Annotated in this window: 51 protein-coding genes and 3 pseudogenes (2 of these 54 only partly in view); 24 read left to right on the top strand and 30 right to left on the bottom strand. The window is 72.6% G+C overall.

The features are described 5' to 3' along the window. A protein-coding gene (locus tag ACFYON_RS01320) for a hypothetical protein (protein WP_387188755.1) crosses the window boundary here: on the top strand, window positions 1-844 show its 3' end. It extends 908 nt beyond the left edge of the window; the window shows 844 of its 1752 coding nt (coding positions 909-1752); its start codon lies beyond the left edge, outside the window; it ends in the stop codon at window positions 842-844. 279 nt (window positions 845-1123) lie between these two features. Beyond that, window positions 1124-3001, top strand: coding sequence for a hypothetical protein (locus tag ACFYON_RS01315; protein ID WP_387320444.1), 1878 nt, complete (start codon window positions 1124-1126; stop codon window positions 2999-3001). A 70-nt stretch (window positions 3002-3071) separates the two neighbouring features. On the opposite strand, the gene pulA is transcribed toward ACFYON_RS01315, so the two are convergent. Then, the gene (gene pulA, locus ACFYON_RS01310; RefSeq protein WP_387320443.1) at window positions 3072-8567 is read right to left on the bottom strand and encodes a pullulanase-type alpha-1,6-glucosidase; all 5496 of its coding nucleotides are present in this window, start codon (window positions 8565-8567) and stop codon (window positions 3072-3074) included. A gap of 142 nt (window positions 8568-8709) precedes the next feature. Further along, window positions 8710-9354 (bottom strand): cellulose binding domain-containing protein, encoded by a 645-nt coding sequence (locus tag ACFYON_RS01305; RefSeq protein WP_354872509.1) that lies wholly within the window; start codon window positions 9352-9354, stop codon window positions 8710-8712. 196 nt (window positions 9355-9550) lie between these two features. Here ACFYON_RS01305 and ACFYON_RS01300 point away from each other — a divergent pair, with 196 nt between their 5' ends. Next, window positions 9551-10150, top strand: a complete 600-nt coding sequence (locus tag ACFYON_RS01300; protein WP_354872511.1) for a GNAT family N-acetyltransferase — start codon at window positions 9551-9553, stop codon at window positions 10148-10150. 39 nt (window positions 10151-10189) lie between these two features. Here ACFYON_RS01300 and ACFYON_RS01295 read toward each other — a convergent pair whose 3' ends face one another. Beyond that, window positions 10190-10843: a GPP34 family phosphoprotein gene (locus ACFYON_RS01295; RefSeq protein ID WP_354872513.1), complete on the bottom strand. Its 654-nt coding sequence runs from the start codon at window positions 10841-10843 to the stop codon at window positions 10190-10192. Window positions 10844-11042: 199 nt separating this feature from the next. Between ACFYON_RS01295 and ACFYON_RS01290 the strand changes: the two genes are divergently transcribed. Next, window positions 11043-12554 carry an APC family permease gene (locus ACFYON_RS01290; protein WP_354872516.1) on the top strand — a complete coding sequence of 504 codons (1512 nt, stop codon included), beginning with the start codon at window positions 11043-11045 and terminating at the stop codon, window positions 12552-12554. A 222-nt stretch (window positions 12555-12776) separates the two neighbouring features. Here the strand turns inward: ACFYON_RS01290 and ACFYON_RS01285 are convergent, their stop codons facing one another. After that, complete coding sequence (locus ACFYON_RS01285) at window positions 12777-13166, bottom strand: hypothetical protein (protein ID WP_354872518.1); 390 nt, start codon at window positions 13164-13166, stop codon at window positions 12777-12779. Between the two features lie 40 nt (window positions 13167-13206). Continuing rightward, the gene (locus tag ACFYON_RS01280; protein WP_354872520.1) at window positions 13207-13920 is read right to left on the bottom strand and encodes a hypothetical protein; all 714 of its coding nucleotides are present in this window, start codon (window positions 13918-13920) and stop codon (window positions 13207-13209) included. Between ACFYON_RS01280 and ACFYON_RS01275 the strand changes: the two genes are divergently transcribed. Together ACFYON_RS01275 and ACFYON_RS01270 are read left to right on the top strand one after the other, a co-directional pair. Continuing rightward, window positions 13919-14107 (top strand): hypothetical protein, encoded by a 189-nt coding sequence (locus tag ACFYON_RS01275; RefSeq protein ID WP_354872849.1) that lies wholly within the window; start codon window positions 13919-13921, stop codon window positions 14105-14107. The genes ACFYON_RS01280 and ACFYON_RS01275 overlap by 2 nt on opposite strands. 41 nt (window positions 14108-14148) lie before the next feature. Beyond that, window positions 14149-14955: a hypothetical protein gene (locus tag ACFYON_RS01270; protein ID WP_354872522.1), complete on the top strand. Its 807-nt coding sequence runs from the start codon at window positions 14149-14151 to the stop codon at window positions 14953-14955. A 45-nt stretch (window positions 14956-15000) separates the two neighbouring features. On the opposite strand, the gene ACFYON_RS01265 is transcribed toward ACFYON_RS01270, so the two are convergent. Continuing rightward, on the bottom strand, window positions 15001-15654 hold the full coding sequence (locus tag ACFYON_RS01265; RefSeq protein WP_387189604.1) for a DedA family protein: 654 nt from the start codon (window positions 15652-15654) through the stop codon (window positions 15001-15003). A gap of 24 nt (window positions 15655-15678) precedes the next feature. After that, on the bottom strand, window positions 15679-16035 hold the full coding sequence (locus ACFYON_RS01260; RefSeq protein WP_354872528.1) for a VOC family protein: 357 nt from the start codon (window positions 16033-16035) through the stop codon (window positions 15679-15681). A gap of 156 nt (window positions 16036-16191) precedes the next feature. Between ACFYON_RS01260 and ACFYON_RS01255 the strand changes: the two genes are divergently transcribed. The 6 genes and pseudogenes from ACFYON_RS01255 (at window position 16192) to ACFYON_RS01230 (ending at window position 21943) form a co-directional block, all read left to right on the top strand. Then, complete coding sequence (locus ACFYON_RS01255) at window positions 16192-19047, top strand: aconitate hydratase (protein ID WP_354872531.1); 2856 nt, start codon at window positions 16192-16194, stop codon at window positions 19045-19047. A gap of 241 nt (window positions 19048-19288) precedes the next feature. Next, entirely contained in the window at window positions 19289-19798 is a 510-nt protein-coding gene (locus tag ACFYON_RS01250) for a carboxymuconolactone decarboxylase family protein (protein WP_354872534.1), read from the top strand. A gap of 64 nt (window positions 19799-19862) precedes the next feature. Continuing rightward, a pseudogene (locus ACFYON_RS01245) lies at window positions 19863-20171 on the top strand (Scr1 family TA system antitoxin-like transcriptional regulator); the annotation flags it as partial. Next, a pseudogene (locus ACFYON_RS01240) lies at window positions 20137-20265 on the top strand (DUF397 domain-containing protein); the annotation flags it as partial. The pseudogenes ACFYON_RS01245 and ACFYON_RS01240, both read left to right, overlap by 35 nt. A gap of 419 nt (window positions 20266-20684) precedes the next feature. Then, on the top strand, window positions 20685-21650 hold the full coding sequence (locus ACFYON_RS01235; protein WP_354872537.1) for a hypothetical protein: 966 nt from the start codon (window positions 20685-20687) through the stop codon (window positions 21648-21650). Window positions 21651-21739: 89 nt separating this feature from the next. After that, window positions 21740-21943: a hypothetical protein gene (locus ACFYON_RS01230; RefSeq protein ID WP_091420317.1), complete on the top strand. Its 204-nt coding sequence runs from the start codon at window positions 21740-21742 to the stop codon at window positions 21941-21943. A gap of 169 nt (window positions 21944-22112) precedes the next feature. On the opposite strand, the gene ACFYON_RS01225 is transcribed toward ACFYON_RS01230, so the two are convergent. Beyond that, a complete protein-coding gene (locus ACFYON_RS01225) occupies window positions 22113-22517 on the bottom strand; it encodes an SRPBCC family protein (RefSeq protein WP_354872540.1) in 405 nt (134 codons plus the stop codon). 79 nt (window positions 22518-22596) lie between these two features. On the opposite strand from ACFYON_RS01225, the gene ACFYON_RS01220 reads away from it, so the two are divergent. Further along, entirely contained in the window at window positions 22597-23073 is a 477-nt protein-coding gene (locus ACFYON_RS01220; protein WP_354872543.1) for a YfbM family protein, read from the top strand. Between the two features lie 51 nt (window positions 23074-23124). After that, on the top strand, window positions 23125-23904 hold the full coding sequence (locus ACFYON_RS01215; protein ID WP_354872546.1) for a hypothetical protein: 780 nt from the start codon (window positions 23125-23127) through the stop codon (window positions 23902-23904). 10 nt (window positions 23905-23914) lie between these two features. Here the strand turns inward: ACFYON_RS01215 and ACFYON_RS01210 are convergent, their stop codons facing one another. Next, complete coding sequence (locus tag ACFYON_RS01210) at window positions 23915-24646, bottom strand: SDR family oxidoreductase (RefSeq protein WP_354872549.1); 732 nt, start codon at window positions 24644-24646, stop codon at window positions 23915-23917. Between the two features lie 95 nt (window positions 24647-24741). Between ACFYON_RS01210 and ACFYON_RS01205 the strand changes: the two genes are divergently transcribed. Further along, window positions 24742-25590: a LysR family transcriptional regulator gene (locus tag ACFYON_RS01205; RefSeq protein ID WP_355094769.1), complete on the top strand. Its 849-nt coding sequence runs from the start codon at window positions 24742-24744 to the stop codon at window positions 25588-25590. Window positions 25591-25596: 6 nt separating this feature from the next. Here ACFYON_RS01205 and ACFYON_RS01200 read toward each other — a convergent pair whose 3' ends face one another. The 8 genes from ACFYON_RS01200 to ACFYON_RS01165 all read right to left on the bottom strand — a co-directional run bounded on the left by ACFYON_RS01200 (window position 25597) and on the right by ACFYON_RS01165 (window position 33904). Next, a complete protein-coding gene (locus ACFYON_RS01200) occupies window positions 25597-26076 on the bottom strand; it encodes a GNAT family N-acetyltransferase (RefSeq protein WP_354872555.1) in 480 nt (159 codons plus the stop codon). Between the two features lie 28 nt (window positions 26077-26104). Then, entirely contained in the window at window positions 26105-26713 is a 609-nt protein-coding gene (locus ACFYON_RS01195; RefSeq protein WP_354872558.1) for an ATP/GTP-binding protein, read from the bottom strand. Then, entirely contained in the window at window positions 26694-27083 is a 390-nt protein-coding gene (locus tag ACFYON_RS01190) for a DUF742 domain-containing protein (protein WP_354872561.1), read from the bottom strand. Before ACFYON_RS01190 ends, ACFYON_RS01195 begins: the two co-directional genes overlap by 20 nt. Beyond that, complete coding sequence (locus ACFYON_RS01185) at window positions 27080-27505, bottom strand: roadblock/LC7 domain-containing protein (protein WP_091420341.1); 426 nt, start codon at window positions 27503-27505, stop codon at window positions 27080-27082. The genes ACFYON_RS01190 and ACFYON_RS01185 overlap by 4 nt, the downstream gene beginning before the upstream one ends. Before the next feature lie 64 nt (window positions 27506-27569). Beyond that, entirely contained in the window at window positions 27570-30059 is a 2490-nt protein-coding gene (locus ACFYON_RS01180; protein WP_354872564.1) for a nitrate- and nitrite sensing domain-containing protein, read from the bottom strand. Window positions 30060-30153: 94 nt separating this feature from the next. Then, a complete protein-coding gene (locus ACFYON_RS01175; protein WP_354872567.1) occupies window positions 30154-31698 on the bottom strand; it encodes a prenyltransferase/squalene oxidase repeat-containing protein in 1545 nt (514 codons plus the stop codon). Continuing rightward, on the bottom strand, window positions 31695-32570 hold the full coding sequence (locus ACFYON_RS01170) for a terpene synthase family protein (protein ID WP_354872570.1): 876 nt from the start codon (window positions 32568-32570) through the stop codon (window positions 31695-31697). Before ACFYON_RS01170 ends, ACFYON_RS01175 begins: the two co-directional genes overlap by 4 nt. Further along, window positions 32567-33904, bottom strand: coding sequence for a cytochrome P450 (locus ACFYON_RS01165; protein ID WP_354872820.1), 1338 nt, complete (start codon window positions 33902-33904; stop codon window positions 32567-32569). The genes ACFYON_RS01170 and ACFYON_RS01165 overlap by 4 nt, the downstream gene beginning before the upstream one ends. Window positions 33905-34205: 301 nt before the next feature. Here ACFYON_RS01165 and ACFYON_RS01160 point away from each other — a divergent pair, with 301 nt between their 5' ends. Next, on the top strand, window positions 34206-34454 hold the full coding sequence (locus ACFYON_RS01160) for a DUF2630 family protein (RefSeq protein ID WP_354872573.1): 249 nt from the start codon (window positions 34206-34208) through the stop codon (window positions 34452-34454). A gap of 45 nt (window positions 34455-34499) precedes the next feature. On the opposite strand, the pseudogene ACFYON_RS01155 reads toward ACFYON_RS01160, so the two are convergent. From ACFYON_RS01155 to ACFYON_RS01145, 3 genes and pseudogenes are all read right to left on the bottom strand, one after another. Then, window positions 34500-35425 (bottom strand): annotated as a pseudogene (locus ACFYON_RS01155) (serine protein kinase RIO). Between the two features lie 188 nt (window positions 35426-35613). After that, on the bottom strand, window positions 35614-36258 hold the full coding sequence (locus ACFYON_RS01150) for an HAD family hydrolase (protein ID WP_354872576.1): 645 nt from the start codon (window positions 36256-36258) through the stop codon (window positions 35614-35616). A 59-nt stretch (window positions 36259-36317) separates the two neighbouring features. Further along, window positions 36318-37163, bottom strand: a complete 846-nt coding sequence (locus tag ACFYON_RS01145) for a carbon-nitrogen hydrolase family protein (protein ID WP_354872579.1) — start codon at window positions 37161-37163, stop codon at window positions 36318-36320. A gap of 104 nt (window positions 37164-37267) precedes the next feature. On the opposite strand from ACFYON_RS01145, the gene ACFYON_RS01140 reads away from it, so the two are divergent. The 6 genes from ACFYON_RS01140 (at window position 37268) to mug (ending at window position 41568) form a co-directional block, all read left to right on the top strand. After that, window positions 37268-37840 carry a helix-turn-helix domain-containing protein gene (locus tag ACFYON_RS01140; RefSeq protein ID WP_354872582.1) on the top strand — a complete coding sequence of 191 codons (573 nt, stop codon included), beginning with the start codon at window positions 37268-37270 and terminating at the stop codon, window positions 37838-37840. A 104-nt stretch (window positions 37841-37944) separates the two neighbouring features. Further along, entirely contained in the window at window positions 37945-38856 is a 912-nt protein-coding gene (locus tag ACFYON_RS01135) for a TIGR04222 domain-containing membrane protein (protein ID WP_387320440.1), read from the top strand. After that, a complete protein-coding gene (locus ACFYON_RS01130) occupies window positions 38853-39671 on the top strand; it encodes a DUF692 domain-containing protein (protein WP_357707474.1) in 819 nt (272 codons plus the stop codon). Before ACFYON_RS01135 ends, ACFYON_RS01130 begins: the two co-directional genes overlap by 4 nt. Next, a complete protein-coding gene (locus ACFYON_RS01125) occupies window positions 39668-40114 on the top strand; it encodes a hypothetical protein (RefSeq protein ID WP_354872591.1) in 447 nt (148 codons plus the stop codon). The genes ACFYON_RS01130 and ACFYON_RS01125 overlap by 4 nt, the downstream gene beginning before the upstream one ends. 31 nt (window positions 40115-40145) lie before the next feature. Continuing rightward, window positions 40146-40907, top strand: a complete 762-nt coding sequence (locus ACFYON_RS01120; RefSeq protein ID WP_355015101.1) for an SDR family oxidoreductase — start codon at window positions 40146-40148, stop codon at window positions 40905-40907. A 40-nt stretch (window positions 40908-40947) separates the two neighbouring features. Beyond that, the gene (gene mug, locus ACFYON_RS01115) at window positions 40948-41568 is read left to right on the top strand and encodes a G/U mismatch-specific DNA glycosylase (RefSeq protein ID WP_354872597.1); all 621 of its coding nucleotides are present in this window, start codon (window positions 40948-40950) and stop codon (window positions 41566-41568) included. A gap of 66 nt (window positions 41569-41634) precedes the next feature. Here the strand turns inward: mug and ACFYON_RS01110 are convergent, their stop codons facing one another. The 4 genes from ACFYON_RS01110 to ACFYON_RS01095 all read right to left on the bottom strand — a co-directional run bounded on the left by ACFYON_RS01110 (window position 41635) and on the right by ACFYON_RS01095 (window position 47042). Next, entirely contained in the window at window positions 41635-43617 is a 1983-nt protein-coding gene (locus tag ACFYON_RS01110; RefSeq protein WP_354872823.1) for an ABC transporter ATP-binding protein, read from the bottom strand. Window positions 43618-43748: 131 nt separating this feature from the next. After that, window positions 43749-44516, bottom strand: coding sequence for an enoyl-CoA hydratase/isomerase family protein (locus ACFYON_RS01105; protein ID WP_354872599.1), 768 nt, complete (start codon window positions 44514-44516; stop codon window positions 43749-43751). Between the two features lie 43 nt (window positions 44517-44559). Further along, window positions 44560-44787, bottom strand: a complete 228-nt coding sequence (locus tag ACFYON_RS01100; protein ID WP_007072022.1) for a helix-turn-helix domain-containing protein — start codon at window positions 44785-44787, stop codon at window positions 44560-44562. Between the two features lie 647 nt (window positions 44788-45434). Then, window positions 45435-47042: an ABC-F family ATP-binding cassette domain-containing protein gene (locus tag ACFYON_RS01095; RefSeq protein WP_387189586.1), complete on the bottom strand. Its 1608-nt coding sequence runs from the start codon at window positions 47040-47042 to the stop codon at window positions 45435-45437. 247 nt (window positions 47043-47289) lie between these two features. Here ACFYON_RS01095 and ACFYON_RS01090 point away from each other — a divergent pair, with 247 nt between their 5' ends. Beyond that, window positions 47290-48204 carry a neutral zinc metallopeptidase gene (locus ACFYON_RS01090; protein WP_354872825.1) on the top strand — a complete coding sequence of 305 codons (915 nt, stop codon included), beginning with the start codon at window positions 47290-47292 and terminating at the stop codon, window positions 48202-48204. Between the two features lie 65 nt (window positions 48205-48269). On the opposite strand, the gene ACFYON_RS01085 is transcribed toward ACFYON_RS01090, so the two are convergent. The 3 genes from ACFYON_RS01085 to ACFYON_RS01075 form a co-directional block, all read right to left on the bottom strand. Then, window positions 48270-49481, bottom strand: coding sequence for a hypothetical protein (locus ACFYON_RS01085; RefSeq protein WP_355095303.1), 1212 nt, complete (start codon window positions 49479-49481; stop codon window positions 48270-48272). Window positions 49482-49643: 162 nt separating this feature from the next. Next, window positions 49644-50282, bottom strand: coding sequence for an acVLRF1 family peptidyl-tRNA hydrolase (locus ACFYON_RS01080; protein ID WP_355095301.1), 639 nt, complete (start codon window positions 50280-50282; stop codon window positions 49644-49646). A gap of 186 nt (window positions 50283-50468) precedes the next feature. After that, the gene (locus tag ACFYON_RS01075; RefSeq protein ID WP_355095299.1) at window positions 50469-51362 is read right to left on the bottom strand and encodes an SDR family NAD(P)-dependent oxidoreductase; all 894 of its coding nucleotides are present in this window, start codon (window positions 51360-51362) and stop codon (window positions 50469-50471) included. Here ACFYON_RS01075 and ACFYON_RS01070 point away from each other — a divergent pair. Further along, entirely contained in the window at window positions 51361-51795 is a 435-nt protein-coding gene (locus ACFYON_RS01070) for a MarR family transcriptional regulator (RefSeq protein WP_355095296.1), read from the top strand. The two genes, ACFYON_RS01075 and ACFYON_RS01070, sit on opposite strands and share 2 nt — an antisense overlap. A gap of 121 nt (window positions 51796-51916) precedes the next feature. On the opposite strand, the gene ACFYON_RS01065 is transcribed toward ACFYON_RS01070, so the two are convergent. The 3 genes from ACFYON_RS01065 to ACFYON_RS01055 form a co-directional block, all read right to left on the bottom strand. Beyond that, window positions 51917-54829: a M12 family metallo-peptidase gene (locus ACFYON_RS01065; RefSeq protein ID WP_387320438.1), complete on the bottom strand. Its 2913-nt coding sequence runs from the start codon at window positions 54827-54829 to the stop codon at window positions 51917-51919. 5 nt (window positions 54830-54834) lie between these two features. Beyond that, the gene (locus ACFYON_RS01060; protein WP_354872616.1) at window positions 54835-55617 is read right to left on the bottom strand and encodes a hypothetical protein; all 783 of its coding nucleotides are present in this window, start codon (window positions 55615-55617) and stop codon (window positions 54835-54837) included. 351 nt (window positions 55618-55968) lie between these two features. After that, window positions 55969-56062 carry the 3' end of a LysE family transporter gene (locus tag ACFYON_RS01055; protein WP_354872618.1) on the bottom strand. It continues 533 nt past the right edge of the window, so the window shows 94 of its 627 coding nt (coding positions 534-627); the start codon falls outside the window, past its right edge — the gene reads right to left on this strand; its stop codon occupies window positions 55969-55971.

Below are 56062 nucleotides of genomic sequence, written 5' to 3'. Positions count from 1 at the left end.
GGTCGAGACCACCCACGTCGACGACAACACCGCAGGCGGCAACGGCGGCGGCGTCGCCAACGGCAGCGGCGCCCACCACGACGGGCCGGTCGACCTCGCGTCGGCCGCGAAGGCCGACAAGGGCGAGCACGGCAGGCAGCACGCGGGCACCGTCGAGATCATCGGGGCGTACGAGGGGAAGGACGCCACACCGAGCACCCTGAGCCGCAACCGGGCCGGCCACAACGGTGGCGCCCTGTTCAGCAGCGGCGGCTGGGTCAGCGTCTCGTTCACCGCGATCACGGGCAACACCGCCTGCGACAACGGTGGCGGCGTCTACGCCGAGAGCACCGACCTGGACCTGGAGAGGGTCCTCGTGGCCGGGAACCACGCGGACGGCAACGGCGGCGGCGTGGTGACGACCGGCGGGCGGGACTGGACGCCCACCGGGGCCGAGAAGGCCGACGGCGAGGCGAGCGCCACGATCTCCGACAGCAAGATCGTCGACAACACGGCCAACCGGTTCGGTGGCGGCATCTACAACGGCGAGTGGCTCATCAAGATCGAGGACGGCTTCCTCGTCCGCCCGCAGGACAAGGACGACAACGCCACCCTCACCATCCGCGACACCCACATCAAGGGCAACACCGCCCTCAACGGCGGCGGCATCTTCAACAACAAGGCGAAGATCACCCTGACCAAGACCACAGTCACCAAGAACACCGCCACCGACTCCAGCAAGCTCCACCGGGTAGCCGGCGGCGTCCTCAACAACGAAGGACGCGTCAAGCTCGACGACAAGTCCCTCATCAGCGACAACGACCCCACCAACTGCGCCAACACCGTCGAGGACTGCTTCAACTGATCCGAACCACCACATAACCGGGGAGCCCTCCTTACGCCCGTCGGCGCGCGGGGAGGGCTCCCACCCCGGCCGGCCGCGTTGTCCCCTGCCGGGGCGTCAGGGCCGCCCTGCCCCCGCCATCCCACCCGCACCCTTATGCGGGTTTTTCTCGTATATAGCCACGAGGCGAAGAAGGCTCTCATACGGTCGTCTTCAGCAGCTACAACCGATTTGTAGCAAAGGCCGCCTCGCCAGGGCGAAGCGACCTTGTCAGATACAAGGAGAGGGCAGAGAGCTCCGATGTCCAACTACCTTCGCGATAACGATGACGCCACCAGCAAGACCATCTCCCCGCTCCGGCGTCGCCGGATGTGGCTCGCCGCCGGCGTCGTGGGCCTGACCGGAGCGGTCAGCCTCGCCGGCGTGGCCTATGCGACCACCGGGGCCACCGGACCCCACCGGCTCGCCGACGTGAAGTGGTCGACCACGCAGCAGGTCAGCGACGACGACCACGGCGACAAGGGCGGCAAGGACGAGCACGGCCGCGACGACTACGGCAAGGACGAGCACGGCAAGGACGAGCACGGCAAGGACGGCAAGGACCGTGGCCAGGAAGGCCACGACCGCGGCGAGTGGGGCCCGGACAAGGGCGACTGGGGCAAGGACGGCAAGGACGGCCACGGCGAGGTCCGTGAGGTCGCCTGCGACGACGACGCCCTGATCGACGCCCTCGAACTGGCCAACCGCGACCACGGCGGCAGCCTGAAGCTCGCCGAGAACTGCACCTACGAACTCGGCGTCAAGGACCGCAAGGTCGGCTCCGCCCTGCCCGAGATCAAGCAGGACGTCACCATCAAGGGCAACGGCTCCACCATCAAGCGCGACGCCGAAGACACCTTCCGCATCTTCCGCGTCGCCGACGGCGGCGACCTCACCCTCAAGGACCTCACCATCAAGGGCGGAAACGCCAACGAGTTCAAGTACCCCGGCGGCGGCCAGCCGTCGGCCGCCGCTCCGGCTGTCGCGGCCCCGGCCGCCCCGGCTGTCGCGGCCCCGGCCGCCGCTCCGGCGGTAGCGACCACGGCCGCCACCGTCACGCCCGTCGCCGACGGCATGAACGGTGGCAAGGACGACGACAAGCGGGTCGAGGGCGACGGCGGCGCGCTGCTCGTCGAGCGCGGCGGCAGCGCCTACCTGGACAACGTCAAGCTCGTCGACAACAGCGCCGAAGGCGACGGCGGCGCCCTGGCCAACTACGGCCGCACCTGGCTGAAGGGCAGCAAGGTCGTCGACAACCACGCCCAGGGCGACGGCGGCGGCATCTACAACGAGGGCATCCTCAAGGTTGAGACCACCCACGTCGACGACAACACCGCAGGCGGCAACGGCGGCGGCGTCGCCAACGGCAGCGGCCTGTCCGGTGAGCACGGCCCGGGGGCCTCCGCCGCGCCGCAGGGTTACGACCCGAAGGCCAAGCACAACGAGGCCGGCATCGTCGAGATCTTCGGTTCCGACCACGGGAAGGACGGCGTCGAGTCGAGCCTGTCGGACAACCACGCCGGCAAGAACGGCGGCGGCCTGTTCAGCAGCGGCGGCACCGTCACCGTGTCCTTCACCGCCATCACGGGCAACACCGCCTGCGAGAACGGCGGCGGCGTCTACGCCGAGAGCACCGACCTGGACCTGGACAAGGTGCACGTCGCCAAGAACCACGCGGACGGCAACGGCGGCGGCGTGGTGGTCACCGGTGGCAAGCACTGGGGCTTCCCGAACAACAAGGAGCACGCCAGCGCCACGATCTCCGACAGCAAGATCGTCGACAACACGGCCAACCGGTTCGGTGGCGGCATCTACAACGGCGAGTGGCTCATCAAGATCGAGGACGGCTTCCTCGTCCGCCCGCAGGACAAGGACGACAACGCCACCCTCACCATCCGCGACACCCACATCAAGGGCAACACCGCCCTCAACGGCGGCGGCATCTTCAACAACAAGGCGAAGATCACCCTGACCAAGACCACAGTCACCAAGAACACCGCCACCGACTCCAGCAAGCTCCACCGGGTAGCCGGCGGCGTCCTCAACAACGAAGGACGCGTCAAGCTCGACGACAAGTCCCTCATCAGCGACAACGACCCCACCAACTGCGCCAACACCGTCGAGGACTGCTTCAACTGACCTGACGGTCCCGGGGTGTGCGACCGGCCCCCCGCCACGTGACGTGGCGGGGGGCCGGTCGGCCGTACGGTCAGCTCTGGACGAACACCGCCACGCTGCGCGCGGGCACCGTGAACGTGCCGGCGCCCCGGTCGAACGACGCGGCACGCAGCGCCGGGTCGGCCGAGTTCCGCAGCACCGGGTGCAGCGCCACGTTCGCCCCGCGCAGCCCGGTGACCGTCTGCTTCGCCGTCTCCGGGGTGGCGTTGAAGACGACAGTCACCGACTTCCACTTCCCGTCCAGCCCGCGCGCGTCGAGCGTCATGGTGAGCACACCCGGCGTCTCCTTCGTTCCGGACAGCGGGAACGCCACCCGCTTCTGCACCTGCTCGGCGGTGTCGAGGCCGAACACCGGCGAGGACCGGCGGATGCGCAGCAGCTCCGCGTACCGGGCGTCGGCCAGTTCGACCGCCGCGCAGTCCGGTACCAGCGACGGGTCGGCGAGCAGCGGCTTCGCGTACGACCACTTGTCCTTGTTGTCGGCCTCCGGTGGCAGGCCGGCACCGAACCCGTTGCCCTGGGCGCAGTCCCACCGGATCTGGTTGAACCAGTCCCCGGAGTTGTAGGAGTTGCGGTCCAGCGACTTCGAGCGCAGCCGCTCCGAGCCGGTGGTCACGAATCCGGCGCCCTGCCCGAGCGCCGTGGTCGACAGCGCGAGCACCTGCATCCGGGCCCGGTCCTGCGCCGAGGTCCCCTGCGGCAGCTTGTAGGCCAGCGCGTCGTAGAGGATCTCATTGTCGTGGGCGTCGACGTAGGTGACCGCTTCGCCCGGCGCGGCAGTGTACCCGGCCGGAGCGCCGTTGTAGTCGACCTGCGCGCCGGTGACCCGCTTGCCGGTGGAGTCGGTGAACCGGTAGCCGCGCAGGTTTCCGGTCAGCCCCACCTTGATCAGGTCGTGCTGGTGCAGCAGCCGGGCCCGCTGCTCCGCGGCCGAGCCGTTCACCTCGTCGCCGTTCGGGTCCGTGTAGAGGCCCGAGGCGAAGCCCTGCACGCGCGGGTTGGCGTCGAACGGGCCACCGCCGCGCACCGCGTCGCGGAGCCGGTCGTTGAACGTGCCGACGCCGGTGCCGGCCATGTTGGCCTGGGTGGCCTGGGTGAACCGGGCGTCGTCGGCGACCTCGCCGAAGTTCCAGCCCTCGCCGTAGAGCAGGATCTTCCGCCCGTCCACGCCGTCGCGGGCGAGCGTGAGCTTGTCCAGCGCGGCCCGTACGGCCAGGATGTTCGCCTTCGGGTGGTGGCCCATCAGGTCGAACCGGAAACCGTCGACCTTGTACGCCTTGGCCCAGGTGACGAGCGAGTCCACCACGAGCTTGCCCATCATGGCGTGCTCCGGCGCGGTGTTGGCGCAGCAGGTGGAGTTGGCGACGGTCCCGTCGTCGAGGAGCCGGTGGTAGTAGCCCGGCACCACCTGGTCGAGCACCGACTTCGGGTCGGCGCCGGCGGCCGAGGTGTGGTTGTAGACCACGTCCATGACCACCCGCAGGCCGGCCTTGTTCACTCCGGCGACCATCTGGCGGAACTCGGTGGTGCGCTTCGCGCCGTCCGGGTCGGTGGCGTACCCGCCCTCGGGCACCGTGTAGTGCAGCGGGTCGTACCCCCAGTTGTAGCCGTCGGTGCCGGCGACCGCCGCGACGCACTTCTGCTGCTTGTCGGAGTCCGGCGGCAGCGCGGCCAGGTCGCAGTCCGGCCGGGCCTGGTCGGCCCGCTTCTCCGGGATGGTGGCGAAGTCGAAGGCCGGCAGCAGGTGCAGGTGGTTGACCCCGGCGTCGCCGAGCTTGCGCAGATGCTTCATACCGGCGGTGTCCGGGTCGGTGAACGCCAGGTAGGTGCCCCGCCGGTCGGCCGGGACAGTGGTGTCGGCGATGGAGAAGTCCCGCACCGACAGCTCGGAGATCTGCACCTTCGCCGCCGGCGGGGCGGCCGGCTTGCGCAGGTTCGCCCAGCCGGCCGGCGCGAGCGCCGGGTCGGCGAGGTCGACAATCTGGCTGTGCGTGGAGTCCGGCGCGAGCGCCACCGAGTACGGGTCGGTCACCGACGCGGTGACCATCTTCTGCGTGGCCGGCTGCCACGCCTGCACCCGGTAGCGGTAGTAGCGGCCGTTCCACGCCTTCGTGCCGCGGACCGACCAGACGCCGGTGCGGTCGTCGCGGCGCATCGCCACGGTGGCCGGCTGCGCCGTGGGCGAGTCGAACAGCTCCAGTGACACCGTGCGCGCGGTCGGCGCCCACACCGCCAGCGTGGGCACCCGGCCGGCGAACGTCGGGCCGAGCTTCGCGCCGGTCGCCGCCGCGTAGACGTCGTCGAGCACGCCGGGGATCTGCACGCCGGTGGCGGCGAGCAGCGCGCCCTCGGCGTCCCGTTCGGTGACCACGATCTGGCCGCGCAGCGCCGCCGGCACCCTGGCCAGGTCGGCGCGATCCAGCGTGAAGGCGCGATGGGCCCAGAGATGGGGGTACGCCTGCCGTTGCGCCTCGGTCAGCCCGTTGCGCCGCGCCCCCAGCGGGATCGTGGTGTACGTCCCGGTCAGCTCGCCGTCGGCGAGGCCGATCCCACCGGCCGGGGCGACGGCGAGCGCGTACCGCCTGCCGTCGGTCGGCCCGGTCGTCCAGGCCACAGTCGACCTGTCGATCCACTGCGCCTTCTGCTTGGTCAGGTCGAGATCCTTGGCGGCGCCGGACGTGGTGGTCGGCAGCAGCCGTCCCTTCACACCGGCCAGGAGCCACACCTCGCGTCCGGCGGAGGCGAAGTCGAGCCGCTGGTCCTCGGGCTGGTCCTTCTCGTCGCCCTTGTGAATGACGTAGCTCAGCCCGGCCGCCCCGGCCGCGAGCGGCACCCGGAACACCGCGCCGTACGCGTCGATCTTCTCCGGCTCGAGCGGGGCGGCCCAGTCGGTCGGGGTGGCCGCGCCGTCCCACAGGTGCAGACCCCAGCCGTCGTAGTTCCCGTCGGCCTTGCGCCAGTGGATCAGCGCGGTGTCCTGCGCGACGGGCGGGTCGGGTTCGCCGGTGGCGGCCTGCCGCGTCGGGTAGAGGGCCGGGTCGCCCTGCTTGACCCAGACCTCGCCGGTGGCCGTCACGTCGATGGTGCGGTCGTTCGCCACGTCCTTGTTGCCGTCGGCGTCGACAACGAGGAAACCGACTGTCTTCGCGCCGGGCTTGAGCTTGACCCAGGCGAACCGGCCGTAGGAGTCCTCGCCGGCGAACGGCTGCCCGGCGGGCCATTCGGTCACGTACGCCGGGTCGATGTCACCCCAGGCGTAGAGCCGCCAGTCGTCGTACCCGCCGGCCGGGCGCTGGTAGTGCACGATCGCCCAGTCCCGCGACGCGCCCTGCGCCGGGGTGCCGACGGTCCCGGTGGCACGGGCGGTGGCGGTGCGGCCCTTGCCGTCGCGGACCACCGCCTTGTACTCCACCCGGGTGCCGCCGGGCAGGCCGGTCAGGTCGTGGTGCACCGTGTACGGCGCGCGGTGCGCGCTGCCGAGCAGCGTCCACTTCCCGCCCGCGACCCGGGCGGCGAACGTGACCGCGGCGAGCGGGTCGCCGGTGACCTGGGCGGTGACGGCGACCTTGCCGGGGACCGGGTCGCCGCCCGGCTCGGTGATCGTGATCGTCGGGGCTCCGGCCTGCGGGATCGCCCGGTCGGCCTTGAGCACCAGCGCCGACATGGCCGGCACGGTGACGCTCAGCTTGCCGTCCGCGCCGGCCGTCGCGCCCGCGGCGCCGCCGTACACGCCGGTGAAGCGGGCGCCGGCCGACCAGGTGTCCACCGTGACAGTCTGCGGTGTCGCGGCGTTGTTCACCGCCGCGACGTACTCGACCCGGTCGGCGGGCAGGACGCGGGAGAACGCGAAGACGCCCGGCCCGTCGGCCGCGTACCGGGTCACCTGCACGCCGTCGCGCAGCGCCGGGTGCGCGGTCCGCAGCCTGCCCAGCTCGGCGATGGTCCGGTAGAGCGGGTGGCGGGTGTCGTACTGGTCGGCGGCGTGGGTCCGGGTGGTGCCGATCAGGTCGTCGTCGAGGTAGTCGGCGGTCCGCGAGGCGAACATGTCCTGCCGGGCGTCCTTGTCACCGCCCGGGCCGGTGAAGCCCTGCTCGTCGCCCGAATAGACGACCGGCTGGCCCCGGGTGAGGAACATGAGCTGGTGGGCGAGCCGGCTGCGGTTCACCTGGGTGGCGTCGTCACCGCCGGCGGCGGCGACGAACGAGCCGATCCGGCCCATGTCGTGGTTACCCAGGAACGTGGTGAGCCGGTTGGCGTTCGTGTCCCGCGCCGAGTACAGGTCGTCCTTGGCGTAGACGTCGGCGAGCGACTTGGCCGAGCCGTCGGCGGCGGCGTACCCGCGGGCCGCCTCCTGGAACGAGAAGTCGAGCGTGGCGGGCAGCCCGCCCTGCCGTACGTAGGTGGACTGGATCTCCTGCTCGGCGCTGTAGACCTCGCCGAACATGAAGAAGTCCTTCTTGCCGGCCTTCTTGGCGGCGGCGTCGACGCCCCGGGCGAACTGCGGCCAGAAGTCGAGGTTGGTGTGCTTCACGGTGTCGAGACGGAACCCGTCCACGCCGACCTTGCCGATCCACTGGGCGTAGATGTCGGTCATGCCGCGCACCACCTCGGGACGCTCGGTCCACAGGTCGTCGAGGCCGAAGAAGTCGCCGTACTCGCTGTTCTCCCCGGCGAAGGTGGAGTCACCGCGGTTGTGGTACATGGTCGGGTCGTTGAGCCACGCCGGCACCTTGACCTTCGCGTCGGCCGGGGTGGCGAACACCGGGGTGTACGGGAACGACTTCTCGTTCACGGCCGGGAACTTCCGCGTGCCGTCGGCGTAGTTGCGGTCCTCGAAGGGACGCCCCTGCGCGTCGCGGTAGGGGGCGGTCTTCTTGTCCACGTAGCCGTACTTGTCCTCGGCGTACCGGATGACGTCGGCGGTGTGGTTGACGATGATGTCGAGGTAGACCTTGATGCCCCGCCGGTGGGCCAGATCGACCAGCTTCTTCAACTCGGCGTTGGTGCCGAAGTGCGGGTCGACCTGGGTGAAGTCGGTGATCCAGTAGCCGTGGTAGCCGGCCGAGACATCCGCGCCGGCGCCCTGCACCGGCCGGTTCTTGAAGATCGGCGCGAGCCAGATGGCGGTGGTGCCGAGCCCTTGGATGTAGTCCATCCGGTCGATCAGGCCCTTGAGGTCGCCGCCGTGGTAGAAGCCCTTGTCGGTCGGGTCGAGGCCGGTGGTGAGCCGGCCGCCGGTCAAGCCGCCGGTGTCGTTGCGCTTGTCACCGTTGGCGAAGCGGTCGGGCAGGACGAAGTAGAACTGCTCGGCCTTCGCCGTGTTGGTGGCGGCCTTGAGCAGCGCGTCCGGGGACGGCTCGCGGTTCCACTGCGGAGCGTTGCCGGCGGCCAGGACGTCGGGGGTGGCGGCCGGGCCGGTGGCGCCGGCGCCGAGCTGGTGGAGGGCCACCGGCACGCCGACGAGAGTGAGCACGAGGGAGGTGACCAGGGCGAGCAGCGCCTTGGGGGATATCGGCGGCGGTTTCATCGACGGCCTTTCTCTGGTCGCTGATTCGCCCGCACGCTAGCCCTCGCCGAAACATTCTGCAATACCTTGCAAACCATGTCGTAACAAAGCAGTTACCTTGCAAGGATGGCGCATCCGTCGGACCCGACCCGGGCCGCCTGACCTACCTGTCGGCGCAGGGCGTGCCATCGACGGTGCAGCTCGCCGGCCGGGTACCGGCCCGCTCGATGTGGAACCGCACCGGCACGGACTGCCCGGGGGCCAGGTCGAATCCGCTGCGATAGGTGAACACGCCGTCGGCGAAGCCGAACACGCCCTGCTCGGCACCCTCGACCCAGGCGGTGACCAGCCGCCCACCGGGGAACACCGCCCGCACCGTCCAGCCGTGCGGCGTACGCGCGGTGTTGACGAGCAGCACCTCACCGATGAAGCCGCCGTCGAAGGAGCTCGTCACGCTGTACCGGCCGGCCACCGCCGAGGGCGGCGCGGGCGAGGGCGGCGGCGAGGGCAGCACCGGCCGGGCCACGCCCCGCGGGCTCGGAGGCGGCGCGGCCGGCGTCGGCCGGGCGGGCAGCATCGTGGACCGGGGCGACAGGCCCGGCACCGGCGCGGTGGCGGCGACCGGCGAGGGGCCGGTGGCGCTGACCGCCGTGGGCGTCAGCGGCGTGCCGGGCAGCGACATCACCGGATCGGCCGGACCGGCCGCCGGGAACGTGCTGCGGCCCCGCACCGAACCGAGCGCCACCACCAGCAGAACCACCATCACGAGCACCCCGGCGGCGACGAGGATCCAGGGGGACGAGGTCATGGCGGCTCCGGGCTGCGGGCCGGGGCGACGCATGCGGGACATGGTCCTCCTGTCGGGGTCCGGGCCAGAGTAGCCACCCGGACCGGGTCACGGCGAGGATCGCGCTCGAGCCCTGCCGCCCGGTGCCTCACACCTGATACCTTGCACGCCGATCAATGACCACAATGGCTCGTCGAGCCGGTAGGACGGGTAGCCAGTGACTGAGTGGCAGGGCAACATCCGGCGGGCGTCCGCAGCGGACGCCGCCGTCGTGACAGCGATTCTCGCCGAGGCTTTCATGCGGGATCCGGTGAGCGGATGGGTCTTCCCGGCCGACGACCACCGTGCGCGGGTCCATCCCGCATTCTTCCGACCGTTCGTCGCGCTGGCGCTGCGCACCGGTGAGGTATATGTCGCCGGTGACGGGCTGGGCGCCACGCTGTGGCTGCCCACCGGCACGGGCCACGACGCCGAGGACGGCGGCGAGTTCGACGGGATGGAGGCCGCGATCGGCGCGGAGGCCATGAAGCGGTTCGCCGTGCTGGACGAGATGATGAGCGCCCGGCACCCGGGTGAGCCGCACTGGTACCTGCCTTTCATCGGGGTGCACCCGGACCATCACGGCAAGGGCGTCGGGTCGGCGCTGCTGCGTAACAGGCTGGCCGAGCTGGATCAGGCCGGCACGGCGGCGTACCTGGAGGCCAGTTCGCCGCGCAACGCCGAGCTCTACGAGCGGCTCGGGTTCCGGCGTCGTCCGGTCACGCTCGACCTGCCGGAGGGCCCCAGCCTCTACCCGATGTGGCGCGACCCGGCCTGACCGGCGCCGTCCCGCCCCGGCTCGGCCCGGGGCGGGACGTCATCGCCGTACCGTCGTGGTGCTGACGTCGAGCGCGCCCACGACGGCGGCGAGCAGCCCGTCGAGCTGCGCCGGCAGGAACCGGCGGCAGTCGCGCATCCGCGCGGCCACCTGCGGGTCGAAGATGTGCGCGGCCAGCCCGACCGCCTCGGCGAGCGTCGCCAGCAGCAGCGTGCCCGGGTCCAGCTCGGCCGGGGACGAGTGCATCAGCATCGCGGTCAGCCGCACCCGCGGTGAGGCCGCCTGGTTCGGGTCGTTGGCCGGCCAGCGCACCGCGCGGCCGATCAGCTTGCCCTGCTCGCGGCGGAGTACGCCGGCGGTGACCAGCCGGGTGCCCACCCGTTCGTTGATGTTGAGCTGGGTCCGCAGGTAGCGGATCCACAGCCGGGCCGGATGCGCTCCCTCGCGGCGCAGGATCTCGGTGATCAGCAGGTCGGTGAGCGGCTCCTGCCACAGCCGCGGGTCCACCGCGGCGATCCCCCCTCCGTCGAGGGCGATCCGGCCCTCGAACATCAGCTCGGCGAGCGCGGCGCCGGCCAGCCCGCACTCCAGCCGGTCGACGGCGACATGTGGCTTGCCGGTGAACTCGTCGTGTCCGATAAGGAACAGCGCATCCGCAAGCCGGTAAGTGGCCTGCGCCCCGGGGTAGGTCATGGTCCATCCTCGAACGGTGGCCGTGATCGTCGACACGGGACGGTACGGCATGACCACGCACAGCTCAATTCCGGCGGATCACGCGCGCCCCAAATCGATATCGAAGCGGGGTTGTCACAATACGTGATCACCAATACCCTGCTTCACGTTGTTCCGAAGTAGACATGTCAATCCCCTTACCCCCTCCCCTGGAGAAGCCTTGTCCTCCGATCCGTTCTTCTCCGACGGTGGGCTGCGCCGCGGTCGTCTCGGCACCGCTCACCTCGTCTTCTTCACCGTCGCGGCGTCCGCCCCGCTGACCGTTCTCGGCGGTGGTGTGACCACCATGTACGCGGTCAGCGGCAACATCGGCGCCGCGCTCGGATACGTGCTGCTCGCCGCCGTACTCGCCGTCTTCGCCACCGGCTACGCCGCGATGAGCCGGTACGTCGCAAACGCGGGCGCGTTCTACGCGTACATCGCCAACGGCCTCGGCCGGGCCGGCGGGGTGGCCGGCTCGGCGGTGGCACTGGCCGCGTACAACGCGATCCAGATCGGTCTGTACGGCCTGCTCGGCTCGATCCTGGGCGACTTCATGGACGCCAAGACCGGGATCACGCTCGACTGGTGGGTCTGGGCGCTGCTGGCCTGGGTGTTCATCGGCGCGCTCGGTGTCCTGCGCATCGACCTCAACGCCACGGTGCTCGCAGTGCTGCTCATCCTCGAATGCGTGGCCGTGCTGATCTTCGATCTGGTGGCCTTCGCCAACCCGGACGGCGGCGCCGTGACCACCGCCGGCATCAGCCCCGGCCATCTGTTCGGCGCCGGCTTCGGCGCGGTGCTCGCGTTCACCATCGCCTCCTTCACCGGCTTCGAGAGCGGCGCCATCTACAGCGAGGAGGTCAGGGATCCGCGGCGCACGGTGGCCCGTGCCACCTACATCGCTGTCGCGTTCACCGGCCTGTTCTACGCCTTCTCCGCCTGGGCGCTCACCGTGCTCACCGGTCCGGAGAACGCCCCCGCGGCCAGCGCCGAGGCGGGTCCGGGCATCATCTTCGGCGCGCTCGACCAGTACACCGGCGCGGTCGTCGCGGACATCGCCAACGTCCTGTTCATCACCAGCGTGCTGGCCGCCCTGCTGTCGTTCCACAACGGCGTGGCGCGCTACCTGTTCGCGCTCGGCCGGGAGCGGGTCCTGCCGGGCTTCCTCGGCGCCACCTCCAGCCGCAGCGGCGCGCCGGTCGCGGGCTCGCTGGTGCAGAGCGTGCTCGCCGTGGTGGTGTTCCTGGCGTTCGCGATGACCGGCCGTGACCCGGTCATCGACCTGTTCACCTGGCTGTCCGGCGCGGCCGCGGTGGGCGTCGTGCTGCTGATGACGCTCACCTCGGCATCCGTGGTGGGCTTCTTCCGCGGCCGTCCCGGCCCGGAGAGCGCGTGGCAGCGGACGATCGCCCCGGCGCTCGGCACGATCCTGCTCACCGCCGTGCTGCTGGTGCTGCTGTTCAACTTCGACGCGCTGCTCGCCCCCGACACCGCGAGCTACCTGAAGTGGCTGCTGCCGGCGATCCCGGTGGCGGCGGGTGTGGCCGGTCTGCTCTGGGGCCTGGTGCTGCGCACCAGCCGGCCGGACACGTACCGCCGGATCGGCCAGGTCACCGAGGAGGACCTGCACGAACCCGGTCTGCACTCGGCCCCCGCGGCCGAGCGCTGGGCCGGTGCCCACCACCGCTGACGCCCGTCGGGGGGGGGGGGGGGGGGGGGGGGGGGGGGGGGGCGGCGGCGGCCGCCCCCCGGCGGCGGCGGGGGGGGGGGGGCGGGGGCGGGCGCCCCCCCCCGGGGGGGGGGCGGCCCCCCCGCCGCCCGCCCCGCCCCCCCGGCCCCCCCCCCCCCCCCCCCGGCCCCGCCCGCGCCCCCCCCCCCCCCCCCCCCCCCCCCCCCCCCCCCCACCACCAGCTCAGGAGGTACGGATGACGGTGCAGATCACCGGGCCGTCGTCGGTGGCCCGCAACAGGTAGCGGTAGCGCTCGCCGGGCACCGCGCCGCCCTGGCTGTCCAGGAACTCCCAGCGCACCGCCACCTCGGTGAGCAGCGCCGAGATCTGCTGCACGTCCTCGATCTGCGCGTTGGCGGCGACGAGTTCCCGCTCCTGGTAGTCGGGGGCGGCGCCGACGAAGCTGAGCGCCACCGCCGCGGGCGAGGTGAACGAGAAGCTGTAGGTGTCGGCGACCACCAGCCCGGGCAGGGCGTAGCAGCCGGCGATGGCCGGCACGTCGGCGGTGGTCAGCGCCACGCCGTACCGGTCGAAGAAGTCGGTGAGCGTGTCGAGGTCGGTGGAAGCCGTCACGACGCTCCTCATTACCGGCCCGCGACGACGGCAAACCTGGTCAGCGCGGCCGGACCTCCACCTCGATCTCGGCGCCGAGGTGCGCGCCGCCGCTGAGGGCGAGGTCGTCGCCGCTCCAGAACCGGCCCGGGTCGTACCAGTTGGGCCGCCGGCCGGCGGGCAGCAGGCCCATCGCCTCGTAGGTCACCGCCACCACTTCGGCGCAGTACGCCGTCTCCAACGCGTTGTCGCTGTTCTTGCCCCCGTCCGCGGTCTCGCCCCCGTGACCGGTCCGGTCCCGGTCCCGGTCGCCGATCCTTCCCCTGATGGCGCCGAGGTTCAGGAGGCGCGGGTTCGGCAGCCGGCCCCGGGCCCACCGCCAGGCGAGCTGCGCGGTGGACGGGAACGGCGTCCCGTCCAGCCGTGCCACGGTACGCAGCACCGCCTCCTCCATCGCGGTGTCGGCCGGTGGTTCGAGCTGGCGCAGCCAGCCCCGCTGGCCGTACCGGTTGGCCCAGACGCAGACCGCGTCCCGCAGGTCGTGCAGCTGCACCCCGCGCTGGTGGGTGCCGGTCCACATGTCCGGTAGCGTTCGGCCCAGCTCGGCGTGCCACATCAGCGGCGGCATGTCGTCGAGCACCACGGCCATGCCCACGTGGTTCACCGGGCTGTTCGTGGTGAACTGGATGGCCCGGTCGGGCACGCTGCGTCCGCGGAACACCCACAGATCGCCGGTACGGGTCAGCTCCACGGCCTCGTCCAGGCTGATGCTCATGGAGGACTACCCTATGCGGATGCGGCAACGGATGCGGTGGTGGAAGGTACTCGGTCTCGCGGGCCTCGCCGGCGTCGCGGCGACCGGGGTGGTGGTGGCCCGGGCGGAACGGCGGCGCCGGGCCTACACGCCGGAGGAGGTCCGGGACCGGCTGCGCGAACGGCACGCCAAGGCCTCGCCGTCCTGATCGGACGGTCTCGTGGCGGCGGTTCTTCTACCATCGCAGTGATGCGGACCGTTTTCTGGGAGAGCCCGTTCGTCCTCGATCCCCCACCGGCCGCCGTGGAGCGGCACGGCGACGTCGACCTGCACGTGCCCGCCGGCGACGGCCGGCGTCCCGCGGTGGTCGTCGTGCACGGCGTGCCGGGGCCGCCCGACGCCCCCGACGCGCGGGACTGGCCGCTCTACCGGGGCTACGGCGCGCTGCTCGCCGAGGCCGGCGTGCTGACCGCGATCCCCCGGCTCACCGTCGCGAGCCCGGACGACATGCACGCGGTCGCCGCACGGGTGTCCGACGCCGCCGGACAACTCCGCGCCGACCCGCGCGTCGACCCCGACCGGCTCGGCCTCTGGTTCTTCTCCGGCGCCGGCCTGCTGCTCGGTGACTGGCTCCGCGACCCGCCCGCCTGGCTGCGCGGCGTGGCCGCGACCTACCCGCTGCTGGCCCCGCTGCCCGGATGGCCGCCGGTGGATCCGCGCTTCCGCCCGATCGACGCCCTCGACCAGCCCACCGACCGCGACGGCACCGCCCCACCGAACCCGGTCTCCCCCGACGACGCGGCCGTCGACGCCACGCGGGTGGAGGAGGCGGCACGGCCGACGCTCGTGCTGACCCGGGCAGGGCGGGAACGTCCCGAGGTCGCCCCCACCATCGAGGCGTTCACCGCTGTCGCGCGCCGGCGCGGCATCCCCCTGCACGTGGTGGACGTGCCGAACGGGCAGCACGGCTTCGACGCGCTGGACCACACCGAGGAGTCCCGCGCCGCCGTCCGCACCGCCCGCGACTCCCTGCTCAACCTGCTCACCGCCCCTTGACCGCCGGCGTCTTGGCGACTCCTCGCCCTGACGGGTGGGTGAGCGTCAGCGGTCGGCTGCGGGGATCGGCTCCGGGGCGTCGGGCGTCTCGGACGGGTGCAGGCGCTTGGCGCGGCGGCGCAGCCACGCGGTGCTGACCACTCCGGCCAGCACCGCCAGCACCAGCCCGGCCCAGGAGATGTCCTTGAGCCAGTGCTCGGCGGCCTGCCCCACGTAGAACAGCAGGTAGGTGGTGCCGAACGCCCAGACCAGCCCGCCTGCCGCGTTCGCGACCAGGAACCGGCGGTACGGCACGCGCAGGGCGCCGGCGAGCGGGCCGGCGAGGATGCGCAGCAGCGCGACGAACCGCCCGAAGAACACCGCCCAGGCGCCGTGCCGGGCGAAGCTCAGCTCGGCGCGGGCCAGGTGTGCCGGGCCGAGGTGTTTCGGGAAGCGCCGGCCGAGCCGTTCCAGCAGGGGACGGCCACCGCGCCGGCCCACCGCGTACCCGATGGAGTCGCCGACGATGGCGCCGGTGGCCGCGGCGGCTGCCACCCACTCGGGCCCGACCGCGCCGGTGGCGGCGAGCAGGGCGGCGCTGACCAGCACGATCTCGCCGGGGAGCGGGATGCCCATGCTCTCCACGCCGATCACCACGCCCACCAGCAGGCAGATCAGGCCCGGTGGGAGCGCGGCGAGCCAGTGCTGTACGTCGACCACCAGCCGACCCTACCCGCGCCGGCGTCAGCCCGCGGGGGCCAGGAACTCCAGCCGGTTGCCGTGCGGGTCGTACGTGTGGAACCGCCGCATGCCGGGAATCTCGTCGTCGCCCCAGGTCACGGCGTGCCCGGCGGCGTCCAGGCGGGCGGCCAGCTCGTCCAGGTCGGGACGCACCAGCGCGGGGTGTGCCTTGCGGGCGGGGCGGAAGTCGTCCTCGACGCCCAGGTGCAGTTCGGCGTCGTACCCGGTGAACCAGCAACCGCCGCGGGCGGCGAGGGCCGGGGGTTTGGGCTTCTCGGTGAGGCCGAGCAGGCCGGTGTAGAAGGAGCGGGACGCGTCCTCGGAGCCGCGGGGGCAGGCGAGCAGGACGTGATGGATCATGGTGGCACCTCCTCGTCCCGCAGCGTGGCACGAGGTTGCGTGAATAGCAAGACGGACGTACGGTTTTGTAAAGACCGACGCAGGTAAGTGTTGCCTAAGCAGGGCAGCGCCCCGGTCGGTGCGACAAACTGCTCAGGACTACTCACGGTCGCTGGTGTGAAGGAGTACGACGTGGCGAGCCTCGACACCTTCGGTGCGAAGACCCAGCTACGCGTCGGAGACGCGAGCTACGAGATTTTCAGGATCGACAAGGTGGAGGGCCACGAGCGGCTGCCCTACAGCTTGAAGATCCTGCTGGAGAACCTGCTGCGGACCGAGGACGGCGCGAACATCACCGCCGACCACATCCAGCAGCTCGGCGCGTGGGATGCCACCGCCGACCCGAGCGTGGAGATCCAGTTCACCCCGGCGCGGGTGCTGATGCAGGACTTCACCGGCGTGCCCTGCGTGGTCGACCTGGCCACCATGCGCGAGGCGGTACGTGACCTGGGCGGCGACGCCACCAAGGTCAACCCGCTGGCCCCGGCCGAGCTGGTCATCGACCACTCGGTCATCGCCGACCTGTTCGGCCGCGAGGACGCCTTCGAGCGCAACGTCGAGCTGGAGTACGAGCGCAACAAGGAGCGCTACCAGTTCCTGCGCTGGGGCCAGACCGCGTTCAACGAGTTCAAGGTCGTGCCGCCGGGCACCGGCATCGTGCATCAGGTCAACATCGAGTACCTGGCTCGTACGATCATGGAGCGCAACGGCCAGGCGTACCCGGACACGGTCGTCGGCACCGACTCGCACACCACCATGGTCAACGGCCTGGGCGTGCTGGGCTGGGGCGTCGGCGGCATCGAGGCCGAGGCCGCGATGCTCGGCCAGCCGGTCAGCATGCTGATCCCCCGCGTGGTCGGCTTCAAGCTGCACGGCGAGATGCCGGCCGGCACCACCGCCACCGACCTGGTGCTGACCATCACCGAGATGCTGCGCAAGCACGGCGTGGTCGGCAAGTTCGTCGAGTTCTACGGCCCGGGCGTGAGCGCGGTGCCGCTGGCCAACCGCGCCACCATCGGCAACATGTCGCCGGAGTACGGCTCGACCGTGGCGATCTTCCCGATCGACGCCGAGACCGTCCGCTACCTGGAGCTGACCGGCCGGGACCCGCAGCAGGTGGCGCTGGTCGAGGCGTACGCCAAGGAGCAGGGCCTCTGGCACGACCCGGAGCGCGAGCCGGAGTACTCCGAGCGCCTGGAGCTGGACCTCGGCACCATCGAGCCGTCGCTGGCCGGCCCGAAGCGCCCGCAGGACCGGGTGCCGCTGGGCAGCGCCAAGACGCTGTTCCGCGCCGCGCTCAGCGACTACGTGGCCGCCGACGAGACCGGTGGCGACCCGGGCCGCAAGCCGGGCGTGCCGCAGCAGGAGAAGCCGTTCGGCGCCGACGGCCCGGCCGACGAGGCGTCGGCCGAGTCCTTCCCGGCCAGCGACTCCCCCGCCAACGGCGTGAACGACCCGGCGGACGCGCCGCGCGACCTGGAGACGGCAGCGGTGGGCGCGGGCGGCCGGGCCAGCAACCCGGTACGCGTGACCGGCGCCGACGGCGTCGAGTACGAGCTGGACCACGGCGCCGTGGTGATCGCCGCGATCACCTCCTGCACCAACACCTCGAACCCGCAGGTGATGATCGGCGCCGCGCTGCTGGCCCGTAACGCGGTGGAGAAGGGCCTGGCCCGCAAGCCGTGGGTGAAGACCACCCTGGCGCCGGGCTCGAAGGTCGTCATGGACTACTACGACCGTGCCGGCCTGACCCCGTACCTGGACAAGCTCGGCTTCAACCTGGTCGGCTACGGCTGCACCACCTGCATCGGCAACTCCGGCCCGCTGCCGGAGGAGGTCTCGGCCGCCGTCAACGACGGTGACCTGGCCGTCGTGTCGGTGCTGTCCGGCAACCGCAACTTCGAGGGCCGGATCAACCCGGACGTCAAGATGAACTACCTGGCGTCCCCGCCGCTGGTGGTCGCGTACGCGCTCGCCGGCACCATGGACATCGACCTGGCCAACGAGCCGATCGGCGAGGACGCCCAGGGCAACCCGGTGTACCTGCGGGAGATCTGGCCGAACAGCGCCGAGATCCAGGACGTCATCGCCTCCGCGATCGGCGCGACCGGCTTCAGCGCCGCATACGCCGACGTGTTCGCCGGTGACGAGCGCTGGCAGTCGCTGCCCACCCCGACCGGTGACACGTTCTCCTGGGACGGCGAGTCGACGTACGTGCGCAAGCCCCCGTACTTCGAGGGCATGCAGCAGGAGCCGACCCCGGTGCAGGACATCGCCGACGCGCGGGTGCTGGCCAAGCTGGGTGACTCGGTGACCACCGACCACATCTCCCCGGCCGGCTCGATCAAGGCGGACTCCCCCGCCGGCAAGTACCTGGCCGAGCACGGCGTGGCCCGGCACGAGTTCAACTCGTACGGCTCCCGCCGGGGCAACCACGAGGTCATGATCCGGGGCACGTTCGCCAACATCCGGCTGCGCAACCAGCTCGTGCCGGGTGTCGAGGGTGGCTTCACCGTCAACCACCTGACCGGCGAGCAGACCTCGATCTACGACGCCTCGATGGCCTACCAGGAGGCGGGCGTCCCCCTGGTCATCCTGGCCGGCAAGGAGTACGGCTCGGGTTCGTCGCGGGACTGGGCGGCGAAGGGCACCATGCTGCTGGGCGTGAAGGCGGTCATCGCCGAGTCGTACGAGCGGATCCACCGCTCGAACCTGATCGGCATGGGCGTGCTGCCGCTGCAGTTCCCGGGCGGCGAGACCGCCGAGTCGCTGGGCCTGACCGGCACGGAGACGTTCTCGATCAGCGGCGTCACCGCGCTGAACGACGGCGACACCCCGCGCACGGTGAAGGTCACCACCGACACCGGCGTGGAGTTCGACGCCGTGGTCCGCATCGACACCCCGGGTGAGGCGGACTACTACCGGCACGGCGGCATCCTGCAGTACGTGCTGCGCCGCATGATCGCGAGCTGAACCCGCTTGTCAGGAAGGGCCCCTTTTCAACAGACGTCTGTTGAAAAGGGGCCCTTCCTGACATCTCAGCGCAGGCGGAGCGCGACCTCCTCGCACGGGAGCTACGAGGAGCGGCTTGCTCTGGAGCGCACTCCAAGTTCTATGTTCCTTCCATGGCCGATGGAAACGCTCTCCCGCAGCGGGAGCCGACGCTCACGACCTCACCGAGCGCATCCACAGCCTGCAGCGCAATGCCACGGCTATGGACAACACACTCAATCACTGCGAAGGGCTGCTCGACCAGCAGCCGGAAACGGACCCCTGCATGAGCAGCACTCCCGCCGCCGAGACTCGCCAGGACCGCTTCGATCACGGCATGGAGGTCCTCAACCGCGTCGACGGCGAAGCCGGTCAGCGCGTCATCGACGCCCTCGCCGACATCAACCCGGAACTCGGACACCAGGTCGTCGCCTGGGGTTTCGGCGAAATTTATGACCGCCCCGGTCTGCCGCCGCGCGACCGGCAACTGGTCACCCTCGGCATGCTCACCGCCCTCGGCGGCTGCGAGGCCCAGCTGGAAGTCCACATCAACGCCGCCCTCAATGTCGGCCTGACTCCCGATGAGGTCGTCGAGGCGTTGCTGCACTCCGCCGTCTACTGCGGCATGCCCAAGGCCGTCAACGCCACCTTCGTCGCGAAGAAGGTCTTCGACCAACGCGACCTTCTGCCGGTCAACGTGCCGGAGGGCAGGAGTCGGCGCTCTCCGTCATGAGGTTGAAGTTCAACCCCGACGGCACCGTCGACCGCGACAGCGATCCGGTCGTCATCTTCCGCAGCGACAATCTGAGCTGGGTCACGTACCGGGGCAGAGCCGGCACCGCGCGACGGCCGCGAACCTGCTGGGCCAGCCGATCGAGGCGCTCTGGCCGGACGCGGTCCGCCGCCGCGAGCCGGTGTGGTTCCGCCCGTCGGTCGACATCGAGCGCGAGGCGGTCGCGCTGCGGACGTTCGAGCTGGCCTGGGTGCCGGGCCTGTTGCAGACCGAGGCGTACGCCCGGGCCACGTTCATCGGCCAGCCGCTGACCGGCGACGAGATCACCGACCTGGCGCGACTGCGTCGAGGTCGCCGGCAACCTGCCCGGCGTGGTCGGCGTACGCGACTCGAAGGACCCGGCCGGGCCGGTGCTCACCTTCACCCCGGCCGCGTGGACCCGGTTCCTGACCTCGACCCGCCACTGAGCCCGGTCAGGCCAACCGCGCGCGGTGTACACGTGCACCGGATCCCCCGACTCGGACGTGATCGCGCGCTCGAAGCTCAGCCCGATCCGCTCCGCGACCCGCCGTGAGGGCGTGTTGTCGGGGTGGATGATCGCGACGAGGCGGTCGACGGTTCCTTCGTCATGGCGTCGAGGCCATCGAGGTCGAACGCCGCTCACGGACCGGCGGCAACGAACGGCCCGCCGAAGCCGGCACACCACTCATTACGGAATTGCAATTCGATGAAATTCCGTCGCCCCCATCGCACATCCGACACTGCCAACAATCGACGTCCATGATTCGTTGACACGCTCCGAAGACCGTCGATACGTTGCCGATATCGCGATGAACCACGGGGCGCTCCAGTTTCGATCCGGGAATCGAACACTGGGAAGGATTTCATGAAGACGACGATCAGACTTCTGGCCCTGCCGGCCCTGATCCTGCCGGCGATCCTCGCCGGCACTCCGGCGCTCGCCGACACCGGCACCACCGCGGGCACGGCCGCTCCGGCCACTGTCACGTCGATCGAGCGCAAGGCGGGATCGTCCGCGCAGGCCAGGGCCTACTGGACGGCCGAGCGCATGGCGGCGGCCACCCCGGCCGACGAGGTGGAGAAGTCCGCCGGCCCGGTCACCCAGAGCCCCACGACGGAGCGGGTGCGGCGCTTCGCGGAGGCGGTGGCGCCGAAGGACGGCAGCGGCTTCGGCACCCAGCTGAACGAGTCGATCACGGTGGGGAAGATCTTCTACACCAGCTCGACCGACGGCCTGGGCCACTACTGCTCCGCGAGCGTGGTGAACAGCCCGGCGCGCAACATGGTCTTCACGGCCGCGCACTGCGTGCACGACGGGCCGGGCCGGGACTGGCACACCGCGAACTGGATGTTCGTGCCGTCGTACCGCAACGGCGCGCAGCCGTACGGCACCTGGGACTGGTCCACGCTCGCGGTGCCGAGCGGCTGGATCAGCACCCGCGAGCGGCAGTACGACGTGGCGGTCGCGCTCGTCTACGGCAGCCGGTCGATCGTGGACGCGGTCGGCGCCAACGGGCTGCTCACCGGCGGTGGCCGCGCGTACCACTACGACATCTTCGGCTACCCGAGCAACAAGGACAGCGGCGAGATCCAGTGGGTCTGCTCGGGCACGTCGCGCGACGCGGGCAGCAACCGGATCGAGATGAACTGCGGCTTCGGGGGTGGTTCGAGCGGCGGTCCGTGGTACTACAGCTATGACGACACCACCCGGCGTGGTGACGTGCACGGGGTGATGAGTTACTCGAGCGGGTCGAACACGAACGGCTCGCCGTACTTCTCCGCCGCAGTGGTGGGGACGCTCTACAACACGTACGCGAACGACACCTGGTGAACGACGGTCCGCCTGGTGTGCCGCCCGGCGCACCAGGCGGACCGGCACCAGGCGGACCGGCACCGGCCCAACGGTACGGAGGAGGCGACATGTCACACCGTGTGCTGCTCGGCGCGGCCGCCGTCGCGGCGCTCGCCGTGGCCGCGGCCGTCGTGGTCGTCGCGACGCGCGACGGCGGCTCGGCGCGGCCCGCGCCCGGCCCGGTGGTCGCGACGCACAACCCGAGCCCGGGCGCCACCGATCCGTCCGAATACTGGACGAGGGAACGAATGCGGGACGCGATCGGCGACTGAATCACCGAATTGCGTTCGCCCGATTGCGCTGGCCGGTTTCGACCGTCGGCGCACAGGTGCGCCGAATTACTTCCCGCTCAGATCGCCGGCCGAGCCCGGGGCGCAATTCCCATTCAGCGGGCGTGAGTGCCGGCGGGCGCTCACGGAACGGAATGACCACGGGCGCCGGTCAGCCGACGGCGTTCTCCAGCACGGCCTTGAGCCGGGCCAGATCCGCCTCCACGAGCGCGGTGTCCCGGTCGAAGTCCGCGTCGCTCATGCCGGGCGTCCGCCGCAGGCTGAACACCACCTCGGTCGCGCCGCCGTCGGCGATCGCGCGCAGCGGCACGTACACCGTCTCGCCGGACGGCGTCAGCACCTCGTGGTCGAGCACGCCGTACTCGTTGGCCGGGGCGAAGGTCAGCCGCGCCGGCCCCTCGGGTGTGTCCACGAACCACTGGCCGTCGACCCGGGCCACCGAGCCGCCGAGCCCCGGCGCCCAGCGGGGAAGGTTCGCCGGGTCGGCGGCGAAGTCGTAGACCTCCGCCACCGGACGGTCGATGTGGACGCTGAGATGCCGGGATTCACTCGCCACCCGCCGATGATGGCACGGGTGTCCGACGCTCACGCTAAGCTGCCGCCGATCGCGACAGACCACCCCGGGAGACGACCACATGGGCATGGTGTTCACGGCACGCCGGCTGTCCGGCGAGCAACTGGCGACGGTGCTGGCCGACCCGGAGACGGCCGGCGCACTGTTCGACGGCGGTCCGGACGAACTCGACCTCGACAAGGCGTGGCACGGCCTGCACTACCTGCTGAACGGCACCACGTACGAGGTCCGCGGCGACGCCGGGCCGGCGATCGTCGGCGGCGACCCGATCGGGCCGGACCACGGCATGGGCCCGGCCCGGCTGCTCATGCCCGACGCCGTACGCACCGTGGCCGCCGGGCTCGACGCGGTGGACGAGGCCACGCTGCGGGCCCGCTTCGACCCGGCGGCCATGTCCGAGGCCGAGATCTACCCGCACATCTGGGACGACGGCGACGACGAGTTCGACAGCTACCTGCTGCCGCACTTCACCGCGCTGCGCACCTTCTACCGGGACGCGGCGGCGCGCGGCGACGCCGTCCTGCTGGCCGTCACCTGACCCGACGGAAACGGGTGCGCGCCGCCGGGCGCGCATCGGTAGCGTGCCGGCGTGGGACTCGACGCCTTCGTGTACTGCCGGTGCTGGCAGGACGGCCTCGCCACGCCGTTCCCGGTCGGCCCGGTCGGCTATGACGAGGACGGCTGCCTCGCGCTGCTGCAACCCTGGGAGGGCAACGCGGCGGCGCACGACGCCTTCTGCGCCTGGATGTCCGGGGACGCCTGCCCGCACCCGGACATGGCGCTGGTCAGCGAGTGCGTCTCCAACTGGTCCGGCGTACGCCTGTTCCAGCAGGCGTCGCGCGCGGCCGGCGAGCATCGTTTCCCGACGCTCGCCGCCGCGCTGCCGGACGTCAACGGCGGCTCGTTGCCGGCGGACCGGGCGGCGGTGGCGCTCGCCGAGCTGGACGCGTTCGCGGGCACCGCCCGGATCACCGACGAGGTGGAGTTGATCGACGAGGCGACCGGCCGGGTGCTGATGCAGTACGTCGAGGACTACCGCGGGTTGTTCATGTACGGCCCGGGCTTCCAGGCCGGCGTCGACCCCGACGGCTTCTTCGTCCTCGACCGGGCCGACCCGCCGGTCACGCTGTTCCGGGCCACCCGGTTCACCCAGCGACCGCTGCCCGGCGGCCGGGTGGAGTTCACCGTCGGCGGGACGCGGACGACAGTGGCGATGCGGCCGGTGGGCGGGCACGGCGAGCCGCCACCCGAACGACTCGCGGTGCGGACCCGGAGCCGGTCGGGCGACGACTTCGCCTACCTCGTGGAGCCGCTGCGGCGGCTGTGCGCGGCGTCGGTGGCGAGCGGCAACCCGGTCATGTGGTGCTGACGAGCGGCGCTCACCACGGGATGACTCCCGCGTCCTCGAAGTAGCCGCCGGTCGGCCCGTCGTCCGGCAGCGTCGCCAGCCGGATCGGGGTCGCCGCGCCCTGCTGCACGGTCCGCACGCCCCGGAAGCCGTTCAGGTCGGTCGCCGTGAATCCCGGGCAGGCGGCGTTGATGAGGATGTTCGTGCCTGCGAGCGCCCGCGCGTACTGGATCGTCACCGCGTTGAGCATGCTCTTCGACGGCGAGTACGCGACCGACAGCGGGCCGGTCTGATCCTCGCCGGTTGACGCGCTCTGCCGGGTGAGCGAGCCGACACCGCTGGACACGTTGACGATCCGCGGCGAGGCCGAGCGGCGCAGCAGCGGCAGCATCGCCTCGATCACCCGGACCACCCCGATCACGTTCACCTCGACCGCCGTCCGGATGGTCGCGAGGTCGACCTCACCGGGGTGCTGCGGCGTACCGCCGGTAACGCCCGCGTTGTTGACGAGCACGTCCAGGCCGCCGGCCTCCGTCTCCAGCAGCCGGGCGGCGGCGGTCACGCTCGCGTCGTCGGTCACGTCCAGCGGTACGCCGAACGCGTCCACGCCGTCCGCGCGCAGCTTCGCCACCGCCTCGGCGAGCCGCTGGCCGTCGCGGGCGCCGACGCCCACCCGCATGCCGAGCGCACCAAGCCCGGCCGCGATCTCGTACCCGATTCCCTTGTTCGCGCCGGTCACCAGCGCGATCGTCCGTTCGCTCATGGTCTCGATCCTGTCCGCGCGGCGCGCGGGCCTCCAACACCACCTCGGTAGCGACCGATACCCGTAAGGTATCGCCCCGGCGGTACGGTGGCGGCATGGAGACGCGCGAGCTTCGCTACTTCGTCGCGGTCGCCGAGGAACTGCACTTCGGCCGCGCCGCGCGACGCCTGGGCATCGCCCAGCCGCCGCTGTCACGGGCGATCCGCCAGCTCGAACGGCGTCTCGGCGTGACGCTGCTGGAACGCGACAGCCGCCGCGTCGCGCTCACCTCGGCCGGGTCGGTGCTGCTGCGGGAGGGCCGGGCCGCCCTGGACGCGGTGGACGCCGCCGGCCGCCGCACCCGCCGCGCCGCTCAGGCCGCGCACGGCGGCGCCGGGCTGGTGCTCGTGACGAAGGCGGGCGCATCCAGCGAACTGCTGCCGAAACTGCTCGACGCGTACGCCGCCGAGCCGGACGCGGTCCCCGTCGAGGTGCTGCTGTGCGGCATCGGCGAACAGGAACGGCTGCTGCGCGACGGGCGGGCCGACGTGGCGCTGCTGCACCTGCCGTTCGACTCGACCACCGGGCTGGACACCGAGGAACTGGTCACCGAGCAGCAAGTGGCGGTCCTGCCGGCCGGACATCCGCTGGCCCGGCGGCCGCACCTGCTGACGGCCGAGGTGGAGACGCTGACCGGCCTGCCGATGCCGCGCTGGCCCCGGGCCGACGGGTCGTATCCGGACGGTCCGGGCCCCGAGGTCCGGGACCACGCCCAGTTGTTCCAACTCATCGCGCTCGGCCGCACCGCGGTGGTGCTGCCGGAGTCCTGCCGGTCGCTGCTGCTCGCCGACCTGGCAGCCGTGCCCGTGCCGGACGCGACGGCGGTGACCACCGTGATCGCCTGGCCGCCGCACAGCCGGTCCCGGCCCCTCGCCGCCCTGATCCGGACCACCACCCGCCTGTAGGGACCTCTACGACAGGTCCTTGCGCATCTGCTGGGTGACCACTCGGTAGCCGGCCGTCTCGTACAGCCTGCGCGCCGTCTCGTTGGCGCCGAAGACGTTCAGCTCCAGCGCCCCGGCGCCGTGGTCCCGGGTCGCCCGCTCCCCCGCCGCGAGCAGCGCCCGCCCCAGGCCCCGGCCCCGGTGCTCGGCGGCCACCTCGATGTCGTAGAGGAACGCGCAGCCGGCGAGCCCACGCGGATGGGTGAGGCCGATCCACAGCCGGCCGACCGGCGACCCGTCGGGCAGCTCGCCGACCAGGAACAGCATGCCGGGCGTGGTCATGCCCTGCGGCAGGAAGGCGGCACTGGCCTCCCGGGCCCGGTCGAGCGCCTCCTCGGCCGTCCAGTTGCCGGCCGTGACGTGCTCCCGTGCGTACCCGGCGGCCAGTTCCTCCTGCCAGCTGTCGAACTCGTCCGGGGTCATCGCCCGGACGGTCACCTCGGTCATCGCCACTCCCTCGTTGACGTGTGGCCGCTCAGTCCTCGGCGGCGCGGCGACGTGCCTCGCGCAGCTTCATGGCGTGCTCCAGCAGCGTGATCAGCACCTCCTTGGCCGACTCCCGCTGCCGCGCGTCGCACAGCACCACCGGTACGCCCGGATCCAGGTCGAGCGCGGCCTGCACCTCGTCGAGGCGGAACTGCTTGGCGTTCTCGAAGCAGTTCACCGCCACCACGAACGGCGTGCCGCGCCCCTCGAAGTAGTCGATCGACGGGAAGCAGTCGGCCAGCCGGCGGGTGTCGGCGAGCACCACCGCGCCGAGCGCGCCGAGCGCCAGCTCGTCCCAGACGAACCAGAAGCGGTCCTGGCCGGGCGTGCCGAACAGGTAGAGCACCAGGTCGTCGCTGATGGTGATGCGGCCGAAGTCCATCGCCACGGTGGTGGTCGACTTCTCCTCGATGCCGGACAGGTCATCGATGCCGATGCCGGTCTCGGTCAGCACCTCCTCGGTGCGCAGCGGCTTGGTTTCGCTTACCGCGCCGACCATTGTGGTCTTGCCGACGCCGAACCCGCCCGCGATCAGAATCTTGATCGCGGTGGGCAGCGGCGCGGCGCCCGCCGGCCGCTCAGAGCGCCCGTAGTCCATTGATAACCGCCTCGAAAACGTGCTCGTCGGGAAGGCCGGCGGGGGTCGCGCGCGGCTCGCGTACCTGTACCAGGCTGCGGGCGGCCAGGTCTCCGAGGAGGACCCGGACCGTGCCCACCGGCAGGTCGAGATGGGCGGCGATCTCGGCCACGGAGAGGATCCGCTGGCAGAGGCCGACTATCGCCATGTGCTCCGGGCCGAGCCCGGACTCCGACCCGACTTCCGTGCGGGTCGCGGTGACCAGCGAGATCAGGTCGAACGTGCCGGTGACCGGGCGGGCCCGGCCGCCGGTCACCGCGTACGGGCGCACCACCGGGCCGGCGTGGTCGTCCACCCACTCCTGCTCCGCGGAGTCCCCCCGGCCGGTCATCGTGCCGTGTTCTCGCCGAGGGGCTGTTCCCGGGTCGGTGACGCGACGAACCGGCCGACCCGGGTGACGAGCATGGCCATCTCGTACGCGATCAGGCCGACGTCCGCGTCCTCCGAGGCCAGCACCGCCAGGCAGGCGTTGCGCCCGGCCGCTGTGACGAACAGGAAGGAGGACTGCATCTCGATGATGGTCTGCTGTACGTGCCCGCCACCGAACCGTTTACCCGCGCCACGGGCCAGGCTCTGGATGCCCGCCGCCATGGCCGCCAGGTGCTCGCCGTCGTCGCGGCTCAACCCGCGGGACGAGGCCATCAACAGTCCGTCGGTGGAGAGCGCCACGGCGTGCTCCGCCTGCTTGACCCGGCCGACCAGGTCATCCAGCAGCCACGTCAGATCCGCGCTCGAAGCCGTCTTCTGCGCCACTCGTCGTCCTCATCTTCCCGGCTGTGTGCCGTCAGCTTCCGGTCCCGTCGCGTCGACGTCCCGGTCAGGTAACCTGCTCGTCCGCGTCGGCCGGCGCACCGCCGGCCTCCCGCGCTCCGCCGAGCAAGCGCGCGGCATCGGTACGGCCGCGTCGCGTGCCGCTCTGGTAGGAACTCATCATCCGGCGCACCTGCTCCGGTGCACGCGCCGTGTCGTCGTCGGCGTCGTCGTCCGCCTCGGTCTGGTCGTGCCGCAGCGCCGGCACGATGTTGGCCTGGCGTACCCGCACCGGCAGCCCCGCGTCGGTGACGGGCGCCGTCTCCGACTCCGGCTCCGACTCCGACTCCGGCTCCGGCGCCGTCTCCGGGGAAGCCTCGACCGCGTCCGTCTGGGCGACCGACCGGCGTTCCACCACCGCCAGCTCCGTGGTGGGCGCCGCCACCGCGGACTGCCGCTTGCGGGTACGCGCCGGCAGCCCGGAGGGGGTCAGCCGGGGTGCCTGCGCCATCGGCTCCGGCACCTGCGGGGCGGGTTCGGACGGCTGCTCCGGCTCGGCGCCGCCGTCCGGGCCGGACGGAGTCGCCGGCTCGGACCCGTCGCCGGGCGGCGTGTCTCCCGCCGGCGTCGGCGTCACGGGCAGGGCCGTCCCGGGGGCGGGCAGGTCGTCGGGCGCGCCGGCGGCCGCGATCAGTTCACGCGGGATCAGCACCACAGCTGTCGTCCCGCCGTACGCGGACTCCTTGAGCTGCACCTTGACGCCGTGCCGCTCGGTGAGCCGGCTGACCACGAACAGGCCGAGCCGGGCCGCGTCGGCCAGGTTCAGCTCGGAGCGGTCGACGATGCGCGCGTTGGCGGCGGCCAGCTCGTCGGCGCTCATGCCGAGGCCGCGGTCCTCGATCTCGATGGCGAAGCCGTTCGCCACGAGCTGACCCCGGATCTCCACAATGGTCTGCGGCGGCGAGAAGGAGAGTCCGTTCTCGATCAGCTCGGCCAGCAGGTGGATCACGTCACCGACGGCGCGGCCGGTCAGCGACACGTCGCCGAGCGGGCGCACGGTGACCCGGGTGTAGTCCTCGACCTCGGCGACCGCGCCGCGAACCACGTCGACCATCGGCACGTTGCGCCGCCAGGCCCGGCCCGGCGTCGAGCCGGAGAGCACGATCAGGTTCTCCGCGTTGCGCCGCATGCGGGTGGCCAGGTGGTCGACCCGGAACAGGGCCTCCAGCTCCTCGGCGTCGTGTTCCCGCCGCTCCATCGCGTCCAGCAGCGTGAGCTGCCGGTGCACGAGCGCCTGGGTGCGCCGGGCCAGGCTGAGGAACACGTCGCGTACGCTGCGGCGCAACTCGGCCTGCTCGACCGCGGTGCGTACGGCGGTCTCCTGCACGACGTTGAACGCCTTGCCCACCTGGCCGATCTCGTCGTCGCCGAACTGCAACGGTGGCGCCTCGCGGGCGACGTCCACCTCCTCACCGCGGCCCAGCCGTTCCACCACGCTCGGCAGCCGCTCGTGGGCCAGCTGGAAGGCTGCCTCGCGGAGCCGTTCGAGCTGGCGTACGAGCGCCCGCGCCGTGGTGATCGAGACGACCACGGAGGCGATGACGGCGATCAGGCCGAGGCCGGCGGCGAGCACCAGCCGCACGATGACGCCGATCGCGACGGGCATGGCCCGGGAGACGATGTCCTCACCGCCGGCCAGGATCACCTCGCGCAGGTCGGCCATCGCCTTCTCGGCGGCGGCCTGCCACGCCGCGGCGGTCACCGGCGGGCGCACCTCGCTGCCCTTGGCCGCGAGCACCTGGTCCTGAAGCGTGCGGAGCTGCTGGAACGCCTCGCCCTCGACCATCCGTTCGAAGCGGGCGCGGTCGCCGGGGGCGAGTTCCCGGGCGGTGCGGTCGGCGAGGAACCACTGCGCGCCGACCAGGCGGGCGAACGCGGTCTGCTCGCCCACCGTGATCCGGTTGGCCGCGATCGCGCCGGTGAGCAGCGCGTCCTGTTGGGACAGGAGTTCCCGGGACCGGTTGAGGTCGATGAGCGCCGCGGTGTCCTCGGCGATCTCGTCGTCGTCGAGGCCGCCGAGGGCGTCGAAGACCGCGAAGATCCCGTCGACCGCCTCGTCGTACGCGATGAGCGTGGTGGTCCGGTCGATGGTCTTGCGGCTGACGTCGGCGCGTACCTGACCGAGCTGGTCCAGTTCGGTCTTCAGCTCGTCGAGCCGCCGCATCAGCTCCTCGCTGGCCGGGATCTCAGTGCGCCAGTCCCGTACCGAGCGCCACAGCACGGTGGCGGTCTCGTCGGTGCGGGCCCGCTGGGCCTCCAGCTCCTGCAGCCGGCCCGGGTCGGACTCACCGAGATAGCGCAGCGACAGCCGGCGCTCGGCCTGCAGCTCCTGCAGCAGCGGGTCGCTCGGCTCGAACACGCGCGCGTTGAGCGCCTGCACGCCGAGCAGGTTGAACCCGTCCCGTACGGTCACCCACGCGGCGAACGCCCAGAGCGCGGTCAGCGACGCCAGCAGCGCGATGATCTTCGTACGGAGATTCGTACTGCGGGAACCCATCACACCGTCCTGGCCCGGTCTTCGGTCGGTCCGAAATCCGATCGACTCCGGCGCACGCTAGCAGCCGTCGTGAACCTCATTCAAGCGATCCTGATCATGGTGGGTGCGGCCTCCTTCCGGCCGCCCCGGCGCTGCCGGAGGCCGCCAGCACCGCGGCGCGCACGATCCGCGTCGGGCGGTAGAGGTCCTTGTCGTGCCATAGTGCCGGTTCGCCGTCGGATCCGTCCAGCTCGGACAGTCGACTGCGCCCCCGCGCCAGCGCCGACGTGACCCGGGCGTCGCCGGGCCGGCCCGCGTCGGCCAGCGCGAGCACCGCGTACGCGGTCTCCTCGGCGGTCCCGTCCCACCGCCCCCAGGAGCCGTCCCGGCGCTGCGTGGCCAGCAGCCAGGCCACGCCCCGCTCGACGGCGGCTCGCGCCGCGCCGTCCGGCGCGTGGTCGGACAGCGCCAGCAGCACCGCGTAGGTGGCGTAGTACGGCGAGGCGTGCCAGCGGTCCTCCCACCGCCCGTCCGGCTCCTGCCGGTCCAGCAGCCACTCGGTGACCCGATGGCGCGCGCCGGTGACACCGGGCCCGCTCGGCTGCTCGCCGAGCGCGTCGAGCACGTGCGCGTTCGTGGTCAGCGACGCCCCGTCCTCCCCCGGCCAGGTGCAGAAGTGCCGTCCCGTGTCGAACCCGGCCAGCGGTGAGACGCCCGGCGCGCGGCCCAGCCGGGCCAGCGCGTAGAGCGTGACCGCTGTGGTGTCCGCGTCGGCGGGCAGGCCGGGCGCGGTGGCCGCGCCGGACGGTCCGACCGCGGCGCGCAGCTCGGTCAGCACCGGCTCGGGCGTGCCGACCGGCACGCCGGCCCGGACCAGGATGCCGAGCACCCAGGCCCGCTCGAACACGGTGATCGGGCTCGCGCAGGGCACCGGGCCGGGCCGGGCGAGCGCGTTCAGGTAGTCCAGCGCGGGTCCGGGCTCCGGCCCGCCCAGCCAGGCGGCGGTGGCGGCCGGTGAGGCGCCGACCGCGCCGCTGGCCGAGGGACGCACCCCGGGCGCGCGGTACGCCAGCTCGCCCGCCACCTCCAGCGCGTGCGCCAGCTTCTCCGGCACCGGCCGTCCGGTGGCGAGCAGTCCGCGTACCCGGGTCAGCCGGGCCGGGTCGAGACCGGCCGGCAGCGGCAGGCGGGGCCGGCCGGCCCACTCGGCCAGCCCGGGTGGCGGCCCGGCCGGCCCGTCGAGGCGCCGGTCCACGGCGGCCAGCAACGCCGGCACGATCAGGTCGGTTGCCGGCAGGTCCGGCGGGGCGCCGGCACGCAGCGCGCCGGCCAGGTACGCCAGCCCTCGGTGCGCGGCGGCGGCCGGCGCGGCGGCCGGGCCGTCGCGGTGCAGCGCGGCCAGCAGCGCCTCCACCGCGCTCAGCGTCGGCACCAGGGCGTAGCCGCCGGGGCCGCCCCATCCGCCGTCCGGGCGCTGCCGGTCCAGCAGCCAGGTCAGGCGCCGGTCGTGGCCGTCGAGCCAGGGTGCGAGCGCGATCAGCCGTCCGGTCTCGTAGACCGACGGTGAGGTCTGCCCCTCCGGCTCGCCGCCGAGCGCGGCGATCAGGTCGCGCGCGGTCCCGGACCCGGTGGCGGGCACCGGTCCGGCGGTGAGCGTCACCGCACGCCCCAGAAGTCGGTGTGCCGGTAGAAGCCGGTGGTGAAACCGAGCTGCCGGGACAGGAAGCCGGCCTCCCTCGGCACCTCGCCGGCCAGCTTCGCCAGCAGGACGCGGCAGTGGTCGACCTGCTCGGCGAAGTGCCGCTCGACGTCGGCCGGGTCGTCCACCAGCAGCAGCGCGTTGAGATCGCCGGACTCGGCGTCGCGGCGGTGGGTGCCGAGGTCGTTGACCAGGCGCAGGGCCCGCTGGACCTCGTCGCTGACCTCGATCAGCCGCGCCAGCGTGCCGGCGTCGGACACCGATCCGGTGTGGATCCAGTGGGCGACGTTCACCACCGTCGCGGCGAGGTTGTCGGCGTTGGCCAGGTAGTCGGCGAGCGTGGGGCGGCCGGTGCGCCGCCAGTCCCACTCGCGGGCCATCGCGTCGAGCGTGCGGGCCATCGTGTCCCGCCAGTGGTCGCGCAGCGCCGGATAGGCCGGCGCGGCGGCGACGTCGTCCCGCAGCTCGGCGAGGAACCGGCCCAGCGGGTCGCCGGAGTCGGCGCCGTCGAGCACGTCCAGGCAGACGCCGGTGATCCGGTCCACCTCGGCCCGGCTGGGCGCCTGGTGGTCGACCAGCCAGTCCACGGCGAAGCCCCAGAGCACCGCGCGGTTGGTCACGGCGAGTTCGGCGGCGCTGTGCCAGGGGGCGCTGAACGCCATCGCCTGCGCGATGCTGCTGAACAGCGTCGCGTCGAACGGGTCGCCGGGGAACAGCTCGGGGTGCGCGGCGGCGGCCCTGCGCAGGCCGCGCTGGCCCTGCGCGGCCAGCGCGCAGACCCGGCCCTGTTCGGCGGCGACGACGAGCGGATCCGGTGTCGCGCAGTCGGTCATGCCCCCTCCGTCCGCCCGGCGGCGACGAGCGTCAGCTCCACCCGTTCGCGCGGCCGCAGCGCCGCGGCCAGCCGCAACCCGGGTACGCCGGGGCGGTGCAGCCGGAACCGGTAGCGGCTGAGCATGGTGGCGAGGATGAGCTGGGCCTCCAGGTAGAACAGGTACATGCCGAGGCACTGGTGCGGCCCGCCGCCGAACGGGAAGTGGGCGTACCGGTGCCGGGCGCGGACCCGCTCGGGGAGGAAGCGTTCCGGGTCGAACTCGTCCGGGCGGTCCCAGAACTGCCGCATCCGCTGGGTGATCAGCGGGCTGACCGCCATCGTCGCGCCGGGCTCGATCGGCACGCCGTCGATGACGTCCCCGGCGACCGCGCGGCGCGGGATGATCCATCCGATCGGGTAGAGCCGCAGCAGCTCGTCGAGCACCATCCGGGTGTAGGTGAGCCGGCTCAGGTGCTCGCGGCGTACCGGCTCGCCTCCGACCACCTCGTCGATCTCGGCGTAGAGCCGCTCGGCCACCTCGGGGTGCTGGTCGAGGTGGGGCCAGGCCCACGTCAGCACGTTGATGGTGGTCTCCGTGGTGGCGGCGAACATCGCCACCGTGTCGTTGCGGACCTGCCGCTCGTCGAGCTGCCGCCCGTCGTCGGTGCGGGCCTGCCAGAGCGTGGAGATGACGTCGTCGCCCTGGTCGGCGGCGTCCCGCGTCTCGCGGACGATCGGCACCAGGACGTCGTCGACGACGCGTACGGCGCGGGCGAACGTGCGGTCCCCCGGCATCGGCAGTGACAGCGGCGCGAACGGCACGATGATGCGCGGGATGACGGCGGTGGCGATCCGGTCCTGCGCCTCGATCACCCGCATCGCGTCCGGCACCGAGATCCGGTCGGCGAAGAGCACCTTCATGATCGCCCGGCTGACGATGCGCGCCTGCTCCACGCCGATGTCGACCGGCTGCCCGGCACGGGCCGGCTCGTCCAACTCCTCGACCGCGTCGCGGATCGCGTCGGCCATCCCGTCGACGAGCGCCTCCACCCGCTTGGCGGTGAACATCGGCTGGAGCATCCGCCGGCTGGCCGACCAGATCTGCCCCTCGCCGAGGATCCCCTCGCCGAACAGCCGCTTGACCGGGCGCCAGAACAGTCCGTCACCGGCGCGCTCGTAGTTGTCCGCCCGGTCGCGCAGAACGTGCTGCACGTGCCGGGGGTGGGTGACCAGATACGGGCGGAACGAGCCGAGGTTGAGCTGGACCAGTTCGCCCTCGGTACGGTTACCGATGTCGATGAGGGCGCGGGCGGGGTCGCGGAGCACCGCGGGCAGGATCTGCCGCAGCGGCACGACTCGGGGTCGGCCGGTGGGCCTCGCTGTGTCCGTCGGTTCGGGCACCTGAACGCTCCCTCGGTTGACTCAGGGTCGCGACTCCGTACCGACCCGTGACGTTGCCCGCGAGCATGCCATCAGGAACGCCAGATCAAAAGGCAACTCGGAGAATATTTCACGTAACAACAATCTCTTTGTCGAGAATGGAAGCCCTGGGATATGCGTCACCCGCGTACACAGTGGGCGTTGCGGGGCGCGAGCACGGCTCACCTATCCGGTGCCCCGGGCACGGCACCGTCCGCTGTGCCAAGCTTCGGGCATGGACGACAAGACCATCCTGAGCCGGATCTCCGAACTCGTCGACGAGGAGCACCGCCTGCGTGCCGACGCGCAGCACGGCGAGGCCGGCACCGACGACGAGGCGCGGGAGCGGCTGCGCGCGCTGGAGGAGTCCCTGGACCAGTGCTGGGACCTGCTGCGCCGCCGCCGGGCCGCCCGCCAGGCGCACGGCGACCCGGACGCCCAGGGCGAGCGCCCGGTGCCGGAGGTCGAGCGCTACCTCCAGTGACCCGGTGTGCGTCCCGGACGGTCACCCGCCCGGGACGCACGTCGGTCAGCGGAGCCCCGCCTCCCGCAGCAGCGCCTCGGTCAGCGCCGCCGGGTCGGTCACCGTCGCCGGCATCCCGCGGGCGGTGAACCAGGCGGCCACCACCCGCACGTCACGGGCCAGGAACTCGGCCCCTGCGGGTTGGCCACCACGTCGACCACCTGCGGCAGGTCGATCAGCACCAGCCGGCCCGCGTGCACGAGCAGGTTGTACGGGGACAGGTCGCCGTGTGCGTACCCGGCCCGGGCGAGCACCGTGAGCGCCTCCACGAGCTGGTCCCACAGGTCGCGCAACTCGTCGTCGTCGGGCCGGACCTGGGCCAGCCGGGGCGCGGCCTGCCCCGCCCCGGCGTCGCCGACGAACTCCAGCATCAGCTCGGTGCCGAGCAACTGCACCGGGTAGGGCACCGCGATCCGCCCGGAGGCGGCCCCGATCTCCCAGAGCCGGGACAACGCGGTGAACTCGGCCGCCGCCCACTGCCCGGCGATCATCTGCCGGCCGAACTCGGTACGGCCGGTCATCGCCCGCATCTCCCGGGACCGGCGTACCCGGCGGCCCTCCAGGTAACCGGCGTCGCGGTGGAACAGCCGGTGCTGGGCGTCGCGGTAGCGCTTGACCGCCAGCAGGCAGCCGCGGCCGGTGCCCGGCACGGCGCGGCGGACCAGGTGGACGTCCGCCTCCTTGCCGGTCTTGAGCACCCCGAGCTCGGTGTCCCGGGCGGCCAGTTCGGTGACCAGCCAGTCAGGATGCGGCTCGGGGCCGTGGACGGCCCGATCCCAGGAGGACCAGGCGTCCTCCGCGTCGGGCTCGGCGTCCGGGTCGGTGAGGGCCGGCGTGCGCCGCCCTCGCTTCAGGAAGTCGGTCTCGTCGTCGTCGAAGCGGTTCTTGCCGCGGCCACGGCGCTGCGGCGCCGGGAAGTCGTGATCACGCACGGGTGGATCTGTCCTTCGATCGAGGCTGGTGGAGGCAGGTGCAACGACCCTGCGAAAACGGCCATGACCGACCTCCTCTCCTCGACCGGGCGATCCCCGGCTGCGCACTCGCGCGGCACCATGCTCGTGCCCCGGCCGGTACGGGGCAACGGATTTTCCGCGCCGCTGCCGGCTCGCCGGCGCCGCCGTCAGCCGGCCAGCACCGCCGCCACGGCCGCGATCAGCCCGTCCTCGATCCGGGTCGGCGCGTACCTCGGGTCGGACCAGCGGCGTCCGCGGTGCAGCCAGACGCTGGGCAGACCCACGGCGGTCGCCCCGCCGATGTCCGCCTCCGGGCTGTCGCCGACCACCCACGCGCCGCGCAGCGGCATCCGGGCCCGCTGGGCGGCGAGCGCGAAGATCCTCGGGTTCGGCTTGCTGACGCCCGCCTCCTCGGAGATCACCCAGTCGGCGACGTACCGGTCCAGGCCGGTCCTGCGGATCTTGGCGTCCTGCTGGCGGGCCGCGCCGTTCGTGACCACCACCGGCACCCAGCCCGCGTCTGCCGCGATCCGCAGGGCGCACGCGACGAGCGGGTCCAGCCGCATGTGGGCCACCACGCCGTCGTGCAGCTCGTCGACCAGGTCGATCGAGGGGATGCGCAACGCGTACCGGTCGCGGATCGCATCCGCCACGTCCCAGCGGTTGGTCAGCCCGTCCGCGTCCACGGACACCAACCAGTCGAGGTCGGACAGCGGCGCGCCGATGCCCGCCAGGAACCGTTCTCCCCAGACACGGAACGGCCCGTCGCGGTCCACCAGAGTGTTGTCCAGATCGAGCAGGAGCAACGGCACCTGGGCACCCTACGGCAACGGTCGGAGCACCGACAGTGCCGAGGGCCCCGGCACAGCGGTCAGGCGACGAGGACGGCGCGGGCCGCCCCGGCGTCGAGCGGACGGTCCCGCAGCATGGTGTGCGCCGCGCGGGTGGCGGCCAGCGCGTCCGGGTCCAGCGTGGCCACCAGCACGTCCTCACCGCTGTCGGCGCCCCGGGCCAGCGGCCGGCCCTCCGGGTCGTACACCGCCGCGCCGCCGTTGAACCGCCACGGGTCGGCGCCGTCGACCGAGTTGGCGAACACCACGTACATCGTGTTGTCCAGCGCCCGGGCGGCGTAGTAGAGGTCGCGGCGGTGCGCCGAGCCGGCCAGGTAGCCGCTCGGGCAGAGGTAGCCGTGCGCGCCGTCGCCGGCGGCGGCCCGCGCGTGCTCGGGGAAACAGCCGTCGTAGCAGACGCCCAGACCCAGCCGCCACGTGTCGACCTCGATCGTGGCGCCCCGGCGGCCGGCGTCGAACAGCTCGCGCTCGCCGTTCCAGAGCTGCTGCTTGTCGTACGCGGCGGTGACCGCGCCGGCCGGGTCCACCACGAGCGAGGAGATGGTGCGCCGCCGGTCGGGGTGGCGGACGGCGGCGCCGATCACCACCGCGGCGCCCGCGTCGACGGCGGCGGCGCGCAGCGGGTCCAGCCGTGCGTCGGTCACCCGGCCGTCGGCGTCGGCGGCCACGTCAGTGGCGTCCGGGTCCGCGCCCAGCGTCGGCGGGTGGTACGCCGGCAGGAACAGCTCGGGCAGCACGACGACGCGGGCGCCTTCGGCGCGGCCGACGAGGCGGGCGGCGGCGCCGGCGTTGCCGGCCACGTCGCCCGGGACGGGCTCGGCCTGGACGGCGGCGACGGTGAGCGGGCGCGCGGGGAGGGCTGTCACCCGCCGATCGTAACCACCCCGGCGACTGCAGATGATCTCCGTCACCGCATCTCAAGCCGTACGTACGGTTTGCATCGGCCGGTTCCACCTGCGACGATCCGTTCGTGCCCAGAGTAAGTCAGGACCAGCTCGACGCGCGCCGCCAGGAGATCCTCGCGGCGGCGCGGGCGTGTTTCGCCCGGCACGGCTACGAGGGCGCCACCGTACGGCGGCTGGAGGAGGCCACCGGCCTGTCCCGCGGCGCGATCTTCCACCACTTCCGGGACAAGGACTCCCTCTTCCTGGCCGTGGCCGAGGACGACGCCGCCGTCATGGTGGAGACCGTGGCCCGCAACGGTCTGGTGCAGGTCATGCGCGACCTGCTGGCCCGGGCCGTCTCGCCGGACACCACCGGCTGGCTCGGCAGCCAGCTGGAGGTCTCCCGCCGGCTGCGTACCGACCCGGCCTTCGCCAAGCGCTGGGCGGAGCGTTCCGAGGCCATCGCCGGGGCCACCCGGGAGCGCCTGCTGCGCCAGCGCGAGGCAGGCGTGCTCCGCGACGACGTGCCGATCGACGTGCTGGCCCAGTTCCTGGAGCTGGCCTACGACGGGCTGGTGCTGCACCTGGCGATGGGTCGCCCGGCAGGCGACCTGGCCCGGGTGCTCGACCTCGTCGAGGAGGCCGTCCGCCGGCACTGAACCGGCGCCGGTCTCGGTCCGGTAACTACCCCGCTCCAGGAGATCGACTCTGGCGCGCCTGCTCCACAATGAGCCGCGACCCCTCCTCGCGACAGGAGCAGACGATGACCCCCTCCGACACCTGGGGCATCCCCGGCCCCGTCTTCCTGCGCTGGTGGCTGCTGCTCGCCGTCGTCCTGGTCATCGGCGCGATCGTCTACCGGCGCCGCATGCTGGCGGGCACGCCGGTGACCGCCTACGGCGAACTGGGGCCGCAGCAGGTCGCGTACCTCAACGGCGGCGACGAGCTCGCCGTCTGGGCCGCGCTCGGCGGGCTGCGCCACGCGGGCGCCGTCGGCGTACGGCCGGACCGGCGGCTCACCACCGGCGGCCCGCTTCCGCTCGGGGTGACCCCGCTGGACCAGGCGGTCCACCACGCGGCGAGCCGCGGTCTGCGTACCCGGGAGCTGATCGCCGACGAGTGGGTCCGGCGAGCGCTCGACGAGCTGCGCGACGGCCTGGTACGCCGCGGCCTGGCACTGGACCAGGAACGGCGCCGGACGCTGCGGCGCGGCGCGCTGCTTGTCGGGTTCCTGCTCGCCATCGGCGTCGTACGCGCGGTCTCCGGACTGCTCAACGAGCGGCCCACCGGCTGGCTGCTGCTCAGCCTGTTCCCGCTCGGCCTCGCGTTCGTGCTGCTCAACCGCGTGCCCTGGCGCACCCGGGCGGCCACCGCCGCGCTCGACGACATGCGCCGCCGGCACGCCCGGCTACGACCGGCCGCCGGACCCGCGTACTCCATGTACGGCCCGACAGAGGTGGCGCTGGGCGTGGCGCTGTTCGGCACCGCCACGCTCTGGACCATGGATCCGGGCTTCGCGGAGCAGGCCGAGATCCAGCGGCAGGCGATGGGCAGCACCGGCGCCGCCAGCTCCGGCGGCTCGTGCGGCGGCGGCGCCTCGTGCGGCGGGGGCAGCTCGTGCGGCGGAGGCGGGTGCGGCGGAGGCGGGTGCGGCGGAGGCGGGTGCGGCGGGTGAGCGGCCCGTCCGGCGTCGGCATCGGCTGGCGCCCCGAGATCGCCGGCTTCGTCGCCGGGCTGCCAGGGCTGCGCTTCGTCGAGGTGGTCGCGGAGGCGGTCGCCCCGGCCGGACCGCTCCCGGACGGGCTCACCGCGCTGCGCGCACGCGGCGTCGACGTCGTACCCCACGGGGTGCGGCTGTCCCTCGGCGGCGCGGAGCCGGTGGACCCGGCCCGGGTGGCGCACCTGGCCGCTGTGGCCGCGGCGCTGGACGCGCCGCTGGTGAGCGAGCACATCGCGTTCGTGCGGGCCGGCGGCCTGGAGGCCGGTCACCTGCTGCCGCTGCCGCGCAGCCGGGAGGCGGTCGCGGCGGTGGTGGCGAACGTGCGGCGGACGCAGGCGGAGCTGCCGGTGCCGCTGGCCCTGGAACCGATCGCGGCGCTCTTCGACTGGCCCGACGACGAGCTGGACGAGGCGGACTTCCTCACCGAGATCCTCGACGCCACCGGCGCGCTGCTGCTGCTCGACGTGGCGAACGTGCACGCCAACGCCCGCAACCGCGGCGGCGACCCGGCCGCGCTGCTGGACCGGCTGCCGCTGGAGCGCGTCGCCTACGTGCACGTCGCGGGCGGCGCCGAACACGGCGGCTTCTACCACGACACGCACACCGACCCGGTGCCCGCCGCCGTGCTGGACCTGGTCCGTGAGCTGTGCGCCCGGCGCCGGCCGCCCGCGCTGCTGCTGGAACGCGACGGGCACTACCCGCCCGCCGCCGAGTTGCGCGGCGAGCTGGACGCGCTCGCCGCCGCCTCCGGCCACCCGGTGGTCACGTGAGCGGCGACCTGGCCGCCCGGCAGGCCGAGCTGGTCGTCGCGCTCGTCGCCGGTGGGCCGCTGCCACCTGGTTTCGCCCCGGCCCCGGTCGAGGCCGCCCGCCGGGCCCTGCTGCGCAAGCGGGCCGGCGACGTGGCCCGGCACTGGCCGCTGCTCGCCGCCGGCCTCGGGCCCCGCTGGCCGGCCACGTTCACCGCCTGGGCCGACGGCCGTCCCACGAACGGTTCGCTGCGCGACGGCTGGGACCTGGCCCGCGACCTGCGCGACCGGGACGCCCTGCCGCCGCTGGGCGCGGAGGAGCTGGCCGTGCGGGAGGCCGCGAACCGCTACGACGGCCGCCGCCCGCCCCGGCCACGCCGGCTGCCGGCCCTCACCCGCACCGGCGGCGCCGTCGCGGTTCAGGTCGCCGGGCGGGTACGCCTGGTGCGGCCCGCCCCGCGCTGACAGGCGTCAGCCGGTACGGCAGGATCGGGGTATGGATCTCGGACTCGCCGACCGGGTGTACGTGCTCACCGGCGCCTCCGCCGGCCTCGGCTTCGCCACCGCCGAGCAACTCGTCGCCGAGGGCGCCCGGGTGGTCATCTCCGCGCGTACCCCGGAACGGGTGGCCGCCGCGATCGAGGCGCTCGGCGACCCGCGGCGGGCGATCGGGCTGACCGCCGACCTCGCCGACCCCGCCACGCCGGAGCGGCTCGTCGCCGCCGCCCGCGAACACTTCGGCCGCCTCGACGGCGCGCTGATCTCGGTCGGCGGCCCGCCGCCCGGCAGCGCCGCCACCGTCACCGACGAGCAGTGGCGCGAGTCGTTCGAGACGGTGTTCCTGGGCAGCGTCCGGCTCGCCCGCACGGTGGCCGGCGCCCTCACCGACGACGGCGCGATCGGGCTGGTGCTGTCCACCTCGGTACGCGGGCCGCTGGCCGGCCTCGGCATCTCCAACGGCCTGCGGCCGGGCCTCGCCGGGGTGGCCAAGGACATGGCCGACGAGTTCGGCCCGCGCGGCGTACGCGTGATCAGCCTGCTGCCGGGGCGGATCATGACCGACCGCAACCGGGAGCTGCTGGCCGACTCCGGCGATCCCGAGCGGGCCCGCGCGCAGGCCGAGGCGGCGATCCCGCTGCGCCGCATCGGCGACCCGGCGGAGTTCGGCAGGGTGGCCGCGTTCCTGCTCTCCCCCGCCGCCGGGTACGTCACCGGGGTGACCGTGCCGGTCGACGGCGGCGCGCTGCGCGGGCTGTGACGGTGGGTGCGGTGGCCGGGCTTCCCGGGGCGGTGGGACGGTGAGCGATCGACGGCGTCCGGCCGGTGGGCGGCCCGAAGCCGCGCCCGGACCGGGCACCCCCGCCCGCCGCCACCCCCGGCCCAGCCGGGAACAGCTCGCCGCGGCGGCCGACCGGCTGCTGCCCGACGTGATCGCACCCGGCCTGGACGTGCTGTTCGTCGGCATCAACCCGGGCCTGTGGTCGGCGGCCACCGGTTGGCACTTCGCCCGCCCGGGCAACCGTTTCTGGCCCGCCCTGCACCGGGGCGGCTTCACGCCGCGCCTGCTGCACCCCAGCGAACAGGACACCCTCCCGGCGCTGGGCCTCGGCATCACCAACATGGTGGCCCGGGCCAGCGCCCGCGCCGACGAGCTCACCGCCGCGGAACTCGTCGACGGCGCCGCCACGCTCACCGCCAAGGTCGAGAACTACCGGCCGCGCTGGGTGGCGGTGGTCGGGGTGACCGCGTACCGGATCGGGTTCGCCCGGCCGAAGGCCGGGTTCGGGCCGCAGCCGGAGCCGCTCGCGACGGCCCGGCTCTGGGTGCTGCCCAACCCGAGCGGCCTGAACGCCCACTTCACCCCGGAGACGCTGGGCGCCGCGTTCGCGGAGCTGCGTGCCGCGGTCGTCGCGGGTTAGGGCTCCGGTCGTCGCGGGTTGAGCTTCGGCCGGGCGCTGCCGGGAGTGCTGCCTCGTCGGTCTCCGCTAGTTGGCCGCGGCCGGGGGCATGGCCTCGTGGGCGACGTAGGTGCCCATCGGCACCGTGGTCACCACCGGCTCGGGCTGCTCGGCCTCGGTGTGGGGCACGGGCGAGTCGGTGACCGCGAACTGGGTGCGGTACAGCTCGGCGTACAGGCCGCCGACGGCCACCAGCTCGTCGTGCCGGCCGCGCTCCACGATCCGGCCCTCGTCGAGCACGAGGATCTGGTCGGCGTCACGCACCGTGGAGAGCCGGTGCGCGATGACCAGCGCGGTACGCCCGGTCAGCGCCACCGACAGCGCCCGCTGCACGGCGGCCTCGCTTTCCGAGTCCAGGTGCGCGGTGGCCTCGTCGAGAATCACGATCGACGGGGCCTTGAGCAGCAACCGGGCGATGGCGATGCGCTGCTTCTCGCCGCCGGAGAAGCGGTAGCCCCGCTCGCCGACCGTCGTGTCGAGCCCGTCCGGCAGCGCCCGGACCAGGTCGGCGACCTGCGCGCCGGCCAGCGCCGCCCAGATCTCGTCGTCGGTGGCGTCCGGCTTGGCGTAGCGCAGGTTCTCCCGGATCGTCTCGTGGAACAGGTGCGAGTCCTGGGTGACCACGCCGATCTCGTCGCGCAGCGAGGCGAGCGTCGCGTCCCGCACGTCGACGCCACCGACCAGCACCTGGCCGTCGCTGACGTCGTAGATCCGGGAGATCAGCATGGACAGCGTCGACTTGCCCGCGCCGGAAGGACCGACCAGGGCCACCATCTGCCCCGGCTCGACGGAGAACGACACGCCCTTGAGGACCGGCTCGTTCACCGTCCGGTCGAGCGTCGACACATCCTCCAGGGAGGCCAGCGACACCTCGGCCGCGCTCGGGTAGCGGAAGCGCACGTCGCGGAACTCGACCCGGCCGCTGCCGCGCGGCACCGGCACCGCGTCGGGCTTCTCGGCGATGGTCGGGCGCAGGTCGAGCACCTCGAAGACCCGGTCGAAGGAGACGAGCGCGCTCATCACGTCGACCCGGACGTTCGACAGCGCGGTCAGCGGGCCGTAGAGGCGGGTCAGCAGCAGCGCCAGCTTGACCACGGTGCCGGCGCTGACCGCACCGGTGACCGCCAGCCAGCCGCCGACGCCGTACGTCAGGGCCTGGGCCAGCGACGCGACGAGCAGCATCGCGACGAAGAACGTCCGCGAGTACATCGCGGACTGGATGCCGATGTCGCGCACCCGCTCGGCCCGGCGGGCGAACCGGTCGGCCTCCACCTCCGGCGCGCCGAACAGCTTGACCAGGAGCGCGCCCGCCACACCGAAGCGCTCGGTCATCGTCGCGTTCATCTTGGCGTCGAGGTTGTACGACTCGCGGGTGATCTCGGCCAGCCGCTTGCCGACCCGGCGGGCCGGGATGATGAAGATCGGCAGCAGCACCAGCGCCAGCACGGTGATCTGCCAGGACAGCAGGAGCATCGCCCCGGCGGTGAGCACGAGCTGGATGACGTTGCTGACCACGCCGGACAGCGTCGAGGTGAACGCGCGCTGGGCGCCGAGCACGTCGTTGTTGAGCCGGCTGACCAGCGCGCCGGTCTGGGTGCGGGTGAAGAACTGCAACGGCAGCCGCTGGACGTGGTCGTACACCCGGGTGCGCAGGTCGAGGATGATGCCCTCGCCGATGCGGGCCGAATACCACCGCTGGACCAGGGAGAACACGGCGTCGGCCACAGCCAGCGCGGCGATGATCAGGGCGAGCCGGACGACTGTCGCGCGGGCGTCCGCGCCGCCATCGGCGATCGCGTCGATGACGTCACCGGCGAGCAGCGGCGTGGCCACGCCGATCACCGCGGCGACGATCACGGTGATCAGGAAGACGACGATGTCGCGCCGGTAGGGGCGGGCGAACGCGACGATCCGCCGGGCGGTGCCGCGCTTGAGCTCGTGGGTGGAGACCTCGTCGCGGTTGCGCAGCGAGCGGAGCATGCTCCAGCCGCCCATGCCGCCGCCGGCCATTGGGTGGGACACTCGTCACCTCCGGTCGTCAGGGCAGCAGGAATCGTCGGAGTCCATTCTCCCGACGCCTGTGACAACCTCGCGAGTAACCCAGATCTTCCCGAACGGTCCTTACGGAATCGCCGTACCGGCTATTCGCCCCGCCCGGCCAGGTCCCGGATCCGCCGGGTCTGCGCCTCCCGCTCGGCGCGCTGCTGCTCGGCGTGCGAGCGCCCGGCCGCGCCCGCGAGCAGCGCCTTGATCTCGACGATCGCGTCCCGGTTGTTCGCCAGCAGCCCGGCGGACAGGTCACGCACGGCGGCGTCCAGTTCGTCGTTGGGCACCACGAGCGTGGCCAGGCCGATCCGGTCCGCCTCGGTGGCGTCCATCCGCCGGCCGGTGGCGCAGATCTCCAGCGCCCGGGAGTAGCCGACCAGCTCGACCAGGCGGCGCGTGCCGGCCAGGTCGGGGACCAGGCCGAGGGTCACCTCGGCCATGGAGAGCTTGGCGTCGGCGGCGAGCACCCGCATGTCGCAGGCGAGGGCCAGTTGGAAGCCGGCGCCGATGGCGTGGCCCTGCACCGCGGCGATCGACACCACGTCCGGCCGGTGCAGCCAGGTGAAACCGCCCTGGTATCCGGCGATCCGGTCGGCGCACTCGGCCTCCGGCATCGCGGCCAGCTCGGCGAAGGAGCCCGGCCCGGTCGCGCCGGCGACCGCCAGGTCCAGGCCCGCGGAGAAGGCACGCCCCTCCCCGCGTACGACGACGACGCGGACGTCGCCCGGCAGGTCGCGGGAGAAGTCGCTCATCGCGCGCCACATCGCGGGAGTCTGGGCGTTCAGTACGTCGGGCCGGCACAACGTCACCGTCGCGACCGGCCCGTCGCAGTCGAAGCGCACTCCGGTCGTCTCGGCGGTCACCGGACGCCCCGGAACGCGCTGGTGGACGACGCTGGGGGGCGGGTCACGCCTTCTTCCGGCGCCGGGCACCGCCGCGCTGCCGCAGCTGCACCCCGGACTCGGTGAGCACCCGGTGGATGAACCCGTAGGAACGGCCGGTCGAGGCCGCCAGAGCACGAATGCTCTCTCCGCCGGTGTACCGCTTTACCAGGTCTTTGGCGAGCGTCTGACGCTCGGCCCCGACGATCCGGCGACCCTTCTCAGTGCTGGTGGCTGTGCCAGTGGCTGCCATGCTGATTCCTCACGTCCCAGACTGTGCGGTTCGGATACGGTCCCACCTATTAGACCGTCTCGGACGATCATGCGCCAGATATCAACTATTCGCCAACCGACACGCTACGCAATGTCAGCTTCCCGATAGAGTGATCCTTCCGGCCGGCTGATCCGTACCGGCCCGCCGACAAGCCCGTCCGCCACAGTTCGGCAAGGTGGCGGCGTCGCAGGGGGTGGACTGGCCAGGGCCCACGCCGTGGTCGGGCCGGTCCGTGCCGGCGGGTCCCCGAGAGGTACCGCCAATCGGCTTGCCGATCGACAGACGACGATTCGGCCCGCGCCGCTTCGGCAAAGTGGCGGCATCCTCCCGCATGACCGACACCAGTTTCCCGAAGTGGTTGCCTCGCCGCGCTCCGGATACCTCCACTTCGGCGAGCCGGTTCGGGTCATGCCGACGGTGGGTGCGCGGGCCGAATGGGTCAGGCGTTCCGGGCCGGCGGTGGGACCACCGGCGCGACGGGCCGTACCGTGCCCGGTGTGCTTGACATGATCACGGCCGCGGCGGGTGCCGCCGGCGTCTTCGCCGCCACCAACCGGCGCTCCGTCCCCGGCCGGCCCGGGCCGCCCGCACCGGGCCCGGCCCGCCCCGGGGAAGGGACGGACGGCTCAGGCCAGCTCTACCAGCTCCAGCAGGTCGTCGGACCAGGCGTCCTCGTCGCCGTCGGGCAGCAGGATGGCGCGGTCCGGCTTGAGCGCGGTGACCGCGCCCGGATCGTGGGTGACCAGCACGATCGCGCCCGGATAGCGGGCGATCGCGTCGAGCACCTGCTCCCGGCTCACCGGGTCGAGGTTGTTCGTCGGCTCGTCCAGCAGCAGCACGTTGGCGCCCGAGCACACCAGTGTGGCCAGCGCCAGCCGGGTCTTCTCGCCGCCGGAGAGCACGCCGGCCGGCTTGTCCACGTCCTCGCCGGAGAACAGGAACGCGCCGAGGATCTTGCGCAGGTCGGTGTCGGTCTGGTCGGACGCGGCGCTGCGCATGTGCTCCAGGATCGTCCGGTCCACGTCGAGCGTCTCGTGCTCCTGGGCGTAGTAGCCCAGCCGCAGCCCGTGCCCGGGACGCACCTCGCCGGTGTCCGGCTTTAGCAGCCCGCCGAGCATCCGCAGCAGCGTGGTCTTGCCGGCGCCGTTGAGGCCGAGGATGGCCACCCGCGAGCCCCGGTCCACCGCCACGTCGACGTCGGTGAAGATCTCCAGCGACCCGTACGACTTGGACAGGCCGGTCGCGGTCAGCGGCGTCTTGCCGCACGGCGCGGGGCTCGGGAACCGTACCTTGGCGACCCTGTCCGCGACGCGGACCTCGTCCAGGCCGGAGAGCAGGCGCTCGGCGCGGCGGGCCATGTTCTGCGCGGCGACGGTCTTGGTGGCCTTGGCCCGCATCTTGTCCGCCTGCGCCATCAGCGCGCCGGCCTTCTTCTCGGCGTTGGCCCGCTCCCGGCGGCGGCGGCGCTCGTCGGTCTCCCGCGCCTCCAGGTAGGCCTTCCAGCCCAGGTTGTACGTGTCGACCACGGACCGGGTGGCGTCCAGGAACCAGACCTTGTTGACCACGGCCTCCAGCAGTGCGCCGTCGTGGGAGATCACGATCAGGCCGCCCTTGTGGTTGGCGAGGAAGCCGCGCAGCCAGGTGATCGAGTCGGCGTCGAGGTGGTTCGTGGGCTCGTCGAGCAGCAGGATGCCGCCGCCGTTCTCGCCGGCGTCGCGGAACAGGATCCGGGCCAGCTCGATGCGGCGGCGCTGGCCGCCGGAGAGGGTGCCGATGGTCTGCGCCAGGGCCCGGTCGGGCAGGCCGAGGTTGGCGCAGATCCGGGCCGCCTCGGCCTCGGCCGCGTAGCCGCCGAGCGAGGCGAACTGGTCCTCCAGCGCGCCGTAGCGGCGGACCAGCCGCTCGTCGTCGGCGCCCTCGGCGAGCTTGTCCTCCAGCTCCTTCATCTGTGCCATGAGCACGTCCAGCCCACGGGCGGAGAGCACCCGGTCCCGGCCGGTGACGTCCAGGTCGCCGGTACGCGGGTCCTGCGGCAGATAGCCGATGGCGCTGCGCCTGTCGATCTGGCCGCCGTACGGCTGGCCCTCCCCGGCGAGCACCTTGAGTGTGGTGGTCTTGCCGGCGCCGTTGCGGCCGACCAGGCCGATCCGGTCCCCCGGCTGCACCCGCAGCGTGGTGTCGGACAGCAGGATCCGGGAACCGGCACGCAGTTCCAGGCCGGTGGCAGTGATCATTTCGGAGTACTCGCTCTCGGGTCCGGAAGGGCTGATTCAGGGCACGCGAAAGCGCCGGCGGGTGGTGATTTCCCGTCGGCGCGGGGCGGTTCAGCCTTCGCAGCGCAGCACGGGGACAAGTGTACCGGGCCCGGCGAGTCCTCTCCCCCGGATTACCGTGCAAGATCATCGGGTACGGAAACGGCCGTCCGGACCCGGTCCGGTACCGCAACCATCACATACGGACACATCGGTGATCGGGGTCAACATGGAGCTGAACGAGAACGCGCGGGTCGACACCAGCCAGGTGGACGACCGGCGAGGGTCCGGCGGAGGCGGCGGGATGGGCATTCCGATCCCGATCGGCGGCGGCCGCGGCGGGATCGTGGGCATCATCATCGCCGTGCTCGTCGCCCTGGTGGGCGGCGGCTTCGGCCTCAACGCCGCCACCAACGGCGGCGGTTCCGAGCAGGGCGACAACACCTCGCTGGAGCAGAAGTGCTCGGCGCAGGACGGGCTGAAGGAGCTCGACTGCCGCAACGCGCTCTACGTCAACTCGATCCAGGCGTACTGGCGCACCGCCCTGCCGGAGGCGTTCGGCGAGCAGTACCGGCCGTCGAAGACGGTGTTCTTCAGCCAGAACGTCAGCACGGCCTGCGGCGCGGCCGACTCGGGCGTCGGCCCGTTCTACTGCCCGGCCGACGACCTGGTCTACATCGACCTCAGCTTCTACAAGCTGCTCGCCGACCAGCTCGGCGCCGAGGGCGAGTTCGCCCAGCCGTACGTGCTGGCCCACGAGTACGGCCACCACGTGCAGGACCTGCTCGGCACCGAGGCGCAGATGCGCCGCCAGCAGCAGCGCGACCCGCAGAGCGCGAACGCGCTGTCGGTGAAGCTGGAGCTGCAGGCCGACTGCTACGCCGGCGCCTGGGCGAAGAACGCCACCGGCACCGCCGACGAGCAGGGCCAGAAGATCTTCAAGAGCATCACCGAGCAGGACATCTCACAGGCCATCGACACGGCCGAGAAGATCGGCGACGACGCCATCCAGCAGCGCTCCGGCCGGCCGGTGAACCCGGACGAGTTCACCCACGGCAGCTCCGAGCAGCGCAAGCAGTGGTTCACCAAGGGCTTCACCACCGGCGACCCGAAGTCCTGCGACACCTTCGGCGCCGGGGCCTGACCCGCGCCGCATCGGCCCGCACCGCCGTCTGCGGTGGTGCGGGCCGATGTCGTGTCCGGGGCCGGTCAGGCCGGTAGTGCCACCTGAGCCGGAGTGGACCGGTTGGCAGTCGTCCCGTCACCGAGCTGACCGCCGCTGTTGTCGCCCCAGCACCACAGGCCGCCGTCGGTACGGATGCCGCAGCCGTGGTCGGTCACCGCGACCTCGCCGGTCCACGTGGTGGCCGTGCCGACCTGGACGGGCGCGGACCGGTGGGTGGTGCCGCCGTCGCCCACCTGCCCGGTCGAGTTCTTGCCCCAGCACCACAGGCTGCCGTCGGTACGCGACGCGCACGCCGTGTCGCTGCTCGCGGCGATCCGGCTCCACGTGGTGGCGGCGCCGATCTGCACCGGCGCGGTCCGGTACGAGCCGCTCACGCCGAGCTGCCCGTATCCGTTCTCACCCCAGCACCACAACGCGCCGGACCGGATCCCGCAGGTGTGCGCGTACCCGGCCACCACGCCGGTCCACCCGGTAGCGGTGCCGACCTGCGCGGGCGCGGTCTGCGGCGCCAGGTTGCCCAACCCGAGCTGGCCGTCCGAGCTGGACCCCCAGCACCAGAGCGTGCCGCCGGTGCGGACACCGCAGGTGTGCCCGAAGCCGGTCGAGACGCTCACCCAGTCCGTCGCCGCGCCGACCTGCAACGGGGTGTTCGCCACGTAGGGCGAGGCGCCGACACCGAGCTGCGTGGTCCGGTTGAATCCCCAGCACCAGAGCGTGCCGTCGGTGCGGATCGCGCAGGTGTGCGAGGGGCCGGCGTCGACACTGGCCCAGGTGGCGACGGTGCCGACCTGCACCGGGGCGGTGCGGGTGGTGGTGGTTCCGTCACCGAGCTGGCCCCGGAAGTTGGAGCCCCAGCACCAGAGCGTCCCGTCGGTGCGTACCGCGCAGGTGTGCCCGGAGCCGGCGTCGACATCCGTCCACGTGGCGGCGCCGACCCGCGCCGGGGCGCTCCGGTTCGTGGTGGTCCCGTCGCCGAGCTGGCCGCCGTAGTTCGAGCCCCAGCACCACAGTCCCCCGTCGGTGCTGATCGCGCAGGTGTGCGCGCCGCCCGCGGTGACGGTGGTGAGCGCGGGCGCGGCGAGCGCGGCGCGCTCGACCGGACCCGCGTTGGCCGTGCCGGCTGTCAGCGTGGCGGTGAGCACGAGGCTTCCGGCGCTCATCGCCGCCGCCGCGACGAGGAGCCTCGTCGCACGGCGCCACCGGGCCCGCAGCCGGCCGTCCTGATATCCGCTCATGAAGTTGTTCTCTCCCAACGATGTCGACGCGTGATGGCGGAGGCGAAGCTGCCCAGCGGGTCGCCCGGAGACCCGGCTTCGTGACACCGACCATAGGCATCGAGTCGATTCGATGCACCATCGAGGATCGGGATTGAGGCGTCTTGAGGTGATCTTTCCTGTTCAGCGGACCAGGATGTGGACCGCCCGAGCGGCCGCCACGGCCGCCACCAGCACCGCGTGCCGAGGCTCCGGCACGTCGAGCAGGCGCGGCGCGCGCAGCGCCGCGAGCGGGGCCAGCCGCCGGTCGGCGAGCACCGTGTCCACCGCGCGCCGGTCACCGCCGCACACCAGCGCCGCCAGGGTGCCCGCTTCCGGCACCAGCAGACGTACGGCCAGCTCGGCGGCGTCCCCCAGGGCGGCCTTCGCCTGGTTGTCCCGCCGCCGGGCGAACCGCTGCTGGGACCAGCCACCCGCCGCGGTGCGGCCCTGCACGTACCGGGTGTCCACCTTGGAGACCACCAGGTCGGCGCCGTCGGCGACGCCGACCGCCACCGCGCCCTTGCGGGCCAGGAGCAGACCGAGCCGGCGGGCCGCCGTGGCGAAGGCGACGAATCCGGGTACGTCCGCCGACGCGGCCGCGCCGGGCGGGGTGTGCAGCTCGGCGGTGGCGCCGTCCGGGGCGGTGAGCAGCAGCCCGTACTTGTGGACGGTCGTCGTCGGCGGGCCGTGCCGGTCGGCGAAGCCCTCGACCCAGCGGGCGACGCGGGCCGGGTCGACCTCGACCCACCGGCCGCCCCCGGCTGCGGGTCGGCTGGTCACCGTCCGACCGTACGACATGGCGAGGCCCGCCGGCCCGCCGGGCGACAACCGGACGGACCCTCGTCGAGACAGGCGGTCAGGGCCGCGCGGACAGAGACCTGCTTCGGGTACGCCTCAATCACGCGTCATCCTGGTCGCCGCCCCGGTCCCATCACTGGTTTTCGCCCCGCTCGCACCGCGACTCGGCTACTGGTCGATGAGCTCGCGGGTTGCCGCGCGCAGCCGGGCGCGTGCCGGGGCGTCGTACGCCTGCTCGTGAGCACGGGCCTCGTCGAACCGGTCGAAGTAGCGCCCGGTCACCTGCCCGAGCGCAGAGTCGATGATCAACCGCAGGGTGGGCAGCGCACCGTCGTGAACTGAGGCGGCAGGTGCCAGGCCGCTGGTCCGGACCATCGGCGTGTCCATGAGATGGGCGGGGTGCAGTGCGTTCACCGTGATGCCATGGCCGCCCAGTTCCACCGCGAGATCGAAACTACTCATGATCATGGCGAGCTTGGCCCGGCAGTAGGCCTGGACTCCGTCGTAGTGCCGGCTGAGCATCAGGTCATCGAAGTCGACCGGCGCCTGGCCCTTCGACGCGACGTTCACCACCCGGGCCGCGCCGGATGCGGCGAGCAGCGGCGCCAACTCCCAGGTCAGCAGATGGGGCGCCAGGTGGTTCACGGTCAGCCGCAACTCGTGCCCCTGTCGGCCGATCTCGCGCCGGGTGGGATCACTGCCGCCGCCGACCGCAGCGTTGTTGACCAACACGTCGAGTCGCGGCTCGACCTGCCGGATGCGGTCGGCCAGTCCGCGCACCTGCTCCAGGTCGGCGAGGTCGGCCCGGTAGGTCCGCGCGGTCGTCTCCGCACCCAACTCCTCGGCCACCCGGCCCAATCGCTCCGGGTCGCGCCCGTGCAGCAGCAGCGTGGCACCGCGCCCGGCCAGATCCCGAGCCACCTGGCGGCCCAGGCCGGTGGTGGCGCCGGTGATGAGGATGACCTTTCCGTCCACGCGGCCTCCAAAGCCTTGATCGACCATCAAGACCTTGATGGTAATACAGGTTTTTATCGAGATTCCAGAGACTACGATGTGCGACATGGGAATGCCGGCCGGGGAACGACTCGGCCTCGACATCAAACGCGCCGAGCAGGCGCTCATGGCGGCGAAGACCGCCGCGTTGCGGCCCGCGAACCTGACCGTCGCGCAGTATTCCGCGCTGCTGGCGCTCGCCGACAGCCCCGGCATCTCGGGCGCGGCGCTCGCCCGGTCCTGCCTCGTCACCCCGCAGGCCATGGCGGCCGTGCTGAAAACCCTCGAGGAACGCGGCCTCGTGGTCCGTGCACCGCACCGATGGCACCGGCACGTCCTCGAGACTCACCTCACCGAGGCGGGCCAGGAAGCCCTGACCGTGGCCGACGGTGCCGCCGTACGCATCGAACGCCGCCTCGCGGACACGTTCACCGACGAGGAGCGACGGACCCTGCGACACCTGCTGGCGCGCGGCGTGCAGGCGATCGAGGAGCAGGAGTGACCGCCGGGGCCGACGGGCGACCGCTCGGTCAGACGTTGAAGCCGAGCGAGCGGAGCCGGCACCACCAGAAACAACGCGGGAGGACACCGTGACCGGTGCCCTCCCGCGTCTGCCGCGTGGATCAGTGGACGGTGAGGTTGCCGCCCTTCAGGTTGACCTCGGCGGTCGCGCCACCCGTCCAGTCGGACGACAGGAGCAGGGCGCCGCCCTTCCACAGGGTGAGCCCGACGCCGTCGTTCCTACCGGGGGCGCCCCGGTCGGTCACCGTCACGGCCAGGGTCAGCCCGGAGGCCACCAGCTTGCCCTTGCTGTCGTACAGGGCGGCCTGGTAGCGCACCTGGGCGACCTTGCCCGCCGAGGTGACGCCGAGCGCGTCGACCGTGTCGGCCTTGATCGTGTACGACTTCCCGCCGGAGCGGAACTCGACCTCGGCCTTGCCCGACGGGGCCTTGTTCGCCTTGCCCGGCTTCGCGTTCAGCTCCACCTCGACAGTGGAGTTCACGTCGGCCGGGTAGGTCCCCGCCGAGCGGGTGGCGGTGAACTCGCCACCGCCGGTGAGGAACCCACCGTCGGAGACGGCGACGGTCACCTGGGCGGTGGTGCTGCCCGTGTAGTTGCCGCCGACGGTCGCGGTGACCGTGTGCGTACCCTTCGGCAGGGTGGCCGCACACGCCGCGGACGCGGTGGTGGTGGCCGTGCCGAGCAGGGTCGGCGCGGCGGTGCAGAGCGTCACGCCGTCCTCGGTGAAGGTGACGGTGGCGGTACGGATGTCACCCGCCGTGGTGTCCGTCGCCCCGGGCAGCACCGAGCCGTCCCAGACGACGGCCCGCAGCAGGGCCGTGCCGGACGCGCCGCCGGTCGCGGTGTTCACGAGCGTGTCACCGGCCCAGCTGACCGCCGCGTCCTCGGCGGCGACGGTGACGGTGAACGAGGTGGCACCGGTCAGCCCGGAGCCGTCGGACACGGTCACGGTGACCGGGTAGCCACCCGGGGCCGCCGTGGTGGTGCCGGCGACGGTCCAGGTACGCGAGCCCGGCCGGGCGTCGGTCGCGGAGGTGCTCGTGACGGCCAGGGACAGGCCGGCGGGCAGCCCGGTGGCGGCAGCGGTCAGATCCGCGCCGGCGGTGTCGCCGTCGGTCGCGGTGACGGTGACGGCCGGCGAGAGCGCGTCGCTGTACTGCACGCGTGCGCCGCCGTCGGGGGCGGTGCTGGTGACGACCGGGGCGGACCGGACGGTGAAGTCGGCGTCGTTGACGTCGAAGAAGACGTTGCCGACCGCCTCGATCTTGATCCGGGCCTTCTCGGTGGCCACGTTCGGCAGCGTCACGGTCGCCGTGCCGGTGTTGGCGGTCCGCTCGGCCAGCACGTACGGGAAGGTCAGGCCGCCGTCGGCGGACAGCGAGATCTTCACCTGCGCGGCGTTCACCGGCGCCACGTCGGTGCCGGCGACGTCCCACGTCACGGTCTGGGTCGAGCCGCCGTCCAGGACGGCGGCGGTGCCCTGCGAGGTCACCAGGAACGGACCCGCGTCCGGCGCCAGCACCACGGCGACATCGGCGCTGCCGACGCCGCCGCCACCCAGCCGCCCGTCCCGGGCGGTGAGCTTGAAGTGCAGGGTCCGGTCGCCCGCGATGCCGACCCAGTCGCGGGTGGGCAGGAACTCCGAGTAGCAGTCCACCAGCTCGGCCGGCACGTTCGACGCGCCACCGGTGGCCGGCGGGGCCGGCGCGGCCGGGCAGGCGCCGGTGGCGGCGTTGGTGTTGCCGGCCAGGATCTGCCGCATGTCCGGGAAGACCCGGGTCGAGTCGGTGGTGACCGAGTTCAGGCCCGGCGAGTGGTACTTCAGCGTGTCGGTCGGCGACACGATCGCCGCCTCGCCGAACACCCGGAACAGCGGACCGTTGACCTTCGTGTTGTTCGTCAGCGCGGTACCGGTCGTGGCGCCCCTGTCGTTCTGCTCCCACAGGTACGTGATGGTGTCGCCGTCGGCGTCGGTGGCGCTGCCGGTCAGCGCGAACGGCGTACGCACCGGGATCGTGACGGTCTCCGGCACGGTGACCAACGGGGCGTGGTTGGCGGTCTCCTCGACCAGCCAGCCGCCGTTGTCGATGGCGCCACCCTTGGCCGTCTCGCCGACGAATCCGGAGGTGCCGGAGGTGTTCGTGAGTTCCAGCGACGCCACGTTCGTGGTCGCCAGCGTGCCGCCGAAGGTCACCTGGAAGCCGTTGTCGTTGAGCGCGCCGCTGCCACCGAACGCGGCCACCGCGACAGTCGCGCCGGCCGGCCAGCCGGCGAGGCCCTCGATGGCCGCCTTGATGCCGGCGGTGGTGTAGTTGACGCCCCGCACGATCGGCGCCGAGTCGTTGCCCGCGTAGCGGACGGTGAAGGACTCACCGTCGGCGTCGAACCCGTACAACGAGACGGTCTGCACCTCGTTGATCGCCGGACGGTTCGACGTCACGTAGTTGGTGATCTCGGTGTAGCTGCGGTGCGACCAGTACGGGTCGCTGTGCGGCTGCAGGTTGTCCTGCTGGCAGATGCCCGCGTACGCCATGATCAACGAACCGCTGCCCGGCTCGTACGAGTTGGCCGCGCTGCGGTTGCCGCCCGAGCAGTTGTACTGCGTGCCGTTGAAGGTGTGGTTGCCGGCGAACTGGTGACCCATCTCGTGGGAGACGTAGTCGACCGCGTAGAAGTCGCCGACCGGCGTCGGCAGGCCGGTGCAGCCCTGCGCCTTGCCGTTGCCGCCGATCACGCCGAGACTCGCCACGCCACCGCCGTTGACGCCCAGGCCGATGTGGCCCACGTCGTAGTTGCTCGCGCCGACCAGCTGGCCGAGCACGATCCGGTTGCGGCTGAGCGTGCCGCTGCCGCAGGAGGTGAGCTGCGCCGGGGTGAAGCAGGCCGCCGCGCCGCACGGCCCGTTCGGCTCGGTGGCCAGGGCCGGCGTGTTCAGGTTGGTCTTCTCGGTGTCGTCGATCAGCACGAGCCGGATCGCGGTCTCGTCCTCGTAGATCTGGGTGACCCGGTTCATCAGCGTCACCTTCGCGGCGGTGACGTTCTCCGCGCCGAAGTAGGTGGCGTAGGGTCGGTCACCAGCGCCACCCGGTAGGTGCGCAGCTTCACCAGCGGCCCGGCCGGGACCTCCGCCGCGGCGATCTCCCCGGCCAGGGCGTGCGCCTCCTGCGTGACGTCCGCACGCTCGACGAACTCACCCTCCGGCTGCTCCAGGTCGCGGGCGAAGTAGCTCGCGTAGACGCTCTGGTCGCGCTGGTAGTACGGGTCGATGTACCAGTTGCCAGTGGTCGAGCGGACCGAGGCGTGGAACCCGAGCGGGGTGAGGTCCGCGCGGATGGTGGCCGCCGGGTCGTCCAGGCCCTTGCCTGCGTACGTGGTGATCTCCGGGTGCTTCGCGGCCAGGCCGGCCTCCATGACCGGCGAGTCGACCAGCTCGAAACGCTGGAACGTGCCGTCCGGGGCGGGCAGCGACACGACCTGCTTCGGCACCCGGGCCACCGCCACGCGCTTCTCGGCGGGCGCCTTGTCGAGCAGGCCCTTCATGGTGCCGCGGTCCAGCTTGTACGCGGCCAGCCGCTTGGCCTTGACGGCGGCCTTGCGGCCCGCCTTGGTGGCGGCCGGCTTGCCGTCCACCTTCTGCCACGGTCCGTGGACGCCGGGCGCGGCGGAGGCGGGCGCGGGCGCCGCGAGAACGGGAAGCGCCGCCGCGGCCAGCGCGGCGACGAGGAGGGCAGCGGTCCGTCCGCGCCGGGGCCGACCGGCGGGCTGCCGGTCGCACGGCGGACGCCACAGGGTGATCCTCAAGTCTTCTCCCTGCTGGGTCGAGTGTGGACCGACGCACGACCGGCGGGGATGACCGGACGTACGGGTACGGTCCACGAATTGTTCCGTGACCCTAGGACCACCCGCGACTGCGGACATCACCCGGAAGGTGGATGCGGTTCTACCTGGACGGTGATCGCGTCGTCCCGGCCCGCGGGATCCGCGCTTCCGACGGCAGAGCCGGTCACCCTGACGGCCGAGGACACCTGTGGTCGGACGCGGGACCGGGAAGGGATCCTTCCTCCGTGCGGAACTGCCGTTTCGGCCGATCCCCCGGTAACGGGTCATGAACCGGCCCGCAACCGGGCTGACACACGGCCGTGTCCACGTCGGTCACCCGCCGAGCAGTGTGGCGACCGCGAGGGCCGCGACGATGACGCCGGACAGCAACGCGGTGAGCCGCCGCCCACGGGGGCCGGTGAGGGCC

This window comes from Micromonospora sp. NPDC005686 (assembly GCF_042871665.1).
Classification (GTDB): Bacteria; Actinomycetota; Actinomycetes; order Mycobacteriales; family Micromonosporaceae; genus Micromonospora.
The sequence above is the reverse complement of the archived record's forward strand: the minus strand, read 5'-3'. Positions and strand labels throughout refer to the sequence as shown.

What these genes read in the sequence shown, in the direction of transcription:
- ACFYON_RS01315 (WP_387320444.1), top strand. Translation starts at nt 1,124, where the DNA reads ATGTCCAACTACCTTCGCGATAACGATGACGCCACCAGCAAGACCATC.
- pulA (WP_387320443.1), bottom strand. Translation starts at nt 8,567, where the DNA reads ATGAAACCGCCGCCGATATCCCCCAAGGCGCTGCTCGCCCTGGTCACC.
- ACFYON_RS01305 (WP_354872509.1), bottom strand. Translation starts at nt 9,354, where the DNA reads ATGACCTCGTCCCCCTGGATCCTCGTCGCCGCCGGGGTGCTCGTGATG.
- ACFYON_RS01295 (WP_354872513.1), bottom strand. Translation starts at nt 10,843, where the DNA reads ATGACCTACCCCGGGGCGCAGGCCACTTACCGGCTTGCGGATGCGCTG.
- ACFYON_RS01275 (WP_354872849.1), top strand. Translation starts at nt 13,919, where the DNA reads ATGGAGGACTACCCTATGCGGATGCGGCAACGGATGCGGTGGTGGAAG.
- ACFYON_RS01280 (WP_354872520.1), bottom strand. Translation starts at nt 13,920, where the DNA reads ATGAGCATCAGCCTGGACGAGGCCGTGGAGCTGACCCGTACCGGCGAT.
- ACFYON_RS01270 (WP_354872522.1), top strand. Translation starts at nt 14,149, where the DNA reads ATGCGGACCGTTTTCTGGGAGAGCCCGTTCGTCCTCGATCCCCCACCG.
- ACFYON_RS01260 (WP_354872528.1), bottom strand. Translation starts at nt 16,035, where the DNA reads ATGATCCATCACGTCCTGCTCGCCTGCCCCCGCGGCTCCGAGGACGCG.
- ACFYON_RS01250 (WP_354872534.1), top strand. Translation starts at nt 19,289, where the DNA reads ATGGACAACACACTCAATCACTGCGAAGGGCTGCTCGACCAGCAGCCG.
- ACFYON_RS01235 (WP_354872537.1), top strand. Translation starts at nt 20,685, where the DNA reads ATGAAGACGACGATCAGACTTCTGGCCCTGCCGGCCCTGATCCTGCCG.
- ACFYON_RS01230 (WP_091420317.1), top strand. Translation starts at nt 21,740, where the DNA reads ATGTCACACCGTGTGCTGCTCGGCGCGGCCGCCGTCGCGGCGCTCGCC.
- ACFYON_RS01220 (WP_354872543.1), top strand. Translation starts at nt 22,597, where the DNA reads ATGGGCATGGTGTTCACGGCACGCCGGCTGTCCGGCGAGCAACTGGCG.
- ACFYON_RS01210 (WP_354872549.1), bottom strand. Translation starts at nt 24,646, where the DNA reads ATGAGCGAACGGACGATCGCGCTGGTGACCGGCGCGAACAAGGGAATC.
- ACFYON_RS01205 (WP_355094769.1), top strand. Translation starts at nt 24,742, where the DNA reads ATGGAGACGCGCGAGCTTCGCTACTTCGTCGCGGTCGCCGAGGAACTG.
- ACFYON_RS01200 (WP_354872555.1), bottom strand. Translation starts at nt 26,076, where the DNA reads ATGACCGAGGTGACCGTCCGGGCGATGACCCCGGACGAGTTCGACAGC.
- ACFYON_RS01195 (WP_354872558.1), bottom strand. Translation starts at nt 26,713, where the DNA reads ATGGACTACGGGCGCTCTGAGCGGCCGGCGGGCGCCGCGCCGCTGCCC.
- ACFYON_RS01190 (WP_354872561.1), bottom strand. Translation starts at nt 27,083, where the DNA reads ATGACCGGCCGGGGGGACTCCGCGGAGCAGGAGTGGGTGGACGACCAC.
- ACFYON_RS01180 (WP_354872564.1), bottom strand. Translation starts at nt 30,059, where the DNA reads ATGGGTTCCCGCAGTACGAATCTCCGTACGAAGATCATCGCGCTGCTG.
- ACFYON_RS01170 (WP_354872570.1), bottom strand. Translation starts at nt 32,570, where the DNA reads ATGACCGACTGCGCGACACCGGATCCGCTCGTCGTCGCCGCCGAACAG.
- ACFYON_RS01160 (WP_354872573.1), top strand. Translation starts at nt 34,206, where the DNA reads ATGGACGACAAGACCATCCTGAGCCGGATCTCCGAACTCGTCGACGAG.
- ACFYON_RS01135 (WP_387320440.1), top strand. Translation starts at nt 37,945, where the DNA reads ATGACCCCCTCCGACACCTGGGGCATCCCCGGCCCCGTCTTCCTGCGC.
- ACFYON_RS01120 (WP_355015101.1), top strand. Translation starts at nt 40,146, where the DNA reads ATGGATCTCGGACTCGCCGACCGGGTGTACGTGCTCACCGGCGCCTCC.
- ACFYON_RS01110 (WP_354872823.1), bottom strand. Translation starts at nt 43,617, where the DNA reads ATGGCCGGCGGCGGCATGGGCGGCTGGAGCATGCTCCGCTCGCTGCGC.
- ACFYON_RS01100 (WP_007072022.1), bottom strand. Translation starts at nt 44,787, where the DNA reads ATGGCAGCCACTGGCACAGCCACCAGCACTGAGAAGGGTCGCCGGATC.
- ACFYON_RS01095 (WP_387189586.1), bottom strand. Translation starts at nt 47,042, where the DNA reads ATGATCACTGCCACCGGCCTGGAACTGCGTGCCGGTTCCCGGATCCTG.
- ACFYON_RS01090 (WP_354872825.1), top strand. Translation starts at nt 47,290, where the DNA reads ATGGAGCTGAACGAGAACGCGCGGGTCGACACCAGCCAGGTGGACGAC.
- ACFYON_RS01085 (WP_355095303.1), bottom strand. Translation starts at nt 49,481, where the DNA reads ATGAGCGGATATCAGGACGGCCGGCTGCGGGCCCGGTGGCGCCGTGCG.
- ACFYON_RS01070 (WP_355095296.1), top strand. Translation starts at nt 51,361, where the DNA reads ATGGGAATGCCGGCCGGGGAACGACTCGGCCTCGACATCAAACGCGCC.
- ACFYON_RS01075 (WP_355095299.1), bottom strand. Translation starts at nt 51,362, where the DNA reads ATGTCGCACATCGTAGTCTCTGGAATCTCGATAAAAACCTGTATTACC.
- ACFYON_RS01065 (WP_387320438.1), bottom strand. Translation starts at nt 54,829, where the DNA reads ATGAACCGGGTCACCCAGATCTACGAGGACGAGACCGCGATCCGGCTC.